Genomic DNA, 48,547 nt, shown 5'->3' on the forward strand with positions numbered 1-48,547 from the left:
ATAGCCTAGAACCTAAATATAACTAAATAATATAAAACCTTCCAAAGTTAGACTAACGGAGGGTTATTTGGCATGCACATTTTAGTATAGCATGAGCTATTTAAAGTTTTTAATGAAATATATTGACAAACTATTAGCTGGTTTAGCTTAATAAATTTTGGTTAAAGAACTCTCAATCGTGCCGTGTACCCAAAAGAACAACGAACAATCCTTGATAGCAACAATATTTACGAAAACAGCGTTTATATTTAATTATCAACAATATTATGTTTAACAGGGCCAATATTAAAACAGTATCTAATACCCACTCTACAAATTCAAACTCTTATTAGTAAGCAAGAAGTAATAAAGCTAACAAGGATTGTTCAATCTACTGATCCGAATGCTTTCATCGCTATACATGATGTTCGTGATGTGTTCGGAGAAGGATTTATTGATATTTCTAAAGCTTAATTAGAGGTTGTTTTAAATTATTTGTTATTCCGAACGAGCTTGGTGAAGGAGGAGTAACTGGTATCACGATTATTACCTACTATTTATTTGAGTGGTCACCAGGTTTAGTCAACTTAATTTTGAATGCATTTCTGCTTATAAAAATATTTACTCAGGCACAAACTCTCACCATTATCTCGTGGAACATTTAAATCGAACAGTAGTATGTTTTTTATTTTAATCAAACTTTATTACATTGAGGATACAGGAATTGGGATGAATGATAAAGAAATGGATCGAATATTTGACCGCTTTTACCAGGCAGACCAAGCACGTACCCGAACAGTCGCAGGTAGCGGCCTGGGCTTATCCATTGTCAAAAAGATTATCGATTTACATGGGGGCCATATCCATGTTAAAAGCCAAGAAAATAAAGGGACTACTTTTATGGTGACCTTGCCGATTTAATAGATTTTACCATGACAACCAGGTTCCTATATTAGATCTCATTAAAAATAAAAAGAATCCATTTTGATAAAAGATTGATCAAAATGGCATTCTTCTTTGAGATGGGATAAGTTGGTTTTTATAAAAAAGTTTGATCATTATTTATTATTTGTCAAATATATACTTAAAGAAAAAAGGTAATCAGAAAAACTAAGTTAATTTATTATTATATTTAACGCAGAGGCAGCTTTAGGCCATCCAACATAAAAGGCCATATGTGTTACCAAAGCAATAATTTCCTTTTCATTAATTCCATTCTTTTCAGCTAATTGCAGATGAAATGGTAGTTGTTCAGTATTGCCGATACTAATTAGTGCAGATAGTGTACATAAACTTCTTTCTCTGGATGTTAAAGTTGGATCTCTCCATATTTTTTCGAATAATATATTTTCGCTATATCCAACAAAATCTGGAGCCATTTCTCTCATATTTTTTGATATATTGGATTCAATTCGATTATTCACTATTCTTTTCCCTCCCTCATATTAACCATTTGTGCTACTCCTTGACCAAATGACCAGTTTTCAGCAGATGACTCGTTTAATGTAATAAAAATATCAGTTGTCGAGATGTTTAAATGATGATAAAAAGCCTCCGATATGGATTGATACAAATTCCTTTTCTGATTTATTGTTCTTCCTGGTGCACATGTAATGGAAATATGTATCATTTTATCTGATCTCTTTTTCTCCCCTTCTAAAAGATAAGCTGGATCGTAAAAAAATTGATTAGATGGATAGGGTAAACACATGTGAAAATAATCATCTTCCGGAATTTTAAAGTGCTCAATTAATGAATGATGAATACTATTGCTCACCTTTTTTAACTCTTCTTTATTCAATAGACCTTCTCGATAATAAACATGGACAAACGGCATATATTCACTCCCTTTCTTATAACCATATTTTACTTCCATGACTTTGATTTGTATAATTGAAAATAAATCATATAATTATCAATAAAACCGATAAAGATGAGGGATCAAAATGGAAATAAAAGAGTTAAATACATTTAAAACGATTGTCGAAGAAGGAACTTTTTCACTTGCGGCTAAAAAATTAAACTATGCTCAGTCAACCGTAACAACACATATAAAAAAACTAGAAAAGGAACTTGGATTTCTTTTATTTGAACGAGGGTGGGATGCCAGGTTAACAATTGAAGGTACTTTATTTGTAGAGGAAGTAGATAACTTGTTAATGCATTGGGATTATTCGATAACTCAAGCGCAGCGTATAAGCAATGAGGAGAAAGGAACATTAAAAATAGGACTAACAGAATCTGTGGCCCAAAAATTAATCCCGTCTATATTAAAATATTTAAACGATGAGAAACCGTACATACATTGTGATTTTGTCGTGGGAAATACATCGCTTTTATCACAAATGATTGATCAAAATAAGATTGATTTTGCTGTTTGTGGAAACAACAAAAATAATTCCAATGTGAATTTCACTCCACTTTGTAAAGAACAAATCGAATTTATTGTCAATAATCCTCATCATCCAATATTAGAAAAAAGGTCCGTTGAAATATCTGATATCATTAATTACCCTATTTTAATTGGAGAGAATAGTTGTTATTATTCTCAATCTGTGAATGCTTTCTTATCAGAAAACCATTTATCCTTTAAAAGAGTCTACAATTGTAGTGCATTACATCTCATTCCACAAATGGTTTTTGGAGATGCAATAGGCATTATCCCTAAAGGAACTAGTTTAGAACAAAGTAATATATCATTTAAGGTTAAGGGATTTGATCCTAAAATGCCTATAGGACTATTAATTTCTTCTAAAAAAGAAAACTATTTGAGCCAGACAAAACAACAAATTATGAAATTGATAGAATCGTCGTTGTTATAAATAAGATTTAGCCTAATAATTATCTAGTATTTGTAGCTGTTCACTTGTAAAAAGTCCAAGATTAGAGCAAGAAATAGGAACACAAGTCTCTGAAACTAACAATAAATGAGACTATAGAGTGCGTGAAATAAAAGTATTATAACCCCTTTTGAATGATGAAAATTCTTTAGATAAAAGAAAATGAATATGCAAGATATCTAATATACAGGAGAGACTTGTAAATGAATAGGTATGATATATTATTTGAATTAATAATTATTTTTATTTCAATATTTGGACTGATTACGCACTCGAGTATTTTTAAAGGAAAATTCAGATCGAATATGTTCCTATATTATACAAATTTAAGTAACCTTTTGGTGCTTTTATATTTCACTTCCCGAATTTTCTTCTCTTTATTGGTTTTTCATAGCGATAATACTCGTTGTTGCTGGGGAAATCTTTCGTTGGGAATAATTGTCGAACAATCTGCGCAGCCATTGTGTTCATAAACTTTGCCTCATCCGCTGCTGTTAATTCATCTAGAATCTCAACCGGAGAGTGAAAGGCACTCAAATCTAATAGGGATGAAGAAATGTTGGAAACAGTTCCCTCTCCCGATGAAGCACCCAGTGTTATTCTTTCACCATAGCGACAAGTAAAGTGTGCAGTTCGTTTCGGATTGTGTACCTTTTGTTTTATATGTGAACACTTTGTCACAAAAATGTCCGGGATGGCGTTTTCTTTTTTATAATGTGTACATACCAAGATTGACTTAGTACTATTTGCACTTATTTGGTAATATCATACACATTCCGGGAGGATTAACATGTTACATACGGAGCAACAGAACACGGAACAGGAGCCAAAAAAGAAAAAGAAAAAATTTGAGATGCCACATATTTATGTCATTTTATTTGTCTTTAGTGCGCTTGCCGCAATTACAACATATTTCATTCCGGCGGGGGAATTTAAACGTGTACCAGGTCCAGAAGGCCGGACAACGATTGACCCAAATTCCTTTCATCATGTTGAACAAACCCCTGTTGGGATTATGGACTTTTTAACGGTTATTCCACGGGGATTGATTGGCGCAGGTGAGGTTGTATTCTTCACGTTTATCATTGGCGGGATGTTTATGGTTCTAAGGCGTACTGGAATCATTGAGATCGCCGTTGATAAACTGGCACGGAAATTCTCGCATAAAAGTATTATGCTCATTCCTGTCTTAACAACCGTGTTTGCCATCATAGCAACATTGATTGGAACAGCTGAATTATCACTTGTCTACATTCCAGTTATCATGCCCCTTATTATTGCACTGGGTTATGATTCAATTACAGCAGCAGCCATTGCACTTTGTGGGACTGTTGTTGGGTTTACAGCAGGTGTACTAAATCCGATTAATACGGGACTTGGACAAAAATTATCGGGATTGCCTGTTTTCTCTGGACTTGGATTACGCTTAATCGTTCTTATTGTGACGGTTACGGCAGCCATTTTATTCATTATCCGTTATGCAAGGAAAATCAAAAAAGATCCAACGCGTAGTCTAGTATATGAAGATGATATAGAAAAACGTGCTTTATATAAAAGTGTTGGAAAAGCTGAAGCCATTTCAGCCACTGCACGGCAAAAGTGGGCAGCGGTTGCAGCGCTTGTATTCTTCGTCATTCTTGTATATGGTGTCATTTCAAAAGGTTGGTTTATGGTTGAAATGGCAGGACTCTTTATCATCATGGGAATTGTCGTTGGAATGATTGCCGGTCTTAAAGTAGGTGAAATTTGCGAAGCCTTTAACCAAGGATTTAAAGATGTTTTAATGGGAGCGTTTATAGTTGGGCTGGCTCGGGCAGTTGCTGTTGTACTAGAAGATGGTAACATTATGGACACAATGGTTCATACGCTTGGTACACTCGTTGGTGATTTGCCACCAGCATTAGCGGCAGTTGGTATGTATGTTGTGCAGGTTTTTATTAACTTTATTATTTCGTCTGGTAGTGGACAAGCGCTTGTAACCATGCCAATAATGGCGCCACTTGCTGATATGGTTGGTGTGACGAGACAAACTGCTGTTCTTGCTTATCAACTTGGTGATGGATTCACTCATATATTTTATCCGACAAGTGGGTACTTCATGGCAGCACTTGCGATTGCGGGTGTGCAATGGCAGAAATGGATTCGTTTCTTCTTCCCATTGTTCCTCATTTGGGCTGGAATTTCGGTTGTGACACTTGTCATCGCCCAATTGATTGGCTGGTCATAATAAATTTTAAAAATAGCATCCATGCTTTTAATTAAAGAATGGATGCTATTTTTTGTTTGGCTGTTTTCGTAAAGATTTTTGCTTTACGTAAACAGCTCCAATACTTAATTAAATTGGTTTCGTGCTCTTTTCTTCATCCAATACTTTTGGTATAGGTGCAAAAATAACCGTAAAAATCCTACTGCCGATTTTTACTTTGTTACAAATAGAAACAAAGTATTAGAAAAGAGCCTTTTGTTTTGAAAGCAAAACTAAATCAACTTATTTAAATCCCAATTTTTGTTTAACATTTTTAGCGTAGGAGCGACTGATAGGTACTATTGATCCATCTTTTAAAATTAAATTATACGCACGATTAAGCCATGGTTCTATGGCGGAAACCTGCTTTAAATTAACGATATAACCACGGTGCACTTGTAAAAAGTCATCGCCTAGATTTTCTAATATTTGATAAAGCAACAGATCTGTTTCATATTTATGCTGGGCGGTTTTAATATACGTTTGGCGATTTTCTGTTCCTATATAGTAAATCTCATCAACTTGTACAATAATCATTCTATCTTCGTCTTTTACCGGAATTGTTTTTGTTCCGTGCAGCTGTGTATCCTCTTGTTGCGGTTTAACACTATGGAACTGTGCGTGTACAAGTAATTTGTCTACAGTTTTACGAAGCCTTGACTCATCAATTGGCTTGACAATGTAATCAACTGCATCAAGATCGAATGCATCAAGTGCATACGCATCATAAGCTGTAGCAAATACAATCATCGGTTGTTTTTTCATATGTTTAAATTGTTTCGCCAGTTCCATTCCATTTCCTTTAGCAAGATGGATGTCAAGGAACACAACATCAGGTTGACATTCATTAATATCCCATAGAGCTTCGTGCATCGTTTCGGACTCGCCAATAATCTCTATATCACCAGTTTCAGTTAATAAATATTTTAATTCCTCTCGTGCAAATTGTTCATCCTCTACTATAAATGCATACAGCATATCTACCTACCCTCTCTATATAATTAAAATTGTATCGGTAATGTAATTGAAACGGTAGTTCCTTGCCTTGGTTTGCTTTCCATGTTAAAAGTAGCATCTCGGCTAAATAAAGCGGTTAGACGCTCCTTAATATTAAAGAGTGCGGACCCACTTCCGTTTTTGGTTGAGTTAACAACACGCTGGCCTAAATCAACGAGCCTTTCTGGTGGCACGCCAATTCCATTGTCGATAACAATTAACTGTAGTTTCGATTCTGTTCGTTGTTTAATGTTGATATGAATTTTGCCAATTCCCTCTAAGTTCTTTAATTCACCATGGGTAATCGCATTTTCTACAAGCGGTTGGAGAATAAAAGGTGGAATGAGAGCATGACTTAGATTCGGATCCATCTCGACGCTAAGTTCAAACCTATCAGGAAATCGAGCTTCTTCTAATGCGAAATAGGCATGGACATTTTCCAATTCTTTTTCGATACGTACAAGACGGTCGGTAAGTCCTGTCAAATTGTTTCTTAAAAAGGTAGATAAATGAAGTAACAATTTACGAGCGAGCATAGGATCCATGCGACAAAGTGCAACAATTGTATTAAGAGCATTGAATAAAAAATGAGGATGAATTTGGGCATGTAGTGCCTTTACTTCGGCATCTTGCAGTAACTTATTATAACGTTCAACCTCTCCCAGCTCTAATTGACTAGAAAATAAATTACTAAGTCCTTCTGCCATTTCTCGTTCAACAGAAGTCATGAGAAATGGATGGCGAAAATAAAATGTTAACGTCCCAATCGTCTTATCTTTCACAAGTAACGGCAATACAATAAATGCCGCCTTATTTACATTTCGCGGATATAATGCATCCGCAAAGGATCGAACGATTTTCATTTTCCCCGTTTTAATTACCTCTTCTCTATATTTAAGCTCAGATGGATTGCTGGTTCCGCCTGTATGAGCTAGCTCTCTAATTCCACGGGTAATTGCCACATGGTCGACATTGGTTAACTGTTGGATAACCTTTGCGGCTTTTGATGCCGTGGATTCGTTTAACCCCTGACGGAAAAGTGAAAGTGTCCGGTTTGCAATCGATAGTGCCGTAGCCGTTTGATTAGCACGTGTTCGTTCCTCAGCCTCAATGACACTATAAAAAGTCATCGCACAAATCCAGATACCAATACTATTGATAACGATAATCGGAATCCCAGTATAGCTAATTAAATGAAGAGCTGTAATGTGCTGGGTAGTAAACAATGGGATAAGTAGAATTTGAATGATAAGAATCAAAATACTAATTAAAAACATAGGTAAAGGGCGAATTAAGCCAATGCCACGCAATTTACGGCCAAATAGCCCTGCCAATCCACCACCGACAAGTGAGGCGATAAAACTGGCATCGCTAATAAATCCACCCATAAAGAAGCGATGTCCACCCGCAATTAAAGCTGACCCAAGTCCAACCCACGGGCCACCAACCAGCCCACCAATGATAATGCCAATATTGCGTGTATCTGCAATGGCATTATTCATTTGAAGTTCAGGATTCCATAGGTTAGAAATTATTACTTGTGCTTCTGGATTGACGACGATGGCTGTATAATTTCCAATGACACCAAATAATCCGAAGAGCATAGTCATTACAAAGCTACCTTTGATGTTTAAATCTCGATAAATCATCTGTCTAAAAATAGGCAGTCGTGTGAAGAGGAAGGCAATAGTGATGATGAGCGTCATTCTTGATAGCATTTGTGATAATAGATCCCACATGTTAAATCCCCGTTTCTTTTCCACTCTTAAATAAATTTCTTTTTTCATAGTACTTCTATTTTTCATAGTAAGGGGTAACTGGCAGCTTGGCAATAAAATCATTTGTGTAAAATTGAACCTGTTAATCTTCAAAGTAATCCATCCTTAGATAGTTCCAATACCTTACAAACCTATATTTTACGATAAACAATAAAAATCCATTTCGAAAAAAAGTGAGCACCGGATGGAACTTTGGCCTAATTGTATAACCACAGAATAGACTTATCACGGTATCCATACCTTCCCTACCATTAAAAAATTCGGATCTTTTAAGTCATATATTTATTAGATTATTTCACCCGTTTATAGGGGATTATAAAATACGGTATTAAAACCGACAACCATCGAGAATGGATAATATTCATTTAAAGGATAAAAATAGAATGATATTCTAAAAAAAGAAAGGGTTCATTATGATTACTGATAAACAAATACTTAACAAGGCGGAAGACCTAAATGGGTTAATTGAAGCCCAATGGATTAATCAAATTTTCCTATCCCCGGCTTGGATATTCCAAGTAGTTTTTATTCTCCTCACATATATCTTGTTTTTCTATCTTGTAGACAAAAAACGAATTACTGAAATACTTCTATATGGATCTTTAGTTGCTGTCGCATTTGTTGTATATGACTCTGTTGGCGAGCAATTTAATTACTGGGCAACCCTGAAGGATGTATTACCCATAAATGTTAACTTTTTTTTGGGTGACGCTACTCTTGTTCCTTTATACGCCATGTTGGTTTATCAATACACTTTCTCTTGGAAACGTTATTTAATTTGGATTGTGGTTTGGGGAGGGATTTTAGCTTTTGGATATTATAACTTGGTGTTAAAATATCTTAAAGTATTTGTTTACATAAAGAAATTTTCTGTAGCAATAGATTTTTCCCTTTTTCTAATCGTGGGTATTATCGCTAGGTGGATTGTAGTTTCTCTTTTAAAATTAGAAAAAAGAAGGAAAGTAAGTTAAGATTTTGCAACAATCTGGCCCTTTAACGGAACAACTTCATATTCAATTAATAGTTCATTAATGCTCCTTTTAATTCAAATGTTCTTTCCTTTTACTATAAAAACGCCCCCCTTTACATAAACATCCAAAGGTGTGAAACGTCGCAACTTTTTTGAAAACATCGTGACTTTATTTCAAATCTACACATATGTAATAAAGTTTGATTAAATTGTACCTACAAAAGCTATATTTATAATAGAGAAAACCCCTCATTTTAAAAAAAGGTTGATCAAAATGCGTGGGTTTGATTTTGGAGTATATCTAGTATTTATAAAAAAGATTGATTAAATTGCTCTATGAAAATCAAATTTAATCATTTCAAATTTGATAAAACTAATGTAAGGGCTTTTTAAATTATTGATTATAATATCATTTTTTCTGTACTCATTTTCTTAATAAATATTTTAAAGGATTTAAATCATATGTAGGAATTTTGAGTTGCTTTTCTATATTGTTTAAAACTTCACACATGTTGTATTAATTAATATCATTCATATTTTGGATCAGATTATCGATACCTACAAAATTTAATGAATATATTTGTTGTTATTGATTCATTAAAAATATATAAGCGAATTTTTCCAAATGCACCATAAGCATCTTCTCCTAATTTATGATATAACCATTTGAATTCGTTCCCCATAGTGCACCCCCCGAATAAAAAAAATAACTTCATACGGATTTGATACCCAAAAAGGTCATTAATAATCAAACTTTATTATAAATGATCAATCTTTTTCACAAAACCACAAATCTTGTCTCGATGCAACTCAAACGGAACCTATATCCATTTCAAACACTTATTATTACAATCTGGAGAAGTAGAAATTATACAACTCAACTCTGACCCAATTTGAATCTCTTGTAGTTTAATGTGTACAACTAGTCGTGACCCTACCTTAATGTAGAACCCTATTTTGAGTGCAACTTTTATGCAGCGATAGTAACTTTACATATATGCAACTGACGGTTGACAAACAGCCATGCAGGATTGCTAGAAAGGCAACCGAAGGATTTGCTATAGTAATACTCATAAAAGGAGTGTTTATTATGACGATATCAGAAAGAATTCAAAATTTGAGAAAGGCAAGAGGGATATCTCAAGAAGGGCTTGCAGATAAAATAGGCGTATCACGACAAGCAGTTTCGAAATGGGAAAGTAAACAATCTTCTCCCGATTTGGATAAAATAGTTCTGTTGAGCGATTTCTTTGAAGTTACTACAGATTATCTTCTTAAAGGTACTGAAAATGAAAAAAAACAAACGAAAAATATAAATGCTCATATTTTTACAGCGATAGCTACAGGGCTTAATTTTATTGGTTTAATCTTAGCTTGGTTATTTTGGTACGAAAAACAGCAAGTAATGGTAGCAATTGCAATTGGGTTTATTTTTATAGCACTTGGTCTTATGATTTTTGCAGTAGGTATGAATTTTTCCTCAAAAGAATCTAAGATAACCGCAAAGAGAAATTTTTGGTTAATTAATATATGGCTCATTAGTTATATTCCGTTGTTTCTTACCTACAACATCTTATATACACACACACTCGCTCCATATAAGATGTCACCTAGGTCATATATTGTCGACATGCCATTTTGGATTGTCTATATTCTGGTATGTTCATCGGTTATGTTTTTTCAAATTAAACCTAACTCTACAAAATGAGCCGATTGTCTCTTAGAGCAAAACCACTCAATTTTGCGAGATTTTGGTTAATCTCATTAATCGGGCCGCCTTTTGGACTTTAACTGTCCGTAAGGCGGTTCTTTGTATAGGTCTAAATGAGTTCACTTTTTACGATTTCATCCGAAATATCATGAGTAATGGTGGATATGCAGACGAGATTCGTCGTTTTAATTCTCTTTCAGTGAGTATAGCCACCTATGGAACACCTCTTCGGCTAATCATGATCAAAGAGGTGAGCTTCGCAACTTTTTTACAAACGTAGCGATTTTATTCAAAGCATTGCGACTTTATTTCAATCCACACTCTCATGTAGTCAAGTTTATTATAGTCAGCCTTATGATTTTGGCAAAAAATTAAATATAGTTAAGAATTTAACAGAAAATAGTGGTTCAAAGTCAAACTAATGCATTAAACAATAAACCTTTTCTAAAGCAACAAAAAGTGACAACAGTTATTATAAGTTTTTTCCTTATCTAATATCTGTATTAGATTATGGATTCAAAACTGAAGAACATTTTCAAGATAACAAAAAACCTTGATACAACAAGTGCCCTAGCTGTATCAAGGTGACATATGATGCCACAACATCTTTTAATTATGTGACAAATACAATAAATATAAGTTGTGACAAGATTAGTTATAACTCACATACAAAAAGTGTAGCTTTGAAATAAAGTTTGATTAAAATGTGCTACAAACGTTAATCTTATAATGGAAGAAAAACTTGCATTTTGAAAAAAGATTGATCAAAACACGAGACCTAATTTTCTACTACTATATTCGTTTTTATAAAAAAGTTTAATCAAACTTCAATTCGTTTGTTTTGTTCTTCAAATTCCTTAATAACCATATTTAAGTTAGCAATTGCATCAATAAACTTGTTATAAAAATTACGTTCCTGATTTTTCATATTCAAAACGTTAGTTGATGTGAGTCCCCTTTCATTAAGTTCATTTATAAATTGTTTAGATACCCTGGACAGTTCAGTTAATTCATCCATTACATAAACATAGAACGTTTTAGTGCCTCGTTTCTCCATACGTACATTCTTTATTGGTATATGGTCCATCTTATTAACAACTCCACGTAATACACCTGTACGATCTTTATTATTTTCGTCTACAAGATCCTCACCAAATCGACCTTTTAATTGATTAAACAGTTCATTAAATTGTAATCCCTCATGAACATTGGAAATGTTTTTTAAAATGTTAGGGATTTCATTTCGGACTTTAGTTGTAATATTTAAATTTTCATCCATAATAATCATCTTCCCTTCAACTTCTCTTGTTTTTCTTAAATCTAATTTTAAATCCTAAAATTAGATTTGTAAACCTATTTATTTTTTAAAAAACCTAATTTTAGGTAAATAAACCCGATATAAGAATAATTATATTTATTTGACCAACAACTTTATAAAAAAAGTGTATTTTGAATCAATAATTTGATTCAAAATACACTTTTACGTGTAAAATATTAACTTCTATAAGGAATCTTCAATAACCCGTCTATCTTCAATTTCTAACTTATATACTTTGTAAACTATATCATTCAAAAGTCCTTCTAAAAAAGAAACATTTGGTCTTTTTTTTAATATTTCATCTACTATCTCTACAATTTCTATATACTCCTTAGTTTCCCTATTTAAAAACACTAAAGGATACTGTTTCATTATCGGAGCTTGAAATCTATATTTTTTTGATTGTAGATGTGTTGAATTTATCTGTCTATGACAAAAGTTTAGAACATTACTATTTAAAATTCCTAGTAAATATTTATAATCACTTAATATATAATCATTTTTTAGCTTTATACCATATACAGTTCCATTATAAAAATACCCCTGTGTATCTAATGAAAATTTGTTATATGAAGCAAGGTCTGGAGTTAATATTTTTATACCACTAAATAAACTAAATGAACGTGAGGTCCAGTGTTCAAACCAATTTTTACTACTATGTTCCGCAAAATACGACCTATTGCTTAGCTCTGCTTTGTATTCTAAAAGATATTTCTTAACATTAGGATAATCATCTAATTGTATAGGAGTTGATACTCCATCTATATTCTCATAGGGATACAATACATTAGTATCCTGATTTCTTTGATTTCCTGACCAAGCATAAGTCCATTTTTCTAGATTTCTTCCTCTTAATAATGGATATAATACTTCTTTTTCAAGCTTTTTTTCTTGCACAAATTCATTTGTCATTTCTTTACAAAATATAGTATCCGCTGTAGTTTGTACACCAATAGAAACTTCACTAATGATATCTTTTAAGAAGATATTTGAGTTATCTTGAATTTTTTTTAATACTTGTTCACTAGCACCCTCTACATATCTCCATTTCCCGTCAATTATAACATTTCCAAGTCTTTTTTTACTAAATGACTCTGTTTCAATAATTACTTTAAACCAATCTGGACTATTATTAATACTGTTACCATTAATATTTTTTTCAAAAAAATATACTGCGGATAACACTGCAGCTTCGAATGGAAATATTGAACTTAAATCATATACTCTTAAAAGTTTAGAGGTATTATCTACATATTCTCGTATGCCCTTTCCATACTGAGTTGCCATGAACTTATCAGAGCATAAAACAATTACTTTTCCCGAATCCTTAACTAACCTTAAACTCTTTTCAATAAATAGTGGATATAAATCAAATCGACCTGTTGCAGAATAATAAATTCCTCTTAATTTCTCACGTATATCTTGATCAATTAATTGATACCTTAAATACGGAGGATTGGTAATTACTAAATCGAAACTATTATCTTTGAGAAATTCATGCCCACCTAGCAAGGAATCTACTTGATAAATAGGGAACTTTGCATTTGGATCTATTGTTTCTTGATAATATACAAGTTCCATTAATATTTTCAATTTAGTTATTAGACAAGGAACTTCTTGAATATCTACCCCAACAATAAACTTACCTGCTATTAAACTATTTATTATATCTTGATTAGATTTAAAAGAACCCTTTTTTAAAAAATTACCTAAAATTCTTATCAAGAAATTCCCTGAACCACAAGCAGGATCAATAATTCTCTTTGTAGATTCCAAGTTATCCCCTAATTCCGTTAAAATAAATTCAACGAGTTCATTTTGGGTATAATGCTCTCCCAATTTTTTTCTTTGTTCTTTTTCAGAACAAAGTATATATATACTCCCTAATATATCTTCAGTAGTATAAAATGGAGGACGTTTCTTCAACCAATTAAAAAAGAACAGTAGATTCTCATTTTCTAAATCCAATTCACTAAATATATCTTTATTCAATTTATTCATGGCCTCTATTTTTAATTCTTTAAAATCTATACTATTCAAACCCTTATTCCAAGTATTAATTTCAATATACCTGGAACAAAAAGAAATTGCGTATAATAAATAGAAATTTTTTAAATCGGACGCTTTAACACCTTTATTTCTTCTTATTTGTTCAACAGTTTCAAAAATATATTTTTTCGCCATCATGTACAAACCCTAATTAACGCATCAATTATTTGTTGCTCTATTGTTTCTTTATCTGCACTAACACACAATATACAAGGCTTTTTTATTAAATTATCAGTATGTCCCCATGTAACTTCACTTCGATTTGAATCATTCCCATTATTTTCAAAATAAGCTACTGCTAAAAATCCTGTGAAGATATCCGCATAACGTTGGGAGATTTTGGTTTTTATATCTCTTTTTACTCTGTTGAATTCATGCGCATTTCTTTTTGTCTCTACAGCAACAATATATTCACGACCAGTTTTTTCATTTTTTAATCTAATTAGTAAATCAATATCTCTTGAACCACTTGTAGGTTTGCCACTTCTTATAAGATCGAACTGCAAGTCAGTCAACAATTCGATAATTTTCAATTCATTTTCACTCGAGTTAACTCTTTCTTGTACACTATTAAAAATGTCTTCAACATAATCTTGATGCCAGAAAGCTCGAACATAATGTAATAAATGTTGAGGAGGCGAATATATATTTTCTACCCTAGTTAATTCAATAATTCTTTCTGGATTCCCTTTATCATTCTCTTTAAAAATTAATCCAGAAGAAGCATCCACCCAAACACTCGTATCCACCAAGTTATTTTTTATGACTCTATTATATTTTTGTAAAAATCTAGTGATGTTATTCATATTTGATATATTTGAGTATTGTTCTTCCTTTAAATAGCCCTTATCTAACAAGTCTTTTAAAACCAATCGAATTTTACCATCTTTATCTTTAGATTTAGTCATGGTTAAAAATGATTTCATTAAAGTATTTTTTGACAGATGTTTTTTATTCTCTCTATAGCCACTTGAGATTTTTCTACTTAATAACCACTTCCAATTAATATTATCTTCCCATCCAACATCGGTAAATAATACGCTTGTTTTATCAATCAAATACTTTAGCATATCAAAATTAAAAGCTTTTATAGTCACTTTCATTGAATGAGAAAACTTCATATAACCAATAAATGCTACTCCAAAATTGAGAGTTTTCAAAGTAAAAATAGCTATATTTTCACAACGAATATTATGAATAAGAGGTGTCTTAGAGTATGTTTGTTCTGCATAATCAATTTTTTTTAACAGATTATGTTCTGTATCATATTCCTCAACTTCACTGTCTTGTATTCTTACCAATTGGGACAAGAACTCTTCTTCACTTAAATTACTATTATTAATATTAAACTCAAATATTATTTCTTCTGATTCATAGAAATCTAACTCAAATTCATCCTCTATATAGTCATCTTTCATTTTTACTATTTCACAAAATTTATCCTGTAATTGTTCAATTTCATCTTCAGGTGGCGCCTCATTTATATCAAATATTATTGAATTCTTAATAATAAACTTGTACTTACATTTATATTCTTCCAAAACATCTTTAATTTCATCTTCACTAATTTCAATACTATCAGGAATTGTTAAATCTATGAAAAACCATTTTCTATTTTGTGACATACATATAACCCTTTCAAAGTCATTTTATATCATTTATAACTCTTTCTAATTCAGAAACCATTTTTTCTTTTGAAACCTCGTCCTTAACATTCTTATATGCAAAGAGGTTATATAATTCAAGTTCAGTAATAGCTAATCCATGAATATCTGGGTGAAGACTTAGCATCTGGACAATCGCTTTTGTTTCCCATTGCTTTTGATATATAAATATAGTTTCAAAATCAGCGTCCTTAGAACTCAAATTATCTTTATATTTAATACACTTATCGATACTAGTCGCTAAACTTTTAGAATTAGAAACTGTTGAAATATACAACAATTTTTTAGTCCCCCCGCTAGAGACAAATAAAACTGATCCTAACTCATCTTTTAAATGTAGTTTTTCATATCCTAATTCCATTAATAATTTTTCCAAGGAGCTTTTAATGATACCCGTTTTAGCATTATGATGAGCATCTTCCCATTGTTTTTTCACTTCTTGAATCATTTTTTCATACTCTATACGAGTATCAGTAGAAATTTCTAATGTTTGTTTATTCATACGTAGATCATCCATTATACCTAACATATTTAATATTGCATCTCTATAACTTATTGGTTGCGCCGTATCTCCACCTAATCTTTCTAAAAATCGTTTTCTCATTTCCAACTCATTTTTAGCATAAATATCATAATCATAGGCAACTTTATATCTAACAGACAACTCACTAAATAGTTCCTTAAATTCAAAAAGATCTGCAGGGCTAAATTCGCTTAAAGCATTGACCTGATGCTGGATTCTTGACCATAATGCTAATTCTGCGCTTCCTACCTTCTCTTGTAAGTGCCCTTCATATTGTTCAGTAACAGAAGTAATCAATACAAGGCTCGCCGGATCAAATCTAACAGCTTCATCTATAAAAGCTTTATAACTTGTAAAGAAATTCCTACGTGCAGCGGGAGTTAAGGAAAGATATGCATGCTCAAACTCGTCTAATAAAACTAATAAATACCCATCCTTCTTTTTATACTGCAAGAAAAATTGAATTATCTTTATGTAATCTGAATCACTTAAATTTTTGATCCCTAGTCTTGATAATTCAGTTCTTCCATGCGAAGCACCCATTACCCTGATAGCTGCACTTTCTTTTTTCGTTTTTGCACAAACTTCATACAATAATCTTGCTAAATCGCTCGACACCTTATATCTATTACATAATATACCTATCACTAGATCTTGTTCGCCGTCTAATTCCCCTTCGAATTCTTTGGCTAATAAATTCATTGCATAAGTGAAGTCTTCATAATATTGTTGAAAAATCTTTGAAACTATCATTTTTACAAAGCTATGTTTAACAGTACTAGTTTCTTGCACTTGAAATTTCACCATGTAAAAATTACCATTTTCATTCATTCTTGACTCAATCCAGTTCAAAAAATGAGTTTTCCCACCACCCACTTTTCCTGTTAAAACAATATGTTCAAATCCGTATCCATGCATACAATCTGTTAACTTTTGAGTTAAACGACTCTTTGTTTCATTTTGATTTATAATAAAAGTTGGCTTTTCAGGTGGTTGCGAATTTTTCATCCCATTTATTTCTTTAATAACCATTTTCTTTTCTAAATTGGTTTCATTTACAAATAAATTCTCAATAAATTGGATTAATTCCATTTTACTCCTCCTAAAAAAATTAAAGTTTAAAGTTCTCCTTTATTTTCAAATAATAAAATTTCTTATCAGCTATCTGAACATATCCTTTAGAAGCAAAGTCATTATTAACCGTAGAGAACGATGTACGTGAGGATAATATTGGATCAAAATATAATTGACTTATAAAATCTTTAAATTCCTTTTTCTCTATATTTTTCTCTTTTATCATTTCATTTTGTAGCTCAACCAGTGTAATATTTTTATCATATTGATTATTAGTAAGTATTAAATATAGCTTCTGTAAATGCTTTAAAAAACTAATATAATTACTATATTGTTCAAAAGGATTATCAACAGTGTCCCTCTGACAAATCTTTATTATTCGCATCAAACCAAATAGTTTCTCCCTATTTGTAGATAATTTTCCTTCCTCATAACCTAATTCATATAATTCTTCTAAAAGCTTTGGTTTTGATAATTTAAATTCAGGATCGATAAAACATATATCTTTACAAACCTTAAATAACTCTGGAATCCGATAAACTAAATATAATATTAATCCGTCTACAGGCCTTTTTAAATCTAAATATAATTGGGTCTCCCAGGTGAGACTAAATTCTGAAGTTCCTTCGATTATATTTAATTTTTTTAGTTCCTTAATAGTAATATTTGTTCTTGAAGAACGTTTACCGATTAATTCACTAACAAAATTCTTGAGCAATTCATTTGAAATAGGTTGATTATAATCTATATGAATTAGAATTTTTTCAAGTACTTCCATAGAAGGAGGAAATTCATATAAAGGATACATCTTCACTACATTACCTCCCAGTCTTTATATCGATAAAATTATTTTATCGATAAATAACTCTTAATGTCAAATTATCTTTATAAAAAGTACCAAATTCTACATTTGTGAAAAACCTTATGCTTTCAATTAAAAACTAAATCCGACTGATTTAAATATTTTTTATTAGTTTACCCAATCATATTACGCTATTATTCACTAATTTAAGGTTTAAAAAATCAAAGCTATTTTAATCGATTAGTAGCCATAAAATTTTTATAAAATTAACGAAAGAAAATACATTTTTACATTTTAAATAATGATTTATTGTCCTAAATTTCTATCCCTAACTAACCCCATATTTTTAAAGTTTTATTGATATAATAATTTATTTAGTAACATTTTCCCTCTATGATATATCCCTTTAAAACTATGCTTTGCTTTAATAACATTAATACCTTGCTTTTCAATACTCCGGATTGACTTACTTGTCCAAGTACCACTAACATTAACCAAATTTATAAGTAAACTATTGTATATAGATTCCCAATTATTTATTGAGAATGAAGACATAATTAACGTCGATAAAGACCGATTTTCCCTTTCAACTTCGATAACATAGAACTTTTTTCCATTAGCCATATATACTTCAACAACTACATAGCGTCTTTTGGTAATACCATCACTTAATCTCATGAATTTTCGTTCACCCATCCCATCGGGAAGCACATTGATAAATAGTTGGATTACTTTTACTTGTGGAGACTGTTCTATTACTTTCAATACATTAATAAAATCTTGTAGTTCTCCTTGGACTTGAATCTCATGAACATGTGATGTTCTAATCCTCGCGCCAACTGTTCCCCTCCAACATCTGCTGTGGAACGAATAGAATCATTGTTAATATAGTATTTCTTCGTATTTTCATCTTCTTTAGTTCGTTGCTTAGTAGAATTATCTTTAACACGATTAATTTTAGGTACTTTTGTATATTCATGCTTTAATTGATTCATTTGGATCAAATCAAAATCTTCAATAGTTCTATCTACCTGTTCATCTAGTGTAAACTCCTCCTTATCACCTTTTTGATTCTGTTTATGATAAGTAATTTTCTTTGCTTCGTTAGATTTTTCTCTATCTTATATTTCTGGATGTGAAATTGAAATATTTTCATATGGAATATGCTTATTCTTCACATTAACAATTTGGAGTACAGTCCTGCTATTATTACCCTGCTTAACCCTAGCTGTGAAGGTAATTGGTTTAGTAAGTGCCCAATCAAATTTTGATTGTTGTTGGAAAATAATTTCTTCTAAGAAGTCGTTGCGATATTGTTGACTTGGCTCAAGCAAAATACAAGACTCGAAATCCACCCCATTATCATGTGGAATATAAATTTTCTCTACGTTACGTGGATCATAAACTATCTCGATACTTCTATTCTTAAGTTTTAAATACCATTGTTCTTCAATTGCTTGCTTTGAACTATATAATAGGTTCTTAAATTTAATACCAACTCTAGAAATAGTAGCGTTTCCCCATGGGCGTTCTAGGACCATTTGTTTCGGATTTCGAATCACTTAAAATTGGTCTATGTTTAGACTCAAATTCCTTTGCGCTCTTACGGAATTGAATATCTGTTTTCGGATCTTCTAATTTCTTAAACCAATAGTAAAACTGATTATATGAAGGTATTCGACTCGTATCCCAAACGTGATATTTCATTTCACCATTCTCTTTATAGCGGTCTGAGTAGAAATCACGCAAAATAAAATGGTATACGTCTGTTAGTGAATAGTTATTTGTTTTACGATAATACCTACAATGAATATATCGTATACGATGGGAACCGAAGACTAACCGCATTGAAACTATTATTAGGTAATACTTCAGAACTGATAAAAGTTATGTATCCGAAAACCTATCGCTTTATAGAAAATGTAAAAAATAATATCGATGTAAGAACTTTAATTCTTAACGCTAAGGTTTATTCTGACTCTGAAGCAATGGCAAATCATGTAATGAAAATTCATGCGGGTGAACAGTTGGGTTCAGAACAAATTAGCTGGGATTTTAAAGAAAAAGACACTTTCGAGGCTCAGTTTTTTAATAAAAAATAAGTTTAATTAATCGTTCTGGTTGATTAACAATAGTATTCCATAAAGCATAAATCCCTCGATCGTAATCATTAATAATAATTTTTTTAACATCATTATTAACTAGAAGACGCAGAGCTACAGCAGCTCCCCCAGCAAAAGGCTCTATGTATGTCGATATATTATTTCTATTCACAAGATATTTAACATAGTTATCCATCTTTGAGCTTTTTATTGGTAGACGCTGAACGTTTGCGCTTGGACATTAAATCACTCCTAAATAGATTGTCTAAAGATGAACCCGATCTACTACAGCTATTCTAGAAAAATCACATGATACTACTATCAGTAAAGCAAACTATCGATTCTAAAAGACTAGGATTGTTGGGATTATATTTTGGCAACATTCTCATTCCACCTTTTTCTAAACAACAAAAATAACCTCTTATGGATATCATACCCAAAGAGGTTATTTTTAATCAAACTTTATTACAAATTATCAATCTTTATTTAAAATAATCAAACTTTGTTTTAAATGATCAATCTTTTTTATAAAACTACAACAAATGTAGGTTTGGAATAAAGTTTGATCATTTCGTAATGTTGTTGCTCCACAATCGCGCCCTTTAATGGAATAACTAAAATATGGGCTTAGTCCTAAAATTACTCATAGCTTGTTGAACTATCGGTACTCGTTTGTTTAATAAGGAATTTAATTAAATTTATAGTAATCAACCATCATGGCTACTTTAAAAGCATTATCAATCTCATTTTTCCTTAAGAAATCCTAAATAGATTGTGCTTCTTCTTCCCAATCTGGTCCAAACATGTATAAATAATTCACAAACTGTGATGCTTCTTTTGCTTTCTGTTTTATGCGGGAACAGTCTTTCTCCTTACGAAACGTCTTTCTACCAAATAAACGACGAACATAGACAACAAGCCGACACCGATCGGTATGCCGAACGCTTCGTACGAAATTGGTGCTCCTTCAAGCTTAAGCTGGCTTGTGGCGCGGTACTCGAGCCGCTTGGCGGCGAATTTCGCCGTCCAGATATCTTCTTGTTTCGCCAAATCTTCAAACGCAGGTTCCATCGCGAACCGCTCTGGCGAATCACTGTGCAGGAAAAGCTGCTCAGCCTTTCCACCGTTCACGTTCCAGTTTCGGATATCATCCGCAGCGCGCGTCTTAACGTCCGGCCCCACAAAAATCATTTTGTCGAGTTTTGGAGCATCCTCTATTTGATATCGGGCGATCAGTTTCAGACCGTGTCGGGTAACGACCGGCTCGCGTTTGTTGGATATCGTCAATGTTGTTGTCGTTCCGGAAGCCCCGTACGTGTCAAAAGCCGAGGATAACATCAGCTCGTCGGCACCGTCATACAGCAGGACCCCGTTCTTTTTCTTGCTCCATTGAAACGCATTGTTCAAAATATAGACGATATCGCTCAATCCGGCCGTGAAAGGTTCCATTTGCGGATGCTGAACAAAATCGTATGAAGGGTAATTCATTTCCTTCGCCACTTTCTCCGCTACTGGCTCTCCCATTTGCCGGGATATAACGTTCAGAGTGGCATCAATCCCCGAAGTCAATCCAGCCGAAGAAACTATGTTACCGTCAGTCACGTAGCGCTGATCCCTTATCCAAGTAATCTCGGTATATTTCTTTTCCAATCTGCCGATATCTCCCCAATGTGTTGCCGCAGATTTCCCGTTCAGCAGGCCGGAATCCGCCAAATTTTCCGCCCCATTGCAGATGGACAACAATATCGTTTCCTTGCCGGAGTGCTTCCTTATCCAATCGCGGACAGGCTTGAATTTCGCCTCATCCAAAATCGGCATGAAAGGGATCACGATTATATCGGGACTTTTACCCGTCAATTTGTCCAACTCGTCGAAAGTGTAATGGGGTACGACATCAAGCCCGCCCGTCAACGATTTGATATATTTGTCGGGAGCTGCCGTAAACACATTGTACGAGCCCGTCATGGAGAACATCTCGTATGGTACGAGAAAATCGAACACCTCGGTCACTTCATTCGCCAAAATAACGGCCACTGTCGGCTTTTTCGAATCATAGGCAGGAGCTTGGATGCTTTGTAGAGAAGCAGGAACTGGCTTATCGTAAACCGACATAGCCTCCTGCATCGTGCTCATGAAACCGATCGCTCCGGTTCCTCCCACAACCAGAACGAAAACGCATACATACACGATGAGACGCCATACTTTATTCAATCGCCATCTCTCCCTTAATTTTCTCTAGTTAATTGTGAAGTGTTACTTACTTCGATAATAAAGGAAGAAGGCAATTGAATAAACCCGCCCGCGGATTATATTTTTCTCTGACTAAGGTCTTAGTAAAGGACCTTTTTCTCGAACAGCAGACGAAAGCTTCTTTTAAAATAATAACTGACCGCACTTTTCTGAATATGACTCGATCGCGCTATTCCCACAGCGCCGGAGAAGCATGGTCTGTACATGATAGAACGCTTTTGCCGCTGAATCTTCTCCCTAATAAGAAAGCTGTTGCTTTGAAATAAAGTTTGATCAAAAATATCCCGCAAGCCAGTGTTTTACAATAAATTAAAAGAATCCATTTTGAAATGATCAAAATGGATTCTTCTCTTATGAATTAGTATACATTTTTTATAAAAAAGTTTGATCATTTTTATCCTATGATCTTCCGCAACCGTGCCCGATTGTGGAGGTCAAATACATTATACAAAAACTTCCGATATACCTTCCCCTTTTGCGTTAGCCTGCTCTATACCGCAATTTTTAAAACTGGATATTTTAAAAAAGTGAAATGATCAGAACTAGCGTTGATAAGGAACCCGCAGACATTAAAGTTATTATTTTTCGTCCATTCTTCTCTTTTGAAGATTTTACAAGCTCTTGGACACCGCACCCCATATAATTATAGATGCTATGTAAATAATAATTATTTACATATTTGACATCTCCTTTCTTATATTTTAGTACAAAAATCTAATTTTTGTATTTTTATTATAAAGTTTGATTAGAAACATCACGTAAACCCGCATTTTACGTTAAATTAAAAGAATCCGTTTTGAAAAAAGTTTGATCATTTTCTATCGCTGGTTCTTCTACAAACACACCCATTTATTGAACAAAGCGATACTTACTTTTCGGGCATAGTGAATGTCACAGAAATACCATCGCTTTCTTCAACTTTCATAAATATTTCATTAAGAATTTCTAATGCTCTTTCATTTGATTCATATTTTCCCAAAGCTTTATTCCATTCATCTAAACTCGCACTGCCGATATATAACTGCTAAAATGTCGGTACCCTCCCCAACCTTACTCCCACACCCCCCTCAAGCCCTTGCGGCTCTAAGCCTCTTCCCTTTCTCTTCTTCTCTCTACCCCTCTTTCTTCTGCTACATAGTTCTTCCCCAAAACCCTAATTTTCGCCCCCTTTTTTCCGTTCTGGCTTGTATCGAATATTCGTACAATGTTATTAAGTTGGTACCGTAATGGAGGAAAGAATCGAGAGAAAAGAAAGGAAATGTAGTCATTTTGGGATAGTTTTACGGTTGGGAAACACACTGAAAAGAGAGCGGAAATCCTACGGATTTTTTTATTGAAGAAACGATTGAAACCCATATTGGACATGGGATTGAAGGGATATTGGAGACAAAGAAAAGGGACGAAGTCCTATTGGACCCGCCCCGAATTGATATTGATTTTACGATTGAATCAAGATTGAATACATATTGTTCTCCTGCTCTTTATTCTTCTCTCTTCCTTCCGCTCTGGATACCAACTATTTAGCAGTAGGTACCGACTTTTTAGCGTGGGGAAGGAGAAAGTAACAGGGAGATATAATAGAGAAAAGAATGAGGAAGGAAACATTAATAATAAATTCAATTCCAGCACTCGATAATTTATGAACGGATTAATAAATCCTTTTTTGAATTACCTACGGCAAGAAATTTCCCATAAATAATACTTATCCTTTGAAATAAAACCCCTTCCTATAAAGTCCTATGGGACTGAAATGTATAGCTGACAATCTTTATTTTTGGGGTACACACCCAAGTTTCCCCATAATATTAACACCATATCTGCCAATTGATTAAACACTTTCACATCGTCCCATGTACCATAAGACTCATATAACTTATTTAATTTATCTGGAAGTTCTCCCCACACTCCATCTAAATAGGTATATTGTTCAACAAAATCATTCATTTCGGTAGGTGGGTCTATATTATAGCCGTGACAATAACCAATGAAATATGCAGTTACTTTTAATAATTGAGAAGTTGATAATTGGATCTCACCAAATAACTTATCGATATTCCCATCAGCACGGTATGCTTTAATTTCTTCTTCACACTGCTTTTTAGTATTTGGAATTAGACTTAATAAACTTTCAACATAAATATCATGATTCTCAGGTTTTGAAGGTGCAGAAAGTTTTGTTGCTATATATTCACTCCATATTAAATCTGCGTGAGCGTATGCAACTTGGCTAACTTTATCTGAACTGTTAAAAAAGGCCTCCTCAAGATCAATTACCCCAAATGCTCTATACTTTTCATAGTCATCATGTACATGACAGAATTCATGGTGTATATAATGGATAGAATTTTGTTTTAGATTTTCATCAAACAAAGCATATATGATACGTGGATCGAAAAAAATAGTTGTTTTAAAATCACCATCATCTAGGTATGACAAAACCTTTCCCACAGCAATTCCAAACTCATTGTTAGTATAGCCCTCCCGTAATCCATTCTGTTGTTGGAATTCAATAAGTTCCTTTCCAAAGTCATCCGGAACAATTATGTATTGCAAAGAACCTAGATTAAGCTCCTGAAGTTGTTCAATAATCTGTTCAAATGCCTGTTTGATAGCAATAACCATATTTTCATCAAATTCTCTATTATTGATAATAATCTCCAAAATTCTTCCCCCTACAGTTTGATAATAAGATGAAGCAAAATCTAGGATACTTCTTTAGATTTAAGGATAATTAATCTACAAAAAATTGCTTTAGAAAGACCCCTTCATAATGAAAAGCATCATCTTCTATTGGTTGTTTATAATAATCATCACCCTCTTTTATATAACTTTTGAAGTTTTCTTTCCACTCTTTCCAGGGGTGATTACCAGCATTTGCCATAACGAACTTAATCCTTTTCTCAATATTCGTTTGATGTTTAGTAGATTCAACTTCGGATACTTGGGTTACTATATGATTTTGAAAGGCATGTCTTATCTCATGTGCTACAGTAACAAGCCGTTAGAATTCCACCCTTACTAAGAGTTTTTCTATCAATATATATTGTATTTTCAGATGGACTGAAAGCACCAAAAGCATTATCAAGGGTAGTTAAAATTACCTTTGGCTTATCTTTTATTTTCAATCTTTGACATAATAAATCTATAAGCTCACCAATCATCCCTAATCTATCTTTCTCAGATAATTTATTCCAACTACCTAATTCAAATTTCTTCCCTACTACTCGACACTGATCTTTATCCCATTTTAATAGTTCTTCGAATAAACTCATTTTTCTCATCTCCTATTCCTGAGTAGCTGCAACCTGAGCTAATGCCTCTTGTATTTCCTTATTAGCCTCATCGTTAGCAGAGTTCTCTTCCACTTCACTTTCAATTTTCCCCATCATCATATTGAAATGAGACTCATGATTAGAATTTATAAAAATCCTTCTAAATACTTCAAGATAGATTGTATTTTGTTCTTGGTTACTATCTACATATAAATCATCGTTCACATGATGCGATCCATCGTTGGCCCAGGACAATAAAGAATTGCAAACCACCTTATCTTCATCTGGGAACCCTTCAACAATTTCATTAACATCAACGTTACCGAAGAACTTAAAGTAGTTTTCTAATATCCTCCTCATAATGTTTGGTGTTGTTATTGAATTAGGATTTTCTCGTAATTCTTTCCAAAGTAATTCATATGAATTCTTAATGGGATTCTCTTCATACCCACTAATGTGAGATATATTACCCGTCTTCCTGATGATCCAAAATGTTTCATCAGGCTGCCTTTTATTACCCATGCCTTTATTGAAAGAAACTTCCTTATGGAAATAAACATTGTGGGTCAATATTATCAATTGTTTAAAGTTCGAATCTCTACTCCTTACCTTTTTCTTTAAATTATTTATCAGGTTGCTTACCATAAATAGTATATTGCTATCTAGGCTAGAAATTGGGTCATCAATCACAACTACCCTTGCTGTATTTACTTTGTCCTGATCATTACTTCCGTTAATAAGCTGATAGAAATACAGGAAGGTAATAAAGGTCTTCTCTCCTTCACTTAACGTTTCATTTGCATCTTCACCGTTTTCCCTTACAATCTTGTAATTACCCTGTTCATCAGATTCTGCCAACTGGAAATTTGTGAAACCAAATGATTTAAGAAGCGTATTAATTTCATGAATAGAAGGTAAAACACTGGTAAGTTGATTCTGTAGCTCAATCGCCTCTTCTTCTAGTCTTTTTTTGTGGTCTTTTTGCCCATCCTGACTTCTTTTCATTCCTTCTAAAGCTGTAGTCTCTCTTCCAACATTACTTATGTAATTTTCATAATTACTCTTATTCTCTTCAACGATAAATCGCCAAATATCTTTTATTAACCTTTCCTTTTCTTCTTTGATATTGTCAATTACCCTATTTAACTCTGAAATTTGTACATTCGCCTGCTCAACCTCTGATTTTATTTGTTCAAGGTAGCTTGTAATTGAATTTAACTCAATACTTCTACTTGGTTCAATGCTCTTCCGTTCGAGTAACTGAATATTTTCCTTAAAAGTTGAATTCATTATTTCAAATAGAGAAGCTATTTTCTCTTTATTAACGAAAGGGGTGTCTTCATTAACAAGAAATTTGTACCTTTCAAAAAGGCCGAGAGTATCACTTTTATATTTTTCTATAGATGAATTAAGAGTTTGTATATGTTCGCTATATGTTTCATCAAAATATTCGTCCAATTTCTCCTTAAAACTTATAGGAAGTTCTTGTTGGCAAAAAGGACAAATACCATCTGTATCCTCCATATGTCTGTGCCCTTGTTGTACCCAATCACTTATATTTAGTTTAGAAATTAATTTAGCAACATCAATATCTTTTTTACCTATTATTTTTGTTTTAAAGATTGATTGATTCTCCAAGGAACTATCATAGTCAATAATTGGGATTACTCCAACTTTTTCTTGAGGGCTATTAAAAACGGATTCCACTCTGTTTTTTAATTCTTCAATTGTAAACAATTGACTGTTGTTATTTGCGGCTTCATTCAAACACCTTTCCATAAATTTCTCTCTATTATTACGAAGACCTGTAAATGCCTCTTTAAAACTTTCATCATATCTTTGTTTTAAATTCCAACACTGATTTATAAAACTGGTTTTTAAGATTTCTAACTGCTCTTTTTTTTGCTTTATGTTATTTTCTAAATTTCCAATCCGGTCCTGATGTTTCTCTGCATCTTTCAATTTCCCATCAATTAAGGCTAATATTTCAGTAGATTCTTTTCCGAGAGTAAAGATACCTTTAATATTCTTGTGGATACTGAAATTCTCTTGAACAAAATTTCTATTATAAACAAACAGATCAAAATCTAGGCTGCCTTGCTTCCCTTCTATATTACAAGAAGAGAACTTTTGATTATCACCATTTCGTAGCAATTCAGAAATAGTAGTTTTCCCCGTACCATTGCTGCCGTAAATGTAGTTGATCTTACTCAAATTAACTTCAATTCCCGTTGAATCGTAGGATGCAACCTCCTTAATCTGAATCTTTTCTATCATTCTAGTTCCTCCTTACTTTATCTATTTGATAATATATTTGCCTATTGTCAATTTACTATTTTCTATTTTACAGGAAATGTATACCAAAATTAAACAAAACCCTAAATATTCCGATTATTTTTCTCCTTTTTCGACATCCATTTATATACAGTCATAGCAATTGAATACTTATTAGACACGGGATCGAAAAATATTTAACATAAAAAAAGACTGAACCCCTATTGGATCCAGCCAATCATAGAAGAAATGATTTATTCTTCCTCCCTATGCTTTTCAAAAGATTGCTTTATTAGGTACATTGCATCATCAATTTCAGAAATGCTTGTGACACCAATCTCAACATCACCATTTCCCCATCTGCCTAAGTTCGTTACATCTTTACAAATCCCTTTTGGATCATGAATTTCATTGAAGGCCATGTTAAGACTTAAACGCAGCCTACTTTTTTGCGGGACTATATCCACGAAGTTTGTTGTTGTTTTATAAGCAATATACAACTTCTTAAACTCTTCTCTAACGGAACTGTCAAAGTTACAAATCCTTTTTCTAAGTTGTTCAAACAAGTCCAACATAGTTCCTGTTAATTCCGGAAAATCAACAATTGTGTAAGCGGCATTATCATTGCCTTCAGGCTTTTTCTTATATTTCAAGAGAGTATCCTCTGGCAATTCAGGATATTCCCAAACTAATATTGCCCGTTCAGAAAGCTCCTCTGCTCTGTTCTCGATTTCATTCGCATTCCATGTTTCGAGTTTCCTTAATCCTTTATTTAGGCGTAATGGGCTGTCAGCGAATCCACCATCCATATCCCTTTTTTCCTTGAATGGCTTATCACTCAGTTCTGAGTTATAACGGGTTAAAGTCAAATTACCTAATGTATGAAGATATGTCTTTTGTACTTCTTCCCAATTATCTCCTAAATCTTTTCTCCACTCAGCCGATAGGTTTTTATTCTGGGGCATGATATGTTCAATTGTATAGCTCTCAATGTCAACAATTTCTTTTCTCTTGTAATTTTCTAATTTCCTCAACAAATAATTACGGTTCCTAAAATTGTATACATCTTTTATTTTGAGTTCTTTCATGAATTCCCCATCATTAGGAAACCTTTTATAAGAGTCCTTTAAAGCAAATGCCGCTTGGACACTTTCCAAATAGTTATCTTTGTCTATTTCTTTACTCAACGTGGCAAAGGTTTTGTTTAAGGAGTTTGTTGGCACACCACAGATTGCTCTACGAAAAACATAGGATTCTACAAATTTAAGTATTGAAATAAACTCCTCTTTGGAAACCCTCTTTTTATTGTAATCATCATAAACTTCGAGAAGAAAAGGATAGGAAACATCAACCTTTAATACATTGATGTCTTTTAAGGTGTCGTTGATTTCTTTATCCTTTTCGGTTTGGAAAGCCAAATTTACAAAATACTTGGAGAACTGGTAGACCTCTTTTAAAACATCCTCAACTCCGGAATTTTGCCGTTCAAAATACTCTTTAAAGTCAGAGTATACGTTTCTTATCTTAGGAATTCTACCAGTTTTTACTGTCAAGTAATCCCTCATAAACCTGTCAAATAATGAAGACTCACTTAAATTACCAAAGCTCTTTTCCATCGGATTCCAATAATTTTTATATAGTGCCTCTTGTTCCTTAGGTTCAAGTTTCATTAACACATAATTGCGGATTAAATCCGCCTGAGACAAATCAAGACCTGTCGAATTCAAACTCTCAAAGATTAGTTGTGGATTGTCATGATCACGATCCAGCGATATATCAACAACAATTAGTTTAGATATGCCCCGATAAAGAAGATTGAGGTCAATACCACTGTTTTTTATTTGCTCTAAAAAGAAATGAAAATTCTCAACTATTCTTTGTGAGTATTCATCTGGAAGCTCATTATTGTCTATCAAACTCAGTAACGTCTCTTTATCCGTCTGAGTAAGAAGCAGCTTATAATACAGTTCATCTTCCTCTTCATTATTTACCAAGTAGTAATTCGTTATTTTCTTACTCGTTATTTCAAACTTCTGATCGCTTTCTTTTATTGCATTTCTTAGTGCAATCATCAACAAGGTCAGCGTTGTCATACGTTGCTGACCATCAATCACAAGTAACTGTGGTACCGCTGATATTTGATATATCCCTTTTTCGATATAAACAATTGACCCCACAAAATGGCCTTTTATATCCTCATCGTTTGCTGCACGTACAATGTCATTCCAAAGTTGTTTACATTGTTCTAATGTCCAACTATATTTCCGCTGATATATCGGGATTATAAATTGTTTTGTTCCTTGAAGAAACTTTAACAAATTTGTTTCAGATGCCTTCATTTTATATCACCCTTTATTTACCATACTTTTTGTCTATTATAACAGATGGATTAATTTGGTACTGACAGTTGAGTTGTTGGATAAAAGATCGACACTTTATTCAAGTATAAATGGGGCAAGATTTTATCAAATCCTCAGCCCATCTTACAACATCAGGATTAGAACTTATGTACATTTCTTGATCTCCTCTTCCAACTGGCTGTAGCTCTACAGAACCGTTAGAAAGTATTTTCCAGACATCCATTTTGGGGTAGAATTGATCCCTTTCTTCCTGAAAGCATGAAGGAAGCTTCCAAATCGACTTATTTTTTGCTCCATCTTTTGTAAGGATTAGTTGCTTATCATAATTAAAACAACCCCAGCCTGGCTTACTCTCACATTTTGTGAATTTTGGAGTTGCTATATAAATGGAATTGAACTTATCGCCATATTCATGTTGATCCTTAAAATGAGGATGGTATTTCGCCCAAGAAGGTAATGTACCATCTGCTGATATGTCTACTACTTTATCCACCTCTAAGAAACCAAAAATGGCGTGAATGTTAAGGGCTTGGGGGACATACCTCCAACGCTTCTTCGTCTTTTTTACTTCTCGAAACCATCCAAAGAAGAGGAAAATATCTCCCTTCCCAACCCTTTCATCCATTAGTCTTTTTTGTGATTTTCCACTTTGTCCGAATAATCCTCGCCAGTTTTTGTCTCTACTTTCTTTCACATCACTTGTTAAATCTGGATCTAAATGTGCTTCTGAATAAAACTTAATTCCCATATCTTTCATTACTGTCAAATAATTTTCATCTTGATTTAATCGAAGATCCTTATAAAATACATCTGAATCCGCTCTCGGAATTGGTAATGAAATGAACTTGTTATCAATAATGGGGCTTGGCTTTCCACCCGTTGTTTCATCAAATCCCTTTCTGCTTAATATTACCTTTCTTCCCATCTCACTCCTCCTGTCTCTTTCCATAAGGGATAAATTTGCTCTTCTTACTCGTAATTATTACACTTCCCTTCGTTGCTTTCCTTTAGAGTTTAGAACTCTTTTTTTCTTTTTCTTTTTCTTTTCTGCTAAATTCACACGTACACTGGCATATTCTACTAATCTCTCAATAAAATCCGAACCATCCTTTATTGAAATCGAACCTTGTGCTGGTAATGAGCCCAGAAATATTTTCTCATCAACAATAAGCTCAGGAGAAAATTGCTTTACTTTTTCAATTACTTGAAGATTTGTAAATCCATTACGCCGCCCATTATGGAAAATTTCATATGATTTTTGCTCCTCAGAGAATGAAATAAACTGATCAATATTTAATTGTAGAATGTTTGTAGAAAGCCCAGAATTATCAACAGCAACCATTAAATAAGTATTTCCATTTCGATTTCCATAAACAGGGTCATTCACTATTACTGGTGTCCCAAATATTCCAATACGGTATACTGAATGTTTTCCACCGAAATCTTTAACAATAAGACTCCGATAATATCCTGGAAAACTTCCACCACTTGCATTTCCAAATGAAAATTTGCCGTTTGATAAATCCTCTACAATTTTAGTCCTGTATTTGCCACTTGTATTAAATTCACTACATAAAATGAAATTTTGAAGTTCTGAAATAAATGGATGTATATCCATAGGGGTACCTTCTCCGATATATCCTTCTTGAAGTAAAAATCTCATATAACGGTCATATGTGGTCAATTCATATGGCAATCTTCGTAATTCACGGAATCTCGTATATTCCACCTTTCCCTTTAACAGTTCCGAATATGTATAAAGTTCATTAGTTAAAGGAACTACATTACCGTTCGTTATCTCATACAATTGCATTTGTATGCCATTGGAAATCCCTATATATTTTGCTTTAAGAATTTCGTTGTAAGATATGACCTGCTCCAACGTATGATTGGTTAGTTCAATATGGTTGGCTTTTATTTCCAACACTAATAAGGCATGTTCATCCCCATCCCTATCTTTATGCCAAACTACTATGTCAGCTCTTTGTTTTGATGTTGAATCAATATGATTAAGAGGAAATTCTGTACTAATTGTATCTCTTGGTATCTCCATCTCCTCAATTAATACTTGAATTATGTTTTGTCTTACCTCTTCTTCAGGCGTATACTGAAGTAAAATTTGACGACATGGATCATAGATTAGCTTCTTTCTTCCACTTTTAAATACTTTCATAGTTTTCTTCCTTTTTATAGAATTTAATTGGATAGCGATCTACCATTCCTACATCTATAAACTCTATATAGCCTTTTTCCAGAAAAGATAACTCTGTTGTTATAGTTGTATTAATCTGCCTCGATATGTCATATAGGATTACATTATTTTCAAAGTCATCAGAGTGTAAGACGAGAAAAGTTGTTAGCATAGGCTCTTCTCTTCCCAGCCCCTCATTAACAACGGCATACACTTCATAAGGATTATTTTTAAATAACGCCTTCAATTCATTTTTAGTTAAAGGATTATCAATAATTTGATAGGTTTTATTACGTATTAATATTTTCGTAGGAAACATAAAATCAACCCTTTCTAGGAATATTGTACCAAATTCGACAATTATATTAAGAACATTGGTATAATTTTCATAGAAATAAATTTATCAAAGAGGAATAATCGAAGTTAATTTGTATAGGGGAGAACAATAATGCAAAATAGAACCTTGAAACTAATCCAAATTGATTGGCAGGGTCCATTTACATTGAATGAGTTGAATCTCTTAAAAGATGACTCCCAAGATTACGGAATCTATCAAATCTATGGTAAACACACGGTCTACGGAAAAGATGTTTTATTATATATAGGTAAAGCAGATCAGCAAACTATAGGTAAGCGAGTATCGCAAGAAAACTGGTGGAACACAAATGACTCTAAGCAGCTAAAAATCTATGCAGGCCGTCTTGCTGGTAAAAGCACGCCCAAGGAGGAATTTTGGTCAAAAGAAATTGATCTGGCCGAAAGACTTCTAATCAGCGTTCACAAGCCTGCCTATAACTCAAAGAGTCTATCGCTTTTACGAGATGTCGAGCTACAAGATATTCATATTTTGAATTGGGGAGATCACAGAGACCTACTTCCTGAAATTTCGGGATTGAGATGGACAAGCAAACTGGACAACATGGAATACGATATTTATCGTTATACCGCCTCCGAATAATCATATATTGACAGGCTTGCTACGAAGGATATTTGAGAAGGAGAAAACCAATAATGTCTACTTTAGTAATTGAACAAATTACCATACCTTATGATAAGGAACTTCTAACAAAGTGGAAGGCTAGAGATTCCTCAATTGTCCCATCTTTCATGCTTGCTTGGAATGGTCCTGGCATAAAAAATGGCTATGGTTTTGGGGATTGGATGGCGGAAAAGTTTTTTAGAGATAAAGGATTATATACAATCACTAATGAATTTAACCTTTTATCTAAAACCTCTAAATTCAAGAGATACAATGACATTATTTCTCTTATGACCAGTCAGCAAAAGCTCCAAAAGTTTAAAGATGCAGGTAAAATATTGGGAGAGACAGACTATTCCATCGAAAACCCAGATATGTTCGTTTACAACTTGGAAACTTGTTTCTTTGCGGAGGTAAAGAAACAAAAAAATGTGCTTAGAGAGCCACAAATGCGTTTCATGTACCTTGCTCAGTCTATTTTAGGGATTGATTCAAAACTAATCTATTTATCCGATTCAGAAAAGACGCAATCTATAAATAAAATGGAAGTGAAATTTAATCTTCCTGATGCTTATTAGATATTCCGGACATTGAACTTTTTGGGTGAAGATGATAGGAACATAGTGAAAAATAACCATTTCTCAAAACATTAGATTATGTAAAAAAACAAATCATCGTATCCAAATTATTATTTATTGAAGGGTTTTACCGATTAATGTCGAAATCTAATGGGTCAAAAGTATTATAGGAGTGATAAATATGTTCAAGAAATTATTGGGTGACGTAGTTAAAACAACATTAAAGACAACATTTGACCCTCCAGTACATACAACAGTGGCGAGACCCGAAAAAATCTTCAAAACCGAATCTTCGTCCAGCTCAAGTTTTCGTTCCTTTTTTGATGACAATACGTTTACTTATAAATCACCAGCCATAGGATCTGTAGTTTACTGCCAATTAGGACCAGTAGAGCACTCTGGTATATTCATCGGGAATAATCAAATAGTACAATTGAATGGTCGGGGTCAAATTGAATGTGTGAGTCCGGATAAATTTACTGACCACATAACAACCATTGATCCAGATATATTTATTCCTTGTAATGTTAAAACCAAAGAACCTGTTGGATATGCAATTGCTTCTGGCCGTGCAATAGACAAAATTGACAAGAATAGAAACTATAATTTGCTAATTGATAACTGCCATCAGTTCTCTGCCGGTTGCATAACAGGAGATTTCGATAACCCTAATAATTTCCTAACATGGTTGAAGGAAACTTATGAGAATACTGTTGACGAAACAATTATTTGGCTTAGATGGAGATGGTATTCAAAGAAGTAAGAAGAATATCCTTCTAGGGTATTCTTTTTTTGTTCACTATAGTGGTTTTTTTTACCTAGAAAGGGAAGTATTGAATAATCCGTTAGTGAAACAAGAAAAGAGCCGCTAAAACGACCCAACTCAATCGCCAAACTTCCTTAAACTCAAATGGATTTATTTTTTGTCTAATATCTTATAGAACCAAAGATCTTACCAAAGTTATTATCCAGAAATGCAGCCATTTTTGTAGCCTGAAAAGACCAATGTTGACCTTTTGTTTCGGGATAATAAACAAATCCCCGTTATCAATGTCAAGTATCTTTCTGAACCTCTCAGGATATAGAATATTCTCTTTTATCCATTCTGACTTTTTATTGGTACGCTTTTCGAGTTCTTTCATATTCCAGTACACACCCGATAATTCATTTTTTTTAACTTTTCATATTCAACTCTTGTAATAAGTACCATATCCTCTGGAATTGTGATTACGACTTCAGCTTTTAGTTTTTGCAAGGTTCAACCACCAACTAACCTATTTTTTTATTGTGTTTACTAATAATGATTTTATAAGCCAATCTATTCATCTATTAAAGCATCCACTTATTTAAGACCACTATTTCACAATTCGAAATTTCTCTTTCAAATCATAGAATATTGCATCTTGATGTTGGTATAATACCAAATACTGAAAGGAAGGAGTGTCTTCAGTTAATTTCTTCATCATCATTTCTTCCCCCTCCCTCACACCTTCAAAAATGATGGTAACTGTAGGGAATGCTCGGTTAATACCTCGTTTGATATTATCCAATCGCCAGTAATCTTGAAGTAGGTTATTTCTAAGACTGTAATTCTTGGTCAACTCTTTATAGGAGGAGCTCGATTTTTCATGTGTTTTCCAGCTAGTCGAACCGATCTCACGTTTCACGGAGATTCCGAATTGAATTTCTAAAGATTCATCAAGGAAAGCAATATCTAATTCATTATCTTTTCCATTTACACCCTTAACTTTATAGTTTCTTTTTAATGAATAAGGAAGACTTTGAGCCTCGACCCAGTGATTGAGATACATATTAACGACCAGTTCTGTAATTCCAGTTAAGTTGTTGCTATGCCCCATATACTCAACGCTTTTTTCATAAAAACCTTTCTTCAAATTATATAAATCATTACCAGAGAGTGTAAAAACATTTGATTTAATAAAACGGTCTACGTCTTCAAGTGCATTACGGAACATCACTATCACTCCCCTATTAATGGTTTATTAGGTTTTAAATGATATACAACCCCATCCTCATTAATCACCAAAATATGTAATTGAAATTTTTCTCTCACCCATGGTTTTATTTGTTCTACCTGTCGTAAATATGACGGAATATTAGGAATGGCTATACCATAATTTGCATTTGGATCATCCATTCGTTGTATTAGTTGTCCAAGCCCCGTTCGGAAATCAAGTCCTACATTTCCCGTCAATCCCTTAGCTTCAACTCTCCATTTTTCCCGAGTTTCCGTATTGACTCCTGCATAATCTGTATAAGAAATTGACTCCTTGATAAATCCCTTTTTATCAAAATAGGATTCAATGGTATTTTGCACAAAGCCTTCGTTAGGAAAATCCATTCCGTTCTTGTACATTTATTTCAATCCCCCTCAATATTTTTCAATTCCTTCTCCCGTTTTAAGAAATCAATAATTTCCTCATAAAACTCCTTTTTAATGGCTGCCTTTCTTAGAACCTTCCATTCTTTAATCACTTCTCCCTTCTCTTTCATTTTTCTAATTACGTACTTTACCCTTCTCAAACGGAAATCCTTCTCTGATTCCGAAACTTGTTCAATGAACTCCTTCGTTTCTGGCAACTTATCCAAATGGTTTTCCAATAGGGCTCTCTCTCCAATGCGGTCTCCAAGTGTCTTTACTGTAATTCTTATGGGCTTACCGCTTTTATTATTTATATCCTCAACCACCTTATGGACCTTCTTTAATACTTCTTGGTCTCTTTCCAACCAATTAACACGGTTATTTATTGTTTCAACCTTTTGCCGTTTTGGTGAATTTACGTTCAGCCAATTTCTATCGTTCCTATATAAGAAAGCGTACACCGCTGGTCCTTTCTTTCTCAATTGGGTTTTCGAAAGGTTAGGATATTCCTTTTGCAACTGCATCCATTCACTTCGACGTTTATTTACCAAATCATTATCTTTATGAACTTCCTTCTTTGAATCACTTCCGCTATTATTTTTTTTCTCATATTTAATTACGGTATTGGTATCCACAGCTAATCTCCGAGCAATCTCCCGATAACTCAATCCAACACTCAACAAAGATTGTAGCTCTTTCTTCCAAAGGGAACCGAAATCTATTATTCGAGTATATTTGTAACGATCTTCTTTATATTGATCTCTCCCTTTCCTTGTATAAGAAAAACCACAAGTAGGACAAGTAAACCGCCCAATTGGCTTCTTCGTCTTCTCACATCTTCTAATCGTGACATCTTTAATAACACTTTCCTTATAGTCTGGACATAAGGCATTTAAGCAAGGCCAATTCGGATAACCAAATGGATTATTTTCAAATGAAGTTACCCAGGGAAAGCCTTCCTAGTAGTGTTATCCTTTCTGAAACACGTTGGCCCTCTTGTGAAGTGCTTCAACAGGGATTATTGATTTGGTAAGGATTATTTGAATTCTAACTAAGCGTTTGATTAAATCTGGTTGACGTACCAACGGTACGTTTTGCCTGTCTTTGAGAAACAAAAAACACGAGGAAAATTAGATGTAATTCCAGTTTTCACTCGTGTTTTTACTTTTTTCTTTGGCTTTAACAACAGGAAGATAACAGTGCACCTTACGATTACCAGTACCATCGGTACTTCCTGCATACCTACCCTTAATAATTTTTATATTTATTTATTTTTTTATGGGCGAGGCACTTCCTTGGGGCTTGTTACACATTAGAGGACGTGCGGCTTCCCCCCTTATATCTGGCTACAGTGTACCCCCTTTAAAGATATACAAAGGGATGCCCCAACTCACAGAGGGAATCCTGTGCCTTGCAATGAAACTAGGTGCGACCACTGTTCCACATAAAAAGCCTCGCAGATACATCCATATACCGGATACACCCACGAGGCTTTATGCAAACTTTTTTCTTCTTAAGCAGACTTTTTTATCATTCTGCACACTTTATTTTGTTTTAACAACAAAAATCTATTCCTACTAAACCCCTATTCCACAGTCACACTTTTCGCTAGATTTCTAGGCTTATCAACATCACAGTCACGATGTAATGCAGCATAGTAAGCGAGAAGCTGTAATGGAACGACAGAGACAAGAGGTGTTAATAATTCGTGTACTTCTGGAACGATGAAACGGTCTTCTTCTGTGTCCAGACCTTTCATTGAGATGATGCATGGGTTTGCACCGCGTGCTACGACTTCCTTCACATTTCCGCGAATGCTCCAGTTTACATTTTCTTGAGTCGCAAGGGCAATGACAGGTGTTCCCTCTTCAATTAAAGCGATTGTTCCATGCTTTAATTCCCCTCCTGCAAAACCTTCTGCTTGAATGTAAGAGATTTCCTTCAGCTTAAGTGCACCTTCAAGACATACGTAGTAGTCAAGAGCACGACCGATAAAGAAAGCATTAGGAGTTACTGTGAAATATTCATATGCCATTTTTTCGAATTCTTCTTTAGAATCCGTTAGAATCCCCATCGCATTGGCTACGATACCAAGCTCATGAATAAGATCAAAATCAACATTTTTGCCTGCCACACTAGCAAGAATAGCTAATACAGCGATTTGAGCAGTATATGCTTTTGTAGAGGCAACAGCAATTTCAGGACCTGCATGCAATAATAATGTATAATCTGCTTCACGTGATAATGTTGATCCAGGAACATTTGTAATCGTTAATGCCTTATATCCAAGCTCTTTCACTTTAACAAGTACCGCTCTACTATCAGCTGTTTCACCACTTTGTGAAATAAAAACAAACAATGGTTTCTTCGATAATAATGGCATGTTATAGCCCATTTCACTGGCTACATGGACTTCAACAGGGATACTTGCCAGCTTTTCAATCAATTGCTTTCCAACAAGCCCTGCATGGTAGCTTGTGCCACAAGCAATAATATAAATACGATCAGCCCCGTTCATTGCATTCACAATATCTGAATCAATCGTTAGGTTGCCATTAATATCTTGATACGCTTGAATGATTTTTCTCATCACAAGTGGCTGTTCATCAATTTCCTTCAACATATAGTGAGGGTATGTTCCTTTTTCAATGTCACTTGCATCAATTAATGCTTTGTATGGATTTCTAGTAATCTTTTCACCTAGTAGATTTTGAATGATGATATCATCTTTCTTTACGACTACCATTTCTTTGTCCATTAACTCAATAAATTGATCAGTTACTTGAATCATTGCCATTGCATCACTTGCGACAACATTGAAGCCTTCACCAACCCCGACAAGAAGTGGACTTTTGTTTTTTGCCACAAAAATAGTATCATCGTTTTCAGCATCTAATAATGCAAGTGCATATGAACCATGAAGAAGTGTCAACGTCTTACGGAAAGCTTCCTCAACATCTAACCCTTCAGAAACGAACTTCTCAATTAATTGAACAATGATTTCGGTATCTGTTTCACTTTTAAGCGCTACACCCTGTAAGTATGATTGCTGCAAAAGAGAATAGTTTTCGATTACCCCATTATGAACAAGTGTAAAGCGATTTGACACGCTTTGATGTGGGTGAGCATTTTCCTTGCTAGGTACTCCATGTGTTGCCCAACGAGTGTGACCAATTCCGATATTAGCCAACTCGTCTGTATCAACAATCTCACGAAGATCTGCAATCCGTCCTTTTTCTTTGAAAACATGAACACCTCGATCATTTTTCACTGCGATTCCAGCAGAATCATATCCTCTATATTCAAGCTTTTCTAATCCTTTAAGCAAAAGTTCCTTTGCGTCCTGATCTCCAATATAACCTACGATTCCACACATTTGTATCTTCCTCCCTAATAAGGGGGGCAAGATTACCAGGAGGCAGTCCTGCCCCCTTATCTCTGTTATTTTTTTATCCACCATTTCTTTTCCCTTTGTCCACTGAGTCACCTCAGATGATTTAAGAAAAAGATAACGACTTTGTGGTAGCCGGAAGGTACCCGCCGAATGCTCGATAAACCTCCACCTCGTCAACTAAACAATTTATTCCGTTCGTTGTTTAGTTCTGGCGCTTTATCATTCTTTTCAACCCTTACCTCACTATCCTCCTCGCCCTTATTGTTTAACCTGACATGGCTCTATTATTGTAGTTTTTTCGTTTATTGCCAATGTCTAGTAAAACATGATAATCATATCTTACTTCGTTTCTATACGTCAAGTATAAACTGTGGAACTTAAATTGAATGACTTTTTCTTGATAACAAATCACTCTGAAATAAAAATATGCATAAGGAAAGGAATTCGTTCCCCTTATGCATATTATTCCACTTATTCTTCAGATAAACCCATTTCTTCTTTTACCACTTGTGCAATTCTGTTTACATATGATTCACAAGCTTCTATCGTTGCCGCTTCCGCCATGACGCGAACCAATGGCTCAGTACCAGAAGGGCGGACAAGGATACGTCCGTTTCCAGCCATTTCACTTTCTACTTCTTCAATAACTTCTTTTACTTTTTCATTATCTGTCACATGATACTTATCCTCGACTCGAATATTCACAAGCTTCTGTGGATATTTTTTCATTTCCCCAGCCAACTCAGATAATGTTTTATTCGTTGCCTTCATAATATTAACAAGCTGTATACCGGTTAAAAGACCATCACCTGTTGTATTGTAATCCAAGAAGATAATATGTCCGGATTGTTCGCCGCCAAGATTATAATTATTATTTTTCATCTCTTCTACAACATAGCGATCCCCAACGGCTGTTTGAATACTTTTAATGCCAACTTCTTCTAAACCTTTATGAAATCCAAGATTGCTCATAACAGTGGACACAACTGTTGACTGCTTGAGACGAGCTTCGGTTTTCATATATTTTGCACAAATAAACATAATTTGGTCGCCGTCAACAATTTCTCCATGTTCATCAATAGCAATAATTCGATCACCGTCACCGTCAAATGCGAGACCTATATCGGCACCTTTTTCTTTAACAAAAGCAGCCAGGCTCTCAGGATGTGTAGACCCCACACCATCATTAATATTAAGTCCGTCTGGAGATGCCCCCATCGTTGAAGTATCAGCTTCTAAATCGGCAAATAAATGAGTAGCTAACGAAGATGTCGCACCGTTTGCACAATCAAGTGCAATGTGGATACCAGAAAAGTCCTCATCTACTGTTTGTTTAAGAAACTGTAGATATTTTTGACCGCCTTCAAAGTAATCATTTACTACACCAAGGTCTCCGCCAACCGGTCTAGGAAGATGATCCTCCGTGTTATCTAATAGCTGCTCAATTTCGGCTTCTTGATCATCTGAAAGCTTATATCCGTCTGATCCAAAAAATTTAATTCCATTATCAGCCACTGGATTATGTGAAGCAGAAATCATGACTCCCGCTTGAGCTCCTAAAGCTTTCGTTAAAAAAGCTACACCCGGAGTAGAGATCACACCTAATCGCATGACCTCTGCACCAATAGATAATAATCCTGCAACTAATGCACCTTCTAGCATATGTCCGGAAATCCGAGTATCACGTCCGATAATCACCTTGGGACGTTCCGTATCCTTTGTTAATACATATCCACCATAGCGACCTAATTTAAACGCTAATTCAGGTGTCAATTCTGTATTAGCAACTCCTCTTACTCCATCTGTTCCAAAATATTTACCCATTCGATTACTCGCTCCTTCTAAAAATGCAATCCTTGCATTTAAATACTTCCGCTATCTTTTTCTGTTAAACGAATTTTTACTTTCTTTTTTGACAGCTCCCATGAAACATCATTTGGCCCATCGACTTCTAAGCCAACTTCATGATCCCCCGGCGATAACCCAGATAAGTCCATGATAATGTTAAAGTCTGAGGCACTTAAATCTTTTAAGAAACTACTTGTTCCATTAACAGTTAAATCAACCTCGCCGCTAGCTGGTGATAAAAATTCCATCGTATAATCATCGCCTAGTCCTTTGTCGCTAACTTTAACATTGTGAATGGTTTTTTCTACTGTTTTTTCACTAATACTTAGCTTAACTTTGGCTATTGCTGGTTCGATTTTATTAACACCTTTAGGCACTTTTATCGGAACTTCGATGACAGTGTCCTTATCATATTTACTTATATCAACATCAACACTTAATGCATTAATGGTTTTTAATAAGTCACTTTTACCGTATATCTTAACATCTTTTGGTTCAGTGGTAATGCTATTTATTACGACACCGTCCATTTCTTTTCCTATAGGATTAACTGAAATTGGTACGGTTTTATTTGGATTTTTCACAGGAATGGTTACCTCAACTGTTCCTGGCTCTACGTTAACATTTAGCTTATTCAAGTTCCTGTCTAATACTTGAACACCAGCATCTCTTGTGATCGTAGAATCTATTTGTCTTTTCGAATCTACCGTTGCTTTCACATAACTGATTTGATCGATCACATCTTTTGCACCGGTTATAGTCACCGTTTTCGGTTCAACCGATGGAGCTTCAGCCTCAAAACCTTCTGCTAAAAGATTTGGATTAAATTCCGCATCCACATTAAATTCCTTGGTTACCTTTTCTTGAACGGTTACCGTTGCATATGCCGGTGTTATCGTAGCTGTCAGCTTATCCGATAAATCCTTACACTTTATCTTCACCTTTTGTGTTCCAATCTTTGCATCAGTTAAATCGATGTAAACTGTAAAATTCCTAAGATTTCTAGTTGACTGCACCAAGCTTTTCGGACCATCTATTTTCACATCGACTGTTTCTGGTGCTCCTGAAACAACAAGGTTTTCCTGGTCATAAATAAGTTCCACTGGCATATTTTGAACAACATCATTGCTTTTTGGACTAACTTCTTTATTTTTACTCGTATTTTCAATACTCACGGATACATAAAGCAGTATAGCCAAGAACATGGCAACAATTCTAATAAACCACTTATTGTCCATAAATTTATCCACGCTTCTTCACCCTCCAATTCCATAATGATGAGGAAGCTTGCTTATTTGTCGATACCATTAATTCTTTTTGCAATATCTCTTTAAAATGATCTAATTTCAAGTCTCTGTGAAGCTCACCATTTTTCGTTAAAGAGATTGCACCTGTTTCTTCTGAGACAACAATGGTTAAGCTATCTGTCACTTCACTAATTCCCAAAGCTGCTCGATGTCTAGTACCTAATTCCTTTGAAATAAATGGGCTTTCAGATAAAGGTAGATAACAAGCAGCTGCAGCAACTTGATTTTTTTGTAAAATGACTGCCCCATCATGTAAAGGTGTATTCGGAATAAAAATATTAATTAGCAATTCCGAAGAAATTTGGGATTTCAAAGGGATTCCGGTTTCGATATAATCACTAAGTCCCGTTTCCCTTTCAATTGAAATGAGTGCACCTATGCGACGTTTTGCCATATAGCTTGTCGCAGTAACAATTGCTTCAATAATTTTTGTTTGTTCTTCTTCCTCCTGCATATTCGCACGAGAAAATATCTTACCTCTCCCCAATTGCTCGAGTGCACGTCGCAATTCAGGCTGAAAAATAATAATGATAGCTAGAAATCCCCAAGTAATGGCTTGTTCCATTATCCAATCCAATGTATGTAAGCCAAAAAAGTTACTTAAACTTCTAACAATCAGAATAACAAAAATCCCTTTTAAAAGCTGTACAGCTTTCGTTCCGCGTATCACCATTAAAAGTTTATATATTACATACCATACAAGGAATATATCTATAATTGTTGAAATATAATCGAAAAAATTGAAGTCTGTAAACGGCATGCTCCATCCTCCATAAGTTTGATATCATATTAGAGCCGCTTTTATTCATTAAACTAAACGCTATTATTATACCACACTTTTACAAACCAATAAAAATAGAGAAACAATTTGTTCCTGTTTGTTTCTCTAATACCTTAATTTATTAGTTTTGTTTTACAAAGCCTATTTATTTGAATCGAAAAAACTTACTACTTCCTTACATCCGCTTTTTATTTGATACCATAACCAATCGAAGACTTCATTAATTTCTTTTATGTCTCCCGTTACATTTCCAGCAGAGGCCATATATTGATCTCCATTAATAACTGTTACATTCCCATCTACTTTTCCTTCTATTCGTAAGTCACCATTTTTGACTATAAGATCACCATTTACTGTCTCTCCTTTAGGTACAATAACGGTATGATCTTCTACTTGTAAATTTGGTTTTTTTGTAAAGGAAAATTCTTGGTTATCATTCCACATGGAGAACATGCTTCCACCCATTAGAATAATAAATAAGGATGCAGCAGCCATAAATGGATGGTGTGATAACCATCGTTTAAATCCGACTTTACGTTTTTCTTTCGGTAATTTTCCCATCACTTTTGATGTAAAATCAGAAGGTGCTGCTATGATTGATGTACTCTTTATTATGGCACTGGTTTTCTTCAGTTCCTGAAAGTGCTTTCCGCATTCCTGACATGTTTGAAGGTGTTTTTTCAGTGCTGTTTCCTGCTCAGGAGTTATGTCCCCATCCAAATATTCATGCATAAAGAGAATCATTTCTTCAGAACAAGTATTCAATTTCGTTCTCATCCTCTCTATAAATTTCGAAGTTGCTTTCTTAAAGCCTCGCGTCCTCTATGAATTCTAGTCTTCACTGTACCAAGCGGCAAGTCTAAAATTTGGCTGATTTCAATTAATGAAAGCTCTTCTAAATATTTTAATACTATAGCTGAACGATATTTTTCTGGAAGTGAAAAAATCGCCATTTGAATCGTTTCGTGTACCTCTAAATCTTCTACTTCTAAATCTGGAGTTTTTTCTGTTGCAGCTATTTGAGAGTACATCGTTAATCCATCGGTTCCTGCTACTTCTGCATCTAAGTAGTAATCAGGCTTTTTCTTTCTAAGACGATCAATACAAAGATTAGTTGCAATCCGATAAAGCCAGGTTGAAAATTTTCTCTCTTGTTTAAAACTGTTAATATTCATGTAGGCGCGTATAAAGGCTTCCTGTGCAATATCTTCAGCTTCATGCGAGTTTCCTAGCATTCGGTAGCATATTTGATACACTTTATCTTTATATATCTCTACGATTTCTCCGTATGCATTTTTGTCGCCTTTTAACACCTGTTTTATTCTCTTTTTTACCAATATGTCCATTCCTATACCCCCGCCCCTAGCGGCTATACATTGTTACGAATGAATAGCAAAAAGGTTTCAAAAAAAGTTCTTTTTTATTTTTATTTTAACAGAAATTTACCAATGGATGTTCGTTTTATTACAAAAATGGGAAATAGTAAAAATTATCAAGTAGATTGTGTAACATACTATACAAAAATAAGATAATAAAAAGCAGTAGTATGTGTCTACTGCTTTTAGATATATTCAAATTATAGTAGTTTTTCTCCAAATAGGGAGCCCATTAGTGCAACTGCTACTTCCGCTGTTCGATTTCTTTCATCTAATATAGGGTTGACTTCTACAAATTCTGCTGATGTAATCATACCGGATTCAGCCAGCATTTCCATTGCTAAATGGCTTTCCCGATAACTGATTCCGCCAAGTACAGGTGTGCCGACTCCAGGGCAATCACTTGGATCCAGTGCATCTAAATCAAGTGATAAATGAACTCCATCTGTTTTATCTTTTAAATAATTGATTGTTTCTTCCATTACTTTTGTCATTCCTAAACGATCAATTTCATGCATCGTATAAACTTTCATTCCTTTGTTCTTTATTAATTCTTTTTCGCCTTCATCAAGATCTCTTGCACCGATAATCACAACGTTTTCATGCTTAATTTTAGGAGCGTATCCGCCAATTTCCGTTAATGTAGGGTGCCCATGTCCTAAGCTTGCTGCGAGCGGCATTCCGTGAATATTTCCCGAAGGTGATGTATCAGCAATATTTAAATCTCCATGAGCATCATACCAAATGACCCCTAAATTTTTATAATGCTTAGATACACCAGATAAAGTACCAATTGCAATACTATGGTCCCCTCCAAAAACAAGAGGAAAATCTCCCTTTTGTACAATTTCATCAACCTTAGAGCTTAAAATCGTATTTCCCTCAGCAACCGCTTTCAAATTTTTCATATTTGTTTCAGGATCATGTAAACGTTCTGCAGCACCAATTTCAATATCTCCAAGATCTGTTATCTCGTAGCCCAGCTTTTCTAACCGCTCAACTACATCTGCATATCTAATTGCACTTGGCCCCATATTCACGCCTCTACGAGCTTGCCCAAGATCCATAGGAACTCCCAAAATCGTAATTTGTCTTTTCATATATATACATACCCCCTTATGCCTTGTATCTCTATTTTAATACTTCATAATCTTCTGACTCAACTCGACAACTTTGTGTATATATATGCATTACGAAATTGAAGTTTGGTAATCAAACTTCTTCCCCTGGTACAAACAGCGTTATTAACTTCATTTTTTTAAATCCTCCTTCCAGATTAAAACACCATCGTCCTCATCAAATTCTATAACTACGTCTGCTACTCCCTTTTCTGCCATAATTTTTTCTTCTAGACGATCTTTAATATCATCTGCTTCTGCTATTGTTAAACTTGGATCAATTTCGATTTCTACTTCAACGTGCAATTCTTCACCTTCTTTTATGACAGTAATATCTTGAATATCTTTTACACTTGGATCCTCCATAACCATATTTCCTATTTTTTCTTCCATCTCCTCATCTGCCTCTCCTAAAGCACCAGCAGCATTATCTAAAAAAACCTTTCCAACAACAAAAAACATCATGATTCCGATTAATATTGAAGCAATGCCCTCGGCCTGATGGAAAGGAGTAAGTCGGGAAGTAATAACTGCAATAATAGCTAAGAGACCACCTGCTGTCGCAACTGAATCCTCCATAAATACGAGCTTGGTGGCAGGCTTTGCCCTACTGAGATACTTTATGCTTTGAAATAAAATGCCTGTCCCTTTTGCCTCTACTCCTGCCTCATGGACAATCTCTTTCATTGCTTTGAACAACACGAATGATTCAAGTAAAACAGCAGCAACAAGAACAGCTATATTTAAAAGAAAGCCTTGTGATTTTGTTGGATGTAAAATATGATGAAAACCTTCCTTAATGGTTTCAAAAGACATAATCCCTACAATCAATACTGCTCCAAGAAGGACTAAATTAACAAGCCTGCCAAAACCGTTTGGAAAACGATCCGTAGGCGCTTTTTTACTTAATGCCGATCCAATAAATACAAAAAATTGATTTGCTGCATCTCCAAGACTATGCATCGTTTCAGCAAACATAGCTACGTTTCCGGTAATAAAGAAAGCAATTCCCTTTATTATTGAAATGATCGCGTTGATAATCGCTGCTAACATTGCAGATTTATTTCCATGCTTTAAAAGTTTTATGATTTCTCCCATTTATGTACCTCTCGTTTTTAAATTTTTTTACGTTTTTAATTGGCTTTCCTAAAATTCCTGTAGGGTATGCGTTCTGAAAATTATACTCCCTATAGAAATCTCTTCACGTATATCCTGCAGGCAATTTTATTAACAATTATTGAGATAGTTGTTTAAAGATATTTTTTGCAAAATAAAAGCCTTAAACCTAAAAGGTTTAAGGCAATTAATGTTAATTTTTTTGTAAAGTTCATTTACATCTAAATTTGATGAGCCATGAAGGACTCGAACCTTCGACCCTCTGATTAAAAGTCAGATGCTCTACCAACTGAGCTAATGGCTCGTATTAGTTATTTCTTTACTATGTAAATAACAATTCTTAACTTTGTGCATCTACGACGTCCTGATCTCAGAAAGATTATTCAAGATGCTGCTCGATCAGTACGCTGTTGCTTTGCTTCGGAGCTTATTCGATCGTGCTCTACCAACTGAGCTAATGGCTCAAAAAAAAAAAATGGCTGGGCTAGCTGGATTCGAACCAACGAATGACGGAGTCAAAGTCCGTTGCCTTACCACTTGGCTATAGCCCAATACATGAAAAAGGGACATTCATAGTATGTCCGATTCAATCAAATTATACTAAAAAAATGGTGGAGGGGGACGGATTCGAACCGCCGAACCCTGAGGGAGCGGATTTACAGTCCGCCGCGTTTAGCCACTTCGCTACCCCTCCATATAAATGGTGCCGGCCAGAGGACTTGAACCCCCAACCTACTGATTACAAGTCAGTTGCTCTACCAATTGAGCTAGGCCGGCAAATATATTAATTTGTTTTCATCTGATTTTTTACATAAAAAATGGTGGAGGATGACGGGATCGAACCGCCGACCCCCTGCTTGTAAGGCAGGTGCTCTCCCAGCTGAGCTAATCCTCCACGGAATATATGTATCTATAATGGTGACCCGTACGGGATTCGAACCCGTGTTACCGCCGTGAAAGGGCGGTGTCTTAACCGCTTGACCAACGGGCCAATCTATTTTTTAATTGGTAAGCTTCCAACCGGGCTCGAACCGGTGACCTCTTCCTTACCATGGAAGTGCTCTACCTGCTGAGCTATGGAAGCAATGGCTCCGCAGGTAGGATTCGAACCTACGACCGATCGGTTAACAGCCGATAGCTCTACCACTGAGCTACTGCGGAATAATATTAATCCGGCAACGTCCTACTCTTGCAGGGGGAGAGCCCCCAACTACCATTGGCGCTGAGAAGCTTAACTTCCGTGTTCGGGATGGGAACGGGTGTGACCTT

44 protein-coding genes, 8 tRNA genes, 1 rRNA gene and 5 pseudogenes are annotated in these 48,547 nt (G+C 34.4%); 11 read left to right on the forward strand and 47 right to left on the reverse strand.

Going from position 1 to position 48,547, the window contains the following annotated elements; all coding sequences use genetic code 11:
• Nucleotides 1-327: 327 nt before the first annotated feature.
• The 3 genes and pseudogenes from ACQKP0_RS23420 to ACQKP0_RS23430 all read left to right on the forward strand — a co-directional run.
• Nucleotides 328-453: pseudogene (locus tag ACQKP0_RS23420) on the forward strand (DUF2179 domain-containing protein); the annotation flags it as partial.
• A 17-nt stretch (nucleotides 454-470) separates the two neighbouring features.
• A pseudogene (locus tag ACQKP0_RS23425) lies at nucleotides 471-593 on the forward strand (YitT family protein); the annotation flags it as partial.
• A gap of 64 nt (nucleotides 594-657) precedes the next feature.
• Nucleotides 658-900, forward strand: coding sequence for a sensor histidine kinase (locus ACQKP0_RS23430; protein ID WP_427408234.1), 243 nt, complete (start codon nucleotides 658-660; stop codon nucleotides 898-900).
• A gap of 194 nt (nucleotides 901-1,094) precedes the next feature.
• Here ACQKP0_RS23430 and ACQKP0_RS23435 read toward each other — a convergent pair whose 3' ends face one another.
• Together ACQKP0_RS23435 and ACQKP0_RS23440 are read right to left on the reverse strand one after the other, a co-directional pair.
• Nucleotides 1,095-1,403, reverse strand: a complete 309-nt coding sequence (locus ACQKP0_RS23435) for a carboxymuconolactone decarboxylase family protein (RefSeq protein WP_427408235.1) — start codon at nucleotides 1,401-1,403, stop codon at nucleotides 1,095-1,097.
• Entirely contained in the window at nucleotides 1,403-1,816 is a 414-nt protein-coding gene (locus ACQKP0_RS23440) for a tautomerase family protein (protein ID WP_427408236.1), read from the reverse strand. The genes ACQKP0_RS23435 and ACQKP0_RS23440 overlap by 1 nt, the downstream gene beginning before the upstream one ends.
• 109 nt (nucleotides 1,817-1,925) lie before the next feature.
• On the opposite strand from ACQKP0_RS23440, the gene ACQKP0_RS23445 reads away from it, so the two are divergent.
• A complete protein-coding gene (locus ACQKP0_RS23445; protein ID WP_427408237.1) occupies nucleotides 1,926-2,801 on the forward strand; it encodes a LysR family transcriptional regulator in 876 nt (291 codons plus the stop codon).
• 372 nt (nucleotides 2,802-3,173) lie between these two features.
• Here the strand turns inward: ACQKP0_RS23445 and ACQKP0_RS23450 are convergent, their stop codons facing one another.
• Entirely contained in the window at nucleotides 3,174-3,500 is a 327-nt protein-coding gene (locus ACQKP0_RS23450; RefSeq protein WP_427408238.1) for a hypothetical protein, read from the reverse strand.
• 109 nt (nucleotides 3,501-3,609) lie between these two features.
• On the opposite strand from ACQKP0_RS23450, the gene ACQKP0_RS23455 reads away from it, so the two are divergent.
• A complete protein-coding gene (locus tag ACQKP0_RS23455) occupies nucleotides 3,610-5,046 on the forward strand; it encodes a YfcC family protein (protein WP_427408239.1) in 1,437 nt (478 codons plus the stop codon).
• A 261-nt stretch (nucleotides 5,047-5,307) separates the two neighbouring features.
• Here ACQKP0_RS23455 and ACQKP0_RS23460 read toward each other — a convergent pair whose 3' ends face one another.
• Both ACQKP0_RS23460 and ACQKP0_RS23465 read right to left on the reverse strand, forming a co-directional pair.
• Nucleotides 5,308-6,042, reverse strand: coding sequence for a LytR/AlgR family response regulator transcription factor (locus ACQKP0_RS23460; protein ID WP_427408240.1), 735 nt, complete (start codon nucleotides 6,040-6,042; stop codon nucleotides 5,308-5,310).
• A gap of 23 nt (nucleotides 6,043-6,065) precedes the next feature.
• Nucleotides 6,066-7,847, reverse strand: coding sequence for a LytS/YhcK type 5TM receptor domain-containing protein (locus tag ACQKP0_RS23465; protein WP_427408241.1), 1,782 nt, complete (start codon nucleotides 7,845-7,847; stop codon nucleotides 6,066-6,068).
• A gap of 404 nt (nucleotides 7,848-8,251) precedes the next feature.
• Here ACQKP0_RS23465 and ACQKP0_RS23470 point away from each other — a divergent pair, with 404 nt between their 5' ends.
• Complete coding sequence (locus ACQKP0_RS23470) at nucleotides 8,252-8,809, forward strand: hypothetical protein (RefSeq protein ID WP_427408242.1); 558 nt, start codon at nucleotides 8,252-8,254, stop codon at nucleotides 8,807-8,809.
• 547 nt (nucleotides 8,810-9,356) lie between these two features.
• Here ACQKP0_RS23470 and ACQKP0_RS23475 read toward each other — a convergent pair.
• Entirely contained in the window at nucleotides 9,357-9,491 is a 135-nt protein-coding gene (locus ACQKP0_RS23475; protein WP_427408243.1) for a hypothetical protein, read from the reverse strand.
• A gap of 407 nt (nucleotides 9,492-9,898) precedes the next feature.
• Between ACQKP0_RS23475 and ACQKP0_RS23480 the strand changes: the two genes are divergently transcribed.
• Entirely contained in the window at nucleotides 9,899-10,516 is a 618-nt protein-coding gene (locus ACQKP0_RS23480; protein WP_427408244.1) for a helix-turn-helix domain-containing protein, read from the forward strand.
• Nucleotides 10,517-11,339: 823 nt separating this feature from the next.
• Here ACQKP0_RS23480 and ACQKP0_RS23485 read toward each other — a convergent pair.
• The 9 genes from ACQKP0_RS23485 to ACQKP0_RS23525 all read right to left on the reverse strand — a co-directional run bounded on the left by ACQKP0_RS23485 (nucleotide 11,340) and on the right by ACQKP0_RS23525 (nucleotide 19,698).
• Nucleotides 11,340-11,798: a hypothetical protein gene (locus ACQKP0_RS23485; protein ID WP_427408245.1), complete on the reverse strand. Its 459-nt coding sequence runs from the start codon at nucleotides 11,796-11,798 to the stop codon at nucleotides 11,340-11,342.
• Nucleotides 11,799-12,020: 222 nt separating this feature from the next.
• On the reverse strand, nucleotides 12,021-14,021 hold the full coding sequence (locus ACQKP0_RS23490) for an Eco57I restriction-modification methylase domain-containing protein (RefSeq protein ID WP_427408246.1): 2,001 nt from the start codon (nucleotides 14,019-14,021) through the stop codon (nucleotides 12,021-12,023).
• Complete coding sequence (locus ACQKP0_RS23495) at nucleotides 14,021-15,511, reverse strand: hypothetical protein (protein ID WP_427408247.1); 1,491 nt, start codon at nucleotides 15,509-15,511, stop codon at nucleotides 14,021-14,023. The genes ACQKP0_RS23490 and ACQKP0_RS23495 overlap by 1 nt, the downstream gene beginning before the upstream one ends.
• 19 nt (nucleotides 15,512-15,530) lie before the next feature.
• On the reverse strand, nucleotides 15,531-17,165 hold the full coding sequence (locus ACQKP0_RS23500; RefSeq protein WP_427408248.1) for a P-loop NTPase fold protein: 1,635 nt from the start codon (nucleotides 17,163-17,165) through the stop codon (nucleotides 15,531-15,533).
• Between the two features lie 19 nt (nucleotides 17,166-17,184).
• A complete protein-coding gene (locus tag ACQKP0_RS23505; RefSeq protein ID WP_427408249.1) occupies nucleotides 17,185-17,961 on the reverse strand; it encodes a hypothetical protein in 777 nt (258 codons plus the stop codon).
• Nucleotides 17,962-18,303: 342 nt separating this feature from the next.
• The gene (locus ACQKP0_RS23510; RefSeq protein ID WP_427408250.1) at nucleotides 18,304-18,714 is read right to left on the reverse strand and encodes a Tn7-like element transposition protein TnsE; all 411 of its coding nucleotides are present in this window, start codon (nucleotides 18,712-18,714) and stop codon (nucleotides 18,304-18,306) included.
• Complete coding sequence (locus ACQKP0_RS23515) at nucleotides 18,711-18,953, reverse strand: hypothetical protein (protein ID WP_427408251.1); 243 nt, start codon at nucleotides 18,951-18,953, stop codon at nucleotides 18,711-18,713. Before ACQKP0_RS23515 ends, ACQKP0_RS23510 begins: the two co-directional genes overlap by 4 nt.
• Before the next feature lie 117 nt (nucleotides 18,954-19,070).
• Nucleotides 19,071-19,490, reverse strand: coding sequence for a Mu transposase C-terminal domain-containing protein (locus ACQKP0_RS23520; RefSeq protein ID WP_427408252.1), 420 nt, complete (start codon nucleotides 19,488-19,490; stop codon nucleotides 19,071-19,073).
• On the reverse strand, nucleotides 19,450-19,698 hold the full coding sequence (locus ACQKP0_RS23525; protein ID WP_427408253.1) for a hypothetical protein: 249 nt from the start codon (nucleotides 19,696-19,698) through the stop codon (nucleotides 19,450-19,452). The genes ACQKP0_RS23520 and ACQKP0_RS23525 overlap by 41 nt, the downstream gene beginning before the upstream one ends.
• Nucleotides 19,699-19,721: 23 nt before the next feature.
• On the opposite strand from ACQKP0_RS23525, the gene ACQKP0_RS23530 reads away from it, so the two are divergent.
• Nucleotides 19,722-20,051, forward strand: coding sequence for a hypothetical protein (locus ACQKP0_RS23530; RefSeq protein ID WP_427408254.1), 330 nt, complete (start codon nucleotides 19,722-19,724; stop codon nucleotides 20,049-20,051).
• Here the strand turns inward: ACQKP0_RS23530 and ACQKP0_RS23535 are convergent.
• The 10 genes from ACQKP0_RS23535 to ACQKP0_RS23580 all read right to left on the reverse strand — a co-directional run bounded on the left by ACQKP0_RS23535 (nucleotide 20,038) and on the right by ACQKP0_RS23580 (nucleotide 32,717).
• Nucleotides 20,038-20,247, reverse strand: coding sequence for a DNA adenine methylase (locus tag ACQKP0_RS23535; protein ID WP_427408255.1), 210 nt, complete (start codon nucleotides 20,245-20,247; stop codon nucleotides 20,038-20,040). The two genes, ACQKP0_RS23530 and ACQKP0_RS23535, sit on opposite strands and share 14 nt — an antisense overlap.
• A gap of 653 nt (nucleotides 20,248-20,900) precedes the next feature.
• Nucleotides 20,901-22,262 (reverse strand): DJ-1/PfpI family protein, encoded by a 1,362-nt coding sequence (locus ACQKP0_RS23540; protein ID WP_427408256.1) that lies wholly within the window; start codon nucleotides 22,260-22,262, stop codon nucleotides 20,901-20,903.
• A gap of 1,776 nt (nucleotides 22,263-24,038) precedes the next feature.
• Nucleotides 24,039-24,962: a hypothetical protein gene (locus tag ACQKP0_RS23545; RefSeq protein WP_427408257.1), complete on the reverse strand. Its 924-nt coding sequence runs from the start codon at nucleotides 24,960-24,962 to the stop codon at nucleotides 24,039-24,041.
• A 70-nt stretch (nucleotides 24,963-25,032) separates the two neighbouring features.
• Nucleotides 25,033-25,182: a hypothetical protein gene (locus ACQKP0_RS23550; RefSeq protein WP_427408258.1), complete on the reverse strand. Its 150-nt coding sequence runs from the start codon at nucleotides 25,180-25,182 to the stop codon at nucleotides 25,033-25,035.
• Nucleotides 25,183-25,279: 97 nt separating this feature from the next.
• Nucleotides 25,280-25,573 carry a hypothetical protein gene (locus ACQKP0_RS23555; protein ID WP_427408259.1) on the reverse strand — a complete coding sequence of 98 codons (294 nt, stop codon included), beginning with the start codon at nucleotides 25,571-25,573 and terminating at the stop codon, nucleotides 25,280-25,282.
• Between the two features lie 12 nt (nucleotides 25,574-25,585).
• The gene (locus tag ACQKP0_RS23560) at nucleotides 25,586-27,850 is read right to left on the reverse strand and encodes an ATP-binding protein (RefSeq protein ID WP_427408260.1); all 2,265 of its coding nucleotides are present in this window, start codon (nucleotides 27,848-27,850) and stop codon (nucleotides 25,586-25,588) included.
• A 251-nt stretch (nucleotides 27,851-28,101) separates the two neighbouring features.
• A complete protein-coding gene (locus ACQKP0_RS23565; protein WP_427408261.1) occupies nucleotides 28,102-30,186 on the reverse strand; it encodes a GmrSD restriction endonuclease domain-containing protein in 2,085 nt (694 codons plus the stop codon).
• Nucleotides 30,187-30,286: 100 nt separating this feature from the next.
• A complete protein-coding gene (locus tag ACQKP0_RS23570) occupies nucleotides 30,287-31,132 on the reverse strand; it encodes a hypothetical protein (protein ID WP_427408262.1) in 846 nt (281 codons plus the stop codon).
• Nucleotides 31,133-31,189: 57 nt separating this feature from the next.
• Nucleotides 31,190-32,380, reverse strand: coding sequence for a type I restriction enzyme HsdR N-terminal domain-containing protein (locus ACQKP0_RS23575; protein ID WP_427408263.1), 1,191 nt, complete (start codon nucleotides 32,378-32,380; stop codon nucleotides 31,190-31,192).
• Complete coding sequence (locus ACQKP0_RS23580) at nucleotides 32,367-32,717, reverse strand: hypothetical protein (RefSeq protein ID WP_427408264.1); 351 nt, start codon at nucleotides 32,715-32,717, stop codon at nucleotides 32,367-32,369. The genes ACQKP0_RS23575 and ACQKP0_RS23580 overlap by 14 nt, the downstream gene beginning before the upstream one ends.
• Nucleotides 32,718-32,846: 129 nt before the next feature.
• Here ACQKP0_RS23580 and ACQKP0_RS23585 point away from each other — a divergent pair, with 129 nt between their 5' ends.
• The 3 genes from ACQKP0_RS23585 to ACQKP0_RS23595 all read left to right on the forward strand — a co-directional run bounded on the left by ACQKP0_RS23585 (nucleotide 32,847) and on the right by ACQKP0_RS23595 (nucleotide 34,718).
• Nucleotides 32,847-33,356 (forward strand): hypothetical protein, encoded by a 510-nt coding sequence (locus tag ACQKP0_RS23585; RefSeq protein WP_427408265.1) that lies wholly within the window; start codon nucleotides 32,847-32,849, stop codon nucleotides 33,354-33,356.
• A gap of 53 nt (nucleotides 33,357-33,409) precedes the next feature.
• On the forward strand, nucleotides 33,410-33,955 hold the full coding sequence (locus ACQKP0_RS23590; RefSeq protein ID WP_427408266.1) for a hypothetical protein: 546 nt from the start codon (nucleotides 33,410-33,412) through the stop codon (nucleotides 33,953-33,955).
• A 196-nt stretch (nucleotides 33,956-34,151) separates the two neighbouring features.
• The gene (locus ACQKP0_RS23595; RefSeq protein WP_427408267.1) at nucleotides 34,152-34,718 is read left to right on the forward strand and encodes a hypothetical protein; all 567 of its coding nucleotides are present in this window, start codon (nucleotides 34,152-34,154) and stop codon (nucleotides 34,716-34,718) included.
• Between the two features lie 164 nt (nucleotides 34,719-34,882).
• On the opposite strand, the pseudogene ACQKP0_RS23600 reads toward ACQKP0_RS23595, so the two are convergent.
• The 22 genes and pseudogenes from ACQKP0_RS23600 to rrf all read right to left on the reverse strand — a co-directional run.
• A pseudogene (locus tag ACQKP0_RS23600) lies at nucleotides 34,883-34,954 on the reverse strand (hypothetical protein); the annotation flags it as partial.
• Between the two features lie 32 nt (nucleotides 34,955-34,986).
• Nucleotides 34,987-35,097, reverse strand: a pseudogene (locus ACQKP0_RS23605) (DUF771 domain-containing protein); the annotation flags it as partial.
• A gap of 213 nt (nucleotides 35,098-35,310) precedes the next feature.
• Nucleotides 35,311-35,931, reverse strand: a complete 621-nt coding sequence (locus ACQKP0_RS23610) for a hypothetical protein (RefSeq protein WP_427408268.1) — start codon at nucleotides 35,929-35,931, stop codon at nucleotides 35,311-35,313.
• Nucleotides 35,932-35,936: 5 nt separating this feature from the next.
• Complete coding sequence (locus ACQKP0_RS23615; RefSeq protein WP_427408269.1) at nucleotides 35,937-36,332, reverse strand: hypothetical protein; 396 nt, start codon at nucleotides 36,330-36,332, stop codon at nucleotides 35,937-35,939.
• Nucleotides 36,333-36,337: 5 nt separating this feature from the next.
• Nucleotides 36,338-37,261 (reverse strand): annotated as a pseudogene (locus tag ACQKP0_RS23620) (TnsD family Tn7-like transposition protein); the annotation flags it as partial.
• A gap of 662 nt (nucleotides 37,262-37,923) precedes the next feature.
• Entirely contained in the window at nucleotides 37,924-39,714 is a 1,791-nt protein-coding gene (glmS, locus tag ACQKP0_RS23625) for a glutamine--fructose-6-phosphate transaminase (isomerizing) (protein ID WP_427408270.1), read from the reverse strand.
• 489 nt (nucleotides 39,715-40,203) lie between these two features.
• Nucleotides 40,204-41,556, reverse strand: coding sequence for a phosphoglucosamine mutase (gene glmM, locus ACQKP0_RS23630; RefSeq protein ID WP_427408271.1), 1,353 nt, complete (start codon nucleotides 41,554-41,556; stop codon nucleotides 40,204-40,206).
• A gap of 38 nt (nucleotides 41,557-41,594) precedes the next feature.
• Nucleotides 41,595-42,830 carry a CdaR family protein gene (locus ACQKP0_RS23635; protein ID WP_427408272.1) on the reverse strand — a complete coding sequence of 412 codons (1,236 nt, stop codon included), beginning with the start codon at nucleotides 42,828-42,830 and terminating at the stop codon, nucleotides 41,595-41,597.
• Nucleotides 42,823-43,647 (reverse strand): diadenylate cyclase CdaA, encoded by an 825-nt coding sequence (cdaA, locus tag ACQKP0_RS23640; protein WP_427408273.1) that lies wholly within the window; start codon nucleotides 43,645-43,647, stop codon nucleotides 42,823-42,825. The genes ACQKP0_RS23635 and cdaA overlap by 8 nt, the downstream gene beginning before the upstream one ends.
• A gap of 162 nt (nucleotides 43,648-43,809) precedes the next feature.
• Nucleotides 43,810-44,445: a zf-HC2 domain-containing protein gene (locus ACQKP0_RS23645; protein WP_427408274.1), complete on the reverse strand. Its 636-nt coding sequence runs from the start codon at nucleotides 44,443-44,445 to the stop codon at nucleotides 43,810-43,812.
• A gap of 5 nt (nucleotides 44,446-44,450) precedes the next feature.
• The gene (sigW, locus tag ACQKP0_RS23650) at nucleotides 44,451-45,014 is read right to left on the reverse strand and encodes an RNA polymerase sigma factor SigW (protein ID WP_427408275.1); all 564 of its coding nucleotides are present in this window, start codon (nucleotides 45,012-45,014) and stop codon (nucleotides 44,451-44,453) included.
• Between the two features lie 230 nt (nucleotides 45,015-45,244).
• Complete coding sequence (gene rocF / locus ACQKP0_RS23655) at nucleotides 45,245-46,144, reverse strand: arginase (RefSeq protein ID WP_427408276.1); 900 nt, start codon at nucleotides 46,142-46,144, stop codon at nucleotides 45,245-45,247.
• 150 nt (nucleotides 46,145-46,294) lie between these two features.
• Nucleotides 46,295-47,260: a cation diffusion facilitator family transporter gene (locus ACQKP0_RS23660; RefSeq protein ID WP_427408277.1), complete on the reverse strand. Its 966-nt coding sequence runs from the start codon at nucleotides 47,258-47,260 to the stop codon at nucleotides 46,295-46,297.
• 249 nt (nucleotides 47,261-47,509) lie between these two features.
• A tRNA-Lys gene (locus ACQKP0_RS23665) sits at nucleotides 47,510-47,582 on the reverse strand.
• 172 nt (nucleotides 47,583-47,754) lie between these two features.
• Nucleotides 47,755-47,829 (reverse strand) — tRNA-Gln (locus ACQKP0_RS23670).
• A gap of 58 nt (nucleotides 47,830-47,887) precedes the next feature.
• A tRNA-Tyr gene (locus ACQKP0_RS23675) sits at nucleotides 47,888-47,972 on the reverse strand.
• A 7-nt stretch (nucleotides 47,973-47,979) separates the two neighbouring features.
• Nucleotides 47,980-48,055 (reverse strand) — tRNA-Thr (locus tag ACQKP0_RS23680).
• 42 nt (nucleotides 48,056-48,097) lie between these two features.
• A tRNA-Val gene (locus ACQKP0_RS23685) sits at nucleotides 48,098-48,173 on the reverse strand.
• A 21-nt stretch (nucleotides 48,174-48,194) separates the two neighbouring features.
• Nucleotides 48,195-48,269 (reverse strand) — tRNA-Glu (locus ACQKP0_RS23690).
• A gap of 20 nt (nucleotides 48,270-48,289) precedes the next feature.
• A tRNA-Thr gene (locus ACQKP0_RS23695) sits at nucleotides 48,290-48,362 on the reverse strand.
• A gap of 2 nt (nucleotides 48,363-48,364) precedes the next feature.
• Nucleotides 48,365-48,439 (reverse strand) — tRNA-Asn (locus tag ACQKP0_RS23700).
• Nucleotides 48,440-48,448: 9 nt separating this feature from the next.
• Nucleotides 48,449-48,547 (reverse strand): 5S ribosomal RNA (gene rrf, locus ACQKP0_RS23705); the annotation flags it as partial.

Origin of the sequence: Heyndrickxia sp. NPDC080065 (assembly GCF_050281185.1) — a bacterium.
Lineage (GTDB): Bacteria > Bacillota > Bacilli > Bacillales > Bacillaceae_C > Heyndrickxia.

Excerpts from the sequence above, each read along its gene's own strand:
- ACQKP0_RS23555 (WP_427408259.1), bottom strand. The coding sequence starts at position 25,573 with ATGAGTTTATTCGAAGAACTATTAAAATGGGATAAAGATCAGTGTCGA.
- ACQKP0_RS23480 (WP_427408244.1), top strand. The coding sequence starts at position 9,899 with ATGACGATATCAGAAAGAATTCAAAATTTGAGAAAGGCAAGAGGGATA.
- rocF (WP_427408276.1), bottom strand. The coding sequence starts at position 46,144 with ATGAAAAGACAAATTACGATTTTGGGAGTTCCTATGGATCTTGGGCAA.
- ACQKP0_RS23575 (WP_427408263.1), bottom strand. The coding sequence starts at position 32,380 with ATGAAAGTATTTAAAAGTGGAAGAAAGAAGCTAATCTATGATCCATGT.
- ACQKP0_RS23580 (WP_427408264.1), bottom strand. The coding sequence starts at position 32,717 with ATGTTTCCTACGAAAATATTAATACGTAATAAAACCTATCAAATTATT.
- ACQKP0_RS23610 (WP_427408268.1), bottom strand. The coding sequence starts at position 35,931 with ATGTTCCGTAATGCACTTGAAGACGTAGACCGTTTTATTAAATCAAAT.
- ACQKP0_RS23495 (WP_427408247.1), bottom strand. The coding sequence starts at position 15,511 with ATGTCACAAAATAGAAAATGGTTTTTCATAGATTTAACAATTCCTGAT.
- ACQKP0_RS23560 (WP_427408260.1), bottom strand. The coding sequence starts at position 27,850 with ATGATAGAAAAGATTCAGATTAAGGAGGTTGCATCCTACGATTCAACG.
- ACQKP0_RS23615 (WP_427408269.1), bottom strand. The coding sequence starts at position 36,332 with ATGTACAAGAACGGAATGGATTTTCCTAACGAAGGCTTTGTGCAAAAT.
- ACQKP0_RS23445 (WP_427408237.1), top strand. The coding sequence starts at position 1,926 with ATGGAAATAAAAGAGTTAAATACATTTAAAACGATTGTCGAAGAAGGA.
- ACQKP0_RS23535 (WP_427408255.1), bottom strand. The coding sequence starts at position 20,247 with ATGGATAACTATGTTAAATATCTTGTGAATAGAAATAATATATCGACA.
- sigW (WP_427408275.1), bottom strand. The coding sequence starts at position 45,014 with ATGGACATATTGGTAAAAAAGAGAATAAAACAGGTGTTAAAAGGCGAC.
- ACQKP0_RS23590 (WP_427408266.1), top strand. The coding sequence starts at position 33,410 with ATGTCTACTTTAGTAATTGAACAAATTACCATACCTTATGATAAGGAA.
- ACQKP0_RS23475 (WP_427408243.1), bottom strand. The coding sequence starts at position 9,491 with ATGGGGAACGAATTCAAATGGTTATATCATAAATTAGGAGAAGATGCT.
- ACQKP0_RS23660 (WP_427408277.1), bottom strand. The coding sequence starts at position 47,260 with ATGGGAGAAATCATAAAACTTTTAAAGCATGGAAATAAATCTGCAATG.
- ACQKP0_RS23465 (WP_427408241.1), bottom strand. The coding sequence starts at position 7,847 with ATGAAAAAAGAAATTTATTTAAGAGTGGAAAAGAAACGGGGATTTAAC.
- ACQKP0_RS23440 (WP_427408236.1), bottom strand. The coding sequence starts at position 1,816 with ATGCCGTTTGTCCATGTTTATTATCGAGAAGGTCTATTGAATAAAGAA.
- ACQKP0_RS23500 (WP_427408248.1), bottom strand. The coding sequence starts at position 17,165 with ATGGAATTAATCCAATTTATTGAGAATTTATTTGTAAATGAAACCAAT.
- ACQKP0_RS23550 (WP_427408258.1), bottom strand. The coding sequence starts at position 25,182 with ATGGCAAATGCTGGTAATCACCCCTGGAAAGAGTGGAAAGAAAACTTC.
- cdaA (WP_427408273.1), bottom strand. The coding sequence starts at position 43,647 with ATGCCGTTTACAGACTTCAATTTTTTCGATTATATTTCAACAATTATA.
- ACQKP0_RS23460 (WP_427408240.1), bottom strand. The coding sequence starts at position 6,042 with ATGCTGTATGCATTTATAGTAGAGGATGAACAATTTGCACGAGAGGAA.
- ACQKP0_RS23490 (WP_427408246.1), bottom strand. The coding sequence starts at position 14,021 with ATGGCGAAAAAATATATTTTTGAAACTGTTGAACAAATAAGAAGAAAT.
- ACQKP0_RS23430 (WP_427408234.1), top strand. The coding sequence starts at position 658 with ATGTTTTTTATTTTAATCAAACTTTATTACATTGAGGATACAGGAATT.
- ACQKP0_RS23485 (WP_427408245.1), bottom strand. The coding sequence starts at position 11,798 with ATGGATGAAAATTTAAATATTACAACTAAAGTCCGAAATGAAATCCCT.
- ACQKP0_RS23455 (WP_427408239.1), top strand. The coding sequence starts at position 3,610 with ATGTTACATACGGAGCAACAGAACACGGAACAGGAGCCAAAAAAGAAA.
- glmM (WP_427408271.1), bottom strand. The coding sequence starts at position 41,556 with ATGGGTAAATATTTTGGAACAGATGGAGTAAGAGGAGTTGCTAATACA.
- ACQKP0_RS23645 (WP_427408274.1), bottom strand. The coding sequence starts at position 44,445 with ATGAGAACGAAATTGAATACTTGTTCTGAAGAAATGATTCTCTTTATG.
- glmS (WP_427408270.1), bottom strand. The coding sequence starts at position 39,714 with ATGTGTGGAATCGTAGGTTATATTGGAGATCAGGACGCAAAGGAACTT.
- ACQKP0_RS23585 (WP_427408265.1), top strand. The coding sequence starts at position 32,847 with ATGCAAAATAGAACCTTGAAACTAATCCAAATTGATTGGCAGGGTCCA.
- ACQKP0_RS23570 (WP_427408262.1), bottom strand. The coding sequence starts at position 31,132 with ATGGGAAGAAAGGTAATATTAAGCAGAAAGGGATTTGATGAAACAACG.
- ACQKP0_RS23520 (WP_427408252.1), bottom strand. The coding sequence starts at position 19,490 with ATGGTCCTAGAACGCCCATGGGGAAACGCTACTATTTCTAGAGTTGGT.
- ACQKP0_RS23565 (WP_427408261.1), bottom strand. The coding sequence starts at position 30,186 with ATGAAGGCATCTGAAACAAATTTGTTAAAGTTTCTTCAAGGAACAAAA.
- ACQKP0_RS23470 (WP_427408242.1), top strand. The coding sequence starts at position 8,252 with ATGATTACTGATAAACAAATACTTAACAAGGCGGAAGACCTAAATGGG.